We start from the raw sequence: 57,671 nt of genomic DNA, 5'->3' as shown, positions 1-57,671 counted from the left end.
ATCGTCTTCCAGCACTTCGGTGTCCGTAAAGTCTTTTTTATAAATCATCGCATCGGACAGGATGTAAGGATGGATGGTATCATAAAGGTAGATGGATTCGATAAAACGATTGGAGTAGTACATCCGCTCAATGCTGAGCAGGACCGATTTTATGGCTGCATAATCCGGTTCTTCCGGATCAGACGACAGGACAGTCATCACGTCATTATCAAACAGAAGCTGGTTGGTTAAATTATCCGCTGTGATCAGATTGGAATCCAGGCCGTTGGTATAATTGGAGAGCAGCTGGATTTCTTTGTTCTGAGTGTAGTCCAGCAGATTTTCCGTACCGATCCGCAGCACAAAATAGAGAAGGGAGCAGATGGGAAATAGCAGAAGCAGAGACAGCAGAATAACATTTCTCCATAATACAGACCTGTTTTGATGACGCCGCGAAATCCTCATACGATTTGACCCCTCCCCTGATCTAAATCTTAATTGTGATTTAAATCTTTAATAAGATATCTTGTGACTGTTCCATATCCTTAAAATCACGATATTTCTATAAAAAAGTATAATATGAAAAAGCCGGATTGTCGATGAATTATAGGGTGAATCCATAGAATGTTATCACGAAAGTAGAAAGTTACAACGGCAGATCATAGGATTTAATCACAGAAAAGGAAAGTAAATATTTACGAAAAAGGAAAGAAGGGTTACAGTAAGATCATCAAACGGATGTGCACATCCCAACAACAAACAACAAATTAAAATGAATAACAGGGGGTTTTTATTATGTTAAAGAAAGCCATTGCAGGATTGCTGGCCGCTACATTAACCGTAGGATCCTTAGCAGCGTGCGGAAGTGCACCGGCATCTAAGGGAACAGAAGCGAAGACAGAGGCGCAGAGCAAAGATCCGGGTCAGAATCAAAGCCAGGAACAAAGCCAGGATCAAACCCGGGAACAAAATGAAGAACCATTAAAGATTCAGATGACGGTTCGTCTGTTTGACCAGGTTCCTGATATGAACAATACATATTGGCAGGAATATCAGAAAAGAACAAATACGGAATTAAAGGTAGAATGGATTCCGGATGGGGATTATACGACAAAATTAAACCTGATTTTGGCTTCCAAACAGATTCCGGAAGTATTAGTTGCGAACTTATCAAAGAATTTGAACGATCCTTCTTTTATCAATGCAGTGCAAAACGGCGCATTTTGGGATTTGACCGATGTGTTGGGAGATTTCAGCAATTATCCTAATTTAAGGGATAAGGTAGCGCCTGAAGCATGGGAGACAAGCAGAATCAACGGACGCATCTACGGAATTCCACAGAGTGTGCCGAAGGTTCAGGGAGCGCCGATCATACGTGAAGATCTTGTAAAAGCCGCCGGAATGGAGATGCCGAATACCATGGATGAGCTTCTGGATGTGCTGGAAGCGGTGGTTGAGAAGAATCCTAATATGGTAGGACTGGTTTCCAAGCAGGATGTATTTTTAGGAGGAAGCGGCGGTTTGGCGTCTGCATTTGGAGTGGACGATCCTTATTATAATGAAGAAGGCGGTCTGGTATACCAGAAACTGACTCCGGGATTCACCGACTATGTGGAGTGGATGAGGGAAGCGTATGAAAGAGGCATTCTGTCCAAAGAATTTTCCGTTATGAAGCCAACCCAGGCCACAGAGATGTTCCAGTCTGGATCAGCCGTAACCATGATCAATGAGTCCGGCCGCTGGTGCTATCCATTTACAAAGACCCTTGAGAAAAAGAATCCGGATGCGGTTGCACAGTTTGTTCCGCTGCTGGAAGGAAAAGAAGGATGCTATGCGGTGGACGCAGGAACAGGCGTAATCGACAGCATGTTTATATCCAAAGCGGTTCCGGAAGAAAAAATGCTGAAGATACTGGATTATTTTGAGAAAACTACCACGGAAGAATTTTATGACCTGACCACATATGGCGTGGAAGGCGTTCACTACAATGTTGTTAACGGAGAAAAAGTGATGACAGAGCTGCGCGATCAGGAGATGGGCTCCAGCGCGCCATGGCAGGTGCTCCCGTTAATGTACAACCCATTTATGAAGATCGACAGTACGGCTGCTCCGGAAGAATACAACCAGGCTCAGAGAGAACTGTTCGACAGCTACGGTTATCTGGAAAAAGCCCGCACCAATCCGTTCTATATTGCCACAAGCCAGAAATGGATCAACGTATGGCCTAAATATTCCCAGGATTGGGCTGCCAAAGGTGTTCAGGCTGTTACCGGCCAGATCTCCATGGACGATTACCGGGCTTATGTTGACGAATTAAATGCAAAGCCTGAGATGAAAGAAGCTTATCAGGAATTTGCTGCCAGCTATAAGGCGGTTGTATCAGAATAGAAGAATGAGTTAAAAAGCTATTACATCTCTATGTAATAGCTTTTTAAAAAGAAGGAGGAATGGGAGTGCCGAACGCAAAAGAAACCCCTTACAGGCGGACGTTAAGGCGCATGTATCAGGGACGGTATGTGTATTTGCTGATGCTTCCGGGGATTATTTACTTTATTATCTTTAAATTCATCCCTATGGGAATGCTGGGCATTATATTTCAGGATTACAACCCCTATGTGGGGATGGCGGGAAGCCAGTGGGTCGGCCTGAAGCATTTTAAGGAATTGATCCAGGATGATTATTTTTATCTGATGCTGCGCAATACCCTGTGTATTAATTTCCTGAATCTTTTATTTCATTTTCCGGTGCCGATTGTGCTGGCGCTGTTATTGAATGAAATTAAAAATGAGAAGTTCAAACGGTTTAACCAGACCATGCTCTATCTGCCCCATTTTTTGTCCTGGGTTATCGTAGCCAGCATGACGTTTTTCCTGCTGTCCGTGGATGTGGGCGTGGTGAATAAAGCATTGGCAACTATGGGCAGCCCTACCGTATCATTTTTGTCCGAACCAAAGCTGTTTTGGGGCATTATTGTATCCCAGAACATCTGGAAAGAGGCGGGCTGGGGAACCATCATTTTCCTGGCTTCGATTTCGGCCGTGGATATGGAACAATATGAGGCTGCAGTTATGGATGGGGCCGGGCGTCTGCAGAAAATCTGGTACATAACTTTGCCGGCCATCGCTCCTACAATCGTTACGCTGCTGATTCTCAAGCTGGGAACCATATTAAACGTAGGATTCGAACAGATTTTGCTGATGGCCAATCCTTCCGTCAACAGCGTGGCAGAGGTATTCGACACCTATGCATACCGGCTGGGTATTATCCAGGGAAATATCAGCTTTGCATCTGCGGTCAGCGTATTCAAGGGCCTGGTTGGATGTCTGTTCGTATGGGTTTCCAACCGGATCGTGAAAAAAATGGGATACGAAGGGATCTATTAAGGGGGTGAATGGAAATGAAACCGAAAAAAAAGAAATTATCTGCCGGCGATCTGATCATATCTGCAGTTGTATTGGTGATTTCGCTGATGTGTGTGCTGCCGTTTCTGTACGTGCTCAGCATCTCATTTACAGATCCGGCCGCATATGAACCGTTTAAATTTTACCTGCTGCCGCCTAAATGGTCGCTGGAATCCTATAAGTACATTCTGTCGACACACAGCTACATCAATTCTTTAAAAAGCACGCTGTTCATCACCATTGTGGGAACCGTGCTGGATCTAGCGGTCACTCTGTCCATGGCCTACGGCCTGACGAAAACAGAGCTTCCGGGACATAAGCTGATCTACGGAATGGTCATTGTCACCCTGTTTTTCAACGCAGGAACCATCCCCACCTATCTGGTGGTGCAGAAGCTGGGTCTGCTTAACAGCTACTGGGCATTGATCTGGTCTTCCCTGACAAGTGCGTGGCATCTGGTAGTGGTGTGTTCCTTCATTAAATCCATTCCGCTGTCCTTAGAGGAGGCGGCGAGGATTGACGGATGTAGCGAGGTGGGCGTGTTCTTTAAGATCATCCTGCCGCTGTCCATGCCGATTATAGCCACATTTACCCTGTTTTTTGCCGTAATGCACTGGAACACGTATTTCGACGCCATGCTGTACATATCGGATACGGAAAAATGGACTCTTCAGCTGATGGTAAAACAGCTGGTAATCGATGCGGATGCCTCCGGCGTGGCCCAGTCCTTTAACGATACGGCTCCGCCTCAGGAAACCATGCGTATGGCTTCCGTGGTGCTGAGCATGCTGCCGATTATGTGTATTTACCCGTTTTTACAGAAACATTTCGCAAAAGGCGTAATGGTGGGCTCCGTAAAGGGCTAGTTAATTAAATTGAATGGAGAATAAAAAATGGAAAGAAAAATTTCAACCGTACTGACGACTGTAGCATACGATGGGTGGCACTGGGATAAGCTGGCGGATGCGCTGGCTCCTGCCGAGATCATAAAAGTGGATAAAAATGATGTAGAGGGCATTTCAAGAGCCCTTCAGAAAGCGGATGTGGCTATTCTTGGAAGCGATTTAAACGACCAGATTCTGAATGAAGGAAAGAATCTGAAATGGATTCACTGCGACCATGCGGGACTTAACTTTTCCGCCCGCCCGGAGATATTTGAGCGGGGCATCATGCTGAGCGGATCGGCAGGCAGATCCGGCCCTGTGCTGGCGGAACACACCTTCTTTCTGGCTCTGTCCCTGATCTATAAAATCCATGATGTATCGGCCCAGCAGAAGAACCATATCTGGGGCGGCCGCATGTACGTGGAAAGCCGGGGCATGTATTCAAAAACCATGGGCATCATCGGCATGGGATTTACCGGAAAAGAAGTGGCAAAACGCGCTAAAGTATTCGGTATGAACGTATTGGGATATGACAGAAGCTGTGACACCCTGCCGGAAGGCGTTGATGAAATATTCTGCGCGGATAAAGGGGAAAGCGTGGATGAACTGCTGAAGCGCAGCGATATCGTCGTATTATCCGTCCGGTTATCCGATGAAACCTATCATATGATCGATGAGCACGCATTTAAAATTATGAAGCCCACCGCCCTTTTAATCAATATGGCAAGAGGATCGATTGTGGACGAAGAAGCCCTTGCAAAAGCCTTAGCGTCCGGCGAGATCGCAGGAGCCGGCTGTGATACCTTTGAATATGAGCCTTTAAGCGGGGACAGCCCGCTGTGGGACCTGGAAAATATGGTGATCACTCCCCACTGCACGCCGGAAATGCCTGATCTGGTGGCTCAGTCCCTGGAGATTATCTGTGACAATATAAATCGTTACCGGGAAGGACGGCCGCTTAGAAACCAGCTGGCCGACAGGGATGTTTATACGAAAACAAGGCCGAAAGAATGAGATCAAAGATGACAAAGGAGCCGCGATATGAGAAAATTAGAAGTAGAACTGACGGACTGGAGCGTGGGACAATACGATTCCAATCTGCCGGATCATATACAGCCTACGGCTGTAAAGGACGCCATGAAAGCGGAAGTGCCGGGCTGCGTGCAGTATGATCTGATGCGCCACGGCAGGCTTAATAACCCATATGCGGGCACTCAGGCCGCCTTTGACGCCGCCTGGGTGGCTAAGAGCGACTGGCTGTATGAAACTGAATTTGACGCCCCGTCCGAATACGGAATGTACGGTACGGTGATTCTCAAATTATGGGGTGTGGACACATTTTCAGAGGTTTGGCTAAACGGAGTATTCCTGGGAAAAACGGCCAATGCATACCGAAGCTATGAATTTAAGGTGGATGCCTCCGTTCTGGTTTTGGAACATAACCGCCTTCAAATCCGCATTCAAGCCCATTCGCGCATGATTGAGGATAAGATCGGGGCCGCAGAGTGCTTGAAAAGAGGGGATGGAACGGAAGGCCTGCTGGGAAAATCCCTGATCCGTCGTTACCAGCGCAGCTTTTTCACAAATTCCAGCCTGCTAAATGTGGGAACCGGAGTGTTGGGAATCGGGATCAACCGGCCTGTGGAGCTGTATTTTTACCCGGCCGCGTATATTTCAGACGTATCCTACGCTACGGATGCGATCGGGCCGACTGCCCGCGGACGGGTGAGCGTAAGCGTTAAAAACGCAGGTGCGGATACAAAAGTGCGGATATCCCTGATGAAAAAGGACGGAACCTGTGTCTGGGAAACCGGTTATGACGCTTTGGAAGAAGAACGGGAAACCGGGATTACGGTTACCGATCCGAATCTGTGGTGGCCTGCGGGGTATGGAGAATCTTATCTTTATACGCTGAAAGTTTCCCTCATGGAGGGAGAGACGGTGACGGATGAAACGGAGAGGCAGATTGGAATCCGTACTGTGGAAATTGTGGAACGGACGGAGACGGGACAGAAGACATTTTACATTGCCGTAAACGGGCAGAAGATTTACGCTCACGGGCAGAACTACATACCATTTGATTATTTAAAGGTGTATGGAACCAGAGAACAGTATGATGCCATGTTCACTCTGCTTGAAAAAAGCCATGTGAATTTGGTGCGCGTATGGGGCGGAGGCGCTGTGGAGGATGATTCGTTTTTTGCGGAATGCGATCGAAGGGGAATTCTCATCTGGCATGACCTGTTTCTGCACAGCAACGTGTACCCGGATTACGATTCTGAGTTTGTGCGGGAATTTTTGGAAGAGACGGAAGGCGTGCTGAAAACCATCCGTTCCCATCCATGCATCTGCTTAGTCTGCGGAGGCAACGAGCAGTTGGAGGGATGGGATGAATACGGCTGGCAGCAGGAACTGGACCGTTTTTACGGAAGTTCCCTGCCTTTAGAACATGTGCCGGGCCTGGTGAAGAGAATTTGCCCGGAACTGCCCTATATCTGCAATTCTCCTCACGGAGGGAAATACTGTCAGTCACCTGCCGAAGGCGACTGCCACTGCTGGGGCAATTATTACAATGCATTTAAAGATCCTTTGTTTGTAAGCGAAACCTGCTGGACAACGGAAAGCTATTCCCGCCCGGAAACATTGGAAAAATATATGGGTCTGGATTTAAAGGAGTTTGAAGGCGCCGGATGGGCGGAAAAATGGGCGAAGCTTACTTCCCTCCCGCTTTTTAACAGAAGGCCGTTCAGCAGCTGGTTTGACGTCACTTCCCTGCGCGGTTACCTTCATGCGCTTGAGGTGGAACAGGCCAGGGCAGATTATAATGCGCTGAGCCAGTTCCGTTTTACCGGCCCGTCCAACAACGGAATTATCTATTGGTCCTTTAATAAGGGAGGCCCTCTGTTCCAGTTCGGATGCGTGGATTATGACGGCCGCCCGATGATGAGCTATTATGTGGTTCAGCGTTTGTACAGCGGAATATCCATATTCCCTTACCGTGATCTGTGTGATGTGAGGGTGATGCTTTCCAACCATCTGCCTTCTTCCGCCAATGTCAGACTGGATGCATTCCACTTAGACGAAGAGGGAACCGTGCTTCAGGAATTCCACAAAGAGACGGTTTGCCAGTCCGGTGAACTTTTGACCGCATTAACGCTTAAACAGCTGTATTCTAAGGTTCGGGACCGCACTAAAGAGACTGTTTTTGTGCGCGCCTATGCGGACGGCCGCATCGTTTCCGAGGATCTGCTTCTGTTCTGCCCATATGGAGAATTGGAACTGGTGAAAAAACCAATACAGGCTTCCGCTAAAAAGACGGGGCAGGGCCAGTGGGAATTGACCGTCCATTCAGAAGGAATGGTGCAGATGCTGGAAATAGAATGCGATCGGAAGATCGTCTGTGAAGACAATTATTTCCCAATGATGGCAGGGCAGGAGAAGCTGGTTAAGATCACAGCGCTGGAACACGTGAATCCAGATATCCCGCTTAAACTGCATATAGGCAGTCTGGGAGATGAGCAGATAATTGATTTGGAACTGTAAATAGGAGGAGATAGGGATGAGTTTTTCAAAAGATTTTGTCTGGGGTGTAGCCACCAGCTCTTATCAGATTGAAGGAGCCGCACAGGAAGACGGAAAAGGGCTGTCGCTTTGGGATATATACAGCCACCAGCCGGAAAAGATATTCGAAGGCCATAACGGGGACATTGCATGCGACCATTACCACCGTTACAAGGAAGACATCAGACTGATGGCGGAACTGGGCGTTCAGGCATACCGGTTTTCCGTATCCTGGCCCCGGGTTCTGCCCCAGGGAACCGGAACGGTAAATGAAAAGGGCATTCAATTTTACAGCGATCTGGTGGATGAAATGCTGAAATACGGAATTACCCCGTACCTCACGCTGTACCATTGGGATATGCCCTATGAGCTGTACCGCCGGGGCGGCTGGATGAACCCGGATTCCCCCAAATGGTTTGCCGAATACGCCGGCCTCATCGCCTCCCGCCTCGGCGACCGGGTGAAGAACTATATGACATTTAACGAACCGCAGGTATTTATCGGCCTGGCATTTGTGGACGGAGTGCATGCGCCGGGCCATAAATACGGCAGGAAAGAAACACTTCAGATGGCCCATCATGTGCTGCTGGCCCACGGCCTTGGTGTGCAGGCGGTCAGAAGTGCGGTTCCTGACGCAAAAATCGGCTATGCGCCCACATCCAACGTGCCTGTACCGGTAACGGAACGCGCTGAAGATATCAATGCCGCCCGCCGCGCATTTTTCGAAATGCCTGTAAACGGAGACTGGTCCTGGAATGCCGCCTGGTGGAGCGATCCGGTTTTACTGGGACATTATCCGGAAGACGGAATGAAGATTCTGGAAGCGGATCTGCCGTCAATCGGTCAGAATGATATGAAAATAATCGGTCAGCCGTTGGATTTCTACGGCCAGAACATCTACCGGGGCGTTCCCACCCGGGCGGACGCAGAAGGCAATCCGGAGACCGTGCCCTATCCCATAGGCGATCCAAAGACCGCAATCGGATGGCATGTGAATTTCGACTGTCTTTACTGGGGAACCAAGTTCCTTTATGAGCGCTATAAAACGCCGATCTTCATCACGGAAAATGGAATGTCTTCCCATGACTGGGTGCATTTAGACGGAAAAGTCCACGATCCTCAGAGAATCGATTACCTTCACCGCCATCTGAAATGGCTCAAAAAATCAGCGGAAGAGGGCGCCCGGATCGCAGGCTATTTCCAATGGAGCTTTATGGATAATTTCGAGTGGGCAAGAGGATACAATGACCGGTTCGGCATCGTTTACGTAGATTATGCCACCCAAAAACGAATACCAAAAGACTCTTTCTATTGGTACAAACAGATAATTAAAGAAAACGGAGAATATCTGTAAAAAATCATGTTTTTATAGTGTAAGCAATATAAGAAGCGTACAAGTACAGCAGATCGTAATAATTATCAAGGTGCTTGCCGCAAAGGGATGCGATGCGTTTCATACGGTACTGAATGCTGTTCCTGTGAATATGGAGCGCTTCGCATACGGCGGTGATGTCGCCGTTATACTGCAGATATGCGATGACCGTTTCGTCAAGGTGTGCATTCTGCCCCTTGTCGGTCAATTGCCGAAATGTATCGCTCAGTTCTGCATCAGCCATTTCGGACAAGGTGATAGCCAGCTTCATCCGGTCATAGGTAAATAATTTTTCATTGGGGAAGAGGGCCTTACCAAGCTGAAGGCTTCGGAGAGCATCTGTATATACGGTATACAGGTGCTTTTTTTGTCCGCTGATTCCGATGGGGTATTCCCTGCATACGGTCTTTACACGGTTCATCTTTTTCTCCATATGAGGTTCCCTGCGGAGGATGACCAAGGTATCCCCGGCTTCGGCGGGCAGCACGTAATTATTCTCTCCCACGATATTTTGCAGTACCGGGATTGAGGTAAATGTATTGGCCGGATCATTTTCAATCAAAAGGGCGGTCATTTCCTCTGTAATATCGATTCCAAGGTTCTTTCCCCGCTTTATGAAACGGTCGTTATAATCGTCTCTGTATTGAAGCCACTCGAACAGGAACTGGTCTTTTTCCGTGTTGGAAGTGAGCGCCGTTTGGGCGGCGATTTTTTCCGCATAGATCAGCTCAACGCTTTTTCGCAGGATTTCCAGCGTGTTCTGCTCCAGCGCAGATGCCACCTCGACGACAAGGGCCCCGATTCTGCTGGAATGGTAGGTGATGGGAATGGCGGCTCCGGATACGTCCGCTCCGCTCATCCGGGTGACTTTTGCATTGGCGTTCAGCGCTTCGATGGCCAGAAGATTCATCTGGCCGATAGCGGCAGGGTCCGTGGATACGTAGACGCATCCGCTGGTATCGCAAACCTGAAGCGGGAGATTAATAACTCCGCTCAGGCTGTCAACTACTTCATGCATAATTCTGCGGTCAATCATGGTTTTACCTCCGGTACTGTTTCATATCCGAATCCGATATAAAAATTTTATTTTTTGTATTATAACAAACTTTATGATGATTAACCATATATTTTTGTGCATATATACAATAAAGACGGTTTTTTTTACATGGTATGAACGATAGATTTGTGAAAACCCTTATGATAATATAAGTCTATAAGCAAAGGAGGAGGTAATGGCCAGCACACTTTTAGACCGCTTTATGCGGTATGTAAGATGCGGAAGTGAATCTCATAATGAGAAAGCGTTTTGTGAGTTAATCGAACATGAGCTCCATCAATTGTCCATTCCTTATGAACGGCAGGAGCTGGGCCCGGAAGTGGTTACAAATGGTTGGAATATTCTGGCTAAGACGAAGGGAAAACCCCATTTAAAGCCCCTGCTTTTGGTTTTTCATATGGATACGGTGGCTCCGGGCAATAACATCGAACCCTATGTGGAAAACGGGATTTTGCAGAGCAGAGGTTCTACGATTCTGGGAGCTGACGGAAAACTGGCAATTGCCCTGGTGCTTCATTCCATTGAAAAGCAGATGGAATCTGGAATGCGGCCGCTGGAACTTTTGTTCACGGTATGTCAGGAGATGGGTCTGCAGGGATCAAAATATGCGGACTATTCTAAGATTGACAGTGAAGAAGCCGTAGTCATCGACCACTATGTGACCGGAGAAATCCTGGCCCGGACGCCAAGCGTGATTCAGATGAATGTGGAACTGATCGGCCGCGAAGCCCATGTAATTGTGGATGCGGCTTCGGGGATCAATGCGCTGCAGTCCGCCGCGGAGATCGTATCAAGACTTCCCCTCGGAAGGGTCAACGACAATTTAAACGTCAATGTTTCAAATTTCGTATCCATTTCAAGAACCAATATCATTCCCAAATACGCCCGCTTTGACCTGGAGATCAGAAGCTTTGGAAACGAGCAGTTTGAGCGGACAATCGCCGATGTGAAACGCATTATCTACGACATCGCGAAGCAATCCCACTGTGAATGCAAGGTAAATGAAAATATTATGGTTCATGAGACATTTTTCGATGAAAATGCCGATATGATAGAACGTATGAAACATGTTTATGACCTGGCCGGCATTGAGATGAAGATTGCAAAATCCTTTGGATATCTCGACGCATCATGTACCAACAATTTAGGCATCAGAACAATTCCCGTAGGTATAAATATCCATAATACGCACAGCGCAAGGGAATGTGTATATCTGGAAGATCTCGATGCCATGGAACGGCTGACCGATGCAATTATTACCGCTTTTTAAAATTTTAGGAGGAAAGAAAATGAAGGAAAAGAAAGAAGGAAAGAGTCTCAACCCGTTTTTGATTCTGGCGACAATCATAGTGCTGTGTACGATCGCTTCGTACTTTGTAATACCAGGCGCTTATGACCGTGAAACTGTTAATAACGTAACCGTGGTGGTTGCTGACAGTTATCACGCCGTTGACCGGACTCCGGTTTCATTTCTCGATATGTTCCGTTCTATTCCAAACGGACTCGTGGCTTCCGGCGCTCTTATGTTCTGCGTTATGATCATCGGCGGCGTTGTTGAAATCTACAACCGGACAGGAGTAATCGGCGCAGCCGTAAACAGCGTTTTAAAATCTTCATCCAAAGTGAGCAGTCAGGTTATTCTTGCCATCATCATGGTTTTGTTCTTTATCATCGGCGGAATCCTGGGATGGAGCGAACATATTATTCCGTTCGTGCCGATCATCATCTCCCTGGCCATTTCTCTGGGATATGACTCGTTGGTTGGTATGGCTATATCCGGTTTTGCCTGCCTGATCGCATTCGCCGTGGGTCCGTTTAACGTATATACGGTAGGTACTTCCGACACCATTGCAGAACTTCCTATGTTCTCAGGATGGGAGCTTCGTCTCGTGGTTTTGGTGGTTATCTGTCTGCTCAGCCTGTTCTGGGTACTGCGCTATGCAAAGAAGATCAAGGCCGATCCGTCGCGCAGCCTTGTTAAGAACATAGACCATTCCTCTCTTCTCATTCCAACCGATTCAGCCATGGTTCTGGACCCGATTAAAATGGTATCTCTGGTAGTAATGATCGTATCCTTTGCAGTAACCATTTACGGTATGCTGACACTTGGATGGTCATATGCTGAAATGGGTGCAATTTTCCTGATCGGCGGCATCGTGGTTGCAATCTTAAACAGGGTGAGCCCGGAAGATGTTGTCAATATGCTGATCGATGGCGCAAAGGGAGCATTTTCAGGAGCGTTAATCATCGGTGTTGCGAGAGCGGTTCAGTGGACTATGACAACAGGCGGTCTGATTGATCCTTTGGTACATGGACTTTCCAGTATTTTAGGCAATGCGTCTTCTTACGTTACCGTTGTGGGTATGTTTATCGTTAACTTTTTTGTCAATGCACTTATTCCGTCCGGTTCCGGTCAGGCAACTGCTGTTATGCCGATCATGGTGCCGCTGGCAGATATGTTACATATTACGCGTCAGACAGCCGTACTGGCATTCCAGTTTGGCGACGGTATCTCCAATACTTTCTGGTTTACTAACGGCACATTGCTGATTTATCTCGGCCTGGCAAAAGTTCCGCTGAAAACCTGGTATAAATTCATCCTGCCCCTGCAGGGAATCTTCGTCATTGTCCAGATGATTTTCCTGTTCCTGGCGTGCAGCATGAATTACGGCCCATTTTAACAGTTACACAGCATCCATAAAAGAAATATATGAGGAGTGGTATTATGAACGTTGTCGAAGAGATTCAAAAGAACAGAGAATATGCGGTCAATATACGGCGGCATTTTCACCGCCATCCGGAACTTAGCTGGGAAGAACATGAAACAGCGAAGAAAATCAGGGAAGAATTGACTAAGATGGGGATTCCCTATGTGGAGGTAGCAGATACCGGCACTGTGGCTACCCTGAAAGGAAAATCGGATAAGCCGGTGATTGGCCTGAGATGCGACATCGATGCTCTGCCTATTACTGAAGTCAAGGATCTTGAATATAAGTCCCAGAATCCTGGGGTAATGCACGCATGCGGACACGATTCCCATATCACGATGCTTCTGACTGCGGCCAAGATTCTGTCGGAGCACAAAGACGAGCTTAACTGTACCGTAAAGTTCATCTTCCAGCCGGCAGAGGAAGTGATGGAGGGAGCGGAAAAGATCCTGAATTCAGGAGCCGTGGATGATTTAGATACCGTTGCCGGAATGCACATTTTCCCATTCCTGGATGCGGGAACCATATCTGTAGATGCAGGACCAAGATATACTTCGGCTGCATTTATGAAGATTAAAATTATCGGAAAAAGCGGACACGGAGCCATGCCTCAGTTCGTGGTGGACCCGATCTATGTGGGAGCAAAAGTGGTGGATGCGCTGCAGAGTATCGCCAGCCGTGAAACCAATCCTATAGATACCGTGGTTGTCAGCGTCTGCACCTTCCATTCAGGAACTCTTTCCAATATATTTGCCCAGACCGCTGAGCTTTCCGGCACGGTGCGCACCTTCAATCCAAAATTGAGGAACGAACTTCCTGTAATGATCGAGCGGATCATCAAAAATACATGCGAAGCTTACCGTGCAACCTATGAATTCGAGTACAATCCGGGCGTTCCGCCCACCATCAACGATCCGGAATACAGCGTGATTGCAGAGGAATCTGTGCGGAAAATACTGGGAGAGAAGGGGATCGCTCATTATGCCGGAACTCCGGGCGGAGAAGATTTTTCTTATTTCCTGGAAAAATATCCGGGAATCTATGCCTTTGTCGGATGCGGCAATGAAAGCAAAGACTGCTGTTATTCCCTCCATCATGAGAGGTTCGATCTGGATGAAGACGGAATGTTAAACGGAGCGGCTTTCTATGTTCAATATCTGCTGGATGTGCAGGAAAAATTGAAAAAATAGATTTGAGGGGAACGGATTATCCTGCTTTTGCGGGATAATCCGTTTTTCTTATATTATAGGAATGTGATCTTATGACAACGGTGTGCTCTTAGGAAAAGCTAAAGGGTTTGCAATCACAAAGGTTTCGTCCGGATAAAAGCAGCTTGTAATCGCTTCGTTTTATATTTATAATGAAGCTGAATAAAAACCTAATGGAGGAAAACATAGATGAGCAGCCGACTAAAAGAGATGAGAAAGAACAGAAGGATATGGACTGCGCGGGGCTTGATTGCTGCGATTCTGGGCCTGTCATTTTCCACTCTGTCCCCATATCAGGCCAGCGCTGCACAGGCATTCCCGACGGAACTGTCCGAACCGGAGATATTTTACCAGGATGATGTCTGGGAAAAATTAGAAAATAATGGAGAGGTCGTAGTATCCTTTCCCTGTGTGCTTGATGCCGATATATCCTCGCCGGAGGACGAAGACGCCTACACCTTCCGGTTGGAGAGCAGGAGTGACTTAACTCTGACGCTGGAATCAGAATACCCCTGTACCATGGAGTTACTGCATCAGCGACAGGTCATCGGCAGTTCCAGCTATCTGTACAGCCAGATTTTGGAACCCATAGGCCTGGAGGAAGGGGATTATACGGTGCGTATCAGGCCCCGGGAACATGTGGAGGAATCCCGCTATCAGCTGAGAATTACCAAGCAGGCCAATCGAACCAAACAGCCCGATTACTCAGAGGCCCATATGGCAGGCACGATGTTTGACCCGACGTCGCCCTTTCGTATGCTGAACATCTCGAAAGAGTCGGAGAAAAACAGAGGTGGGAATACGATGACGGCGGCTCATTATCTGGCCCATTGGCAGGGGCCGGTGAACGAGGCAGTGATGCCGTATTATGACAAAGGAGATCTGCAGGAGATTCCCAGTGATTATATCCATTATAAAAAAGCGACGCCCAATTTCCATACACAGAATGTATTCTTTCTTCCGCCCGACCGGGGGGATGGCAGCCACATGGAACACTGGAAGAATGCGATCATGACATATGGGGCGGTAGATACAATATTCCAGCCTTTCAGAGCGTGCTACAGTCCCGGGATCCAAGTGTCAGATATTCCGTGGTATAAATATGAGTATTTCTATGCGCCGCCGGGGTATGTTGATGGTGAAACTGTGCCCCACGCCATATTGATAGTAGGATGGGACGATACGATCGCAAAAGAAAATTTCCGTGTGACCAGACAGGATGAGGATGGGAACGTGGTGGAAGAGACTATGCCCCAGCAGGATGGGGCATGGATTTGTAAGAATTCCTATAGCGGGATATATCCGGATTATTATTATGTCTCCTATGAGTCCGGTTATTTTGGAATAGCCTCATTTATCCCTGCAGCGTTTGCTCCGCCGGAACAGAATGACAATTATAATCATATGTACAGCAACACTGCAGGCGGAATGGTAGATGGGGGCACAGGAAACGTGGGATTCCTGCGGGGGGTGCAGGTCTTTCAAAATGAAGGTGAGAGCGAGCTGCTCAGAGCAGTGGGCTTCAGTGTCAAATACGGTGAGCTTTCCTATGAGATCGGGGTTCGGATCGGGGATGGGCCACTGGAGCGCGTGAAGACCGGCTATTTAAAATATCCCGGCTTTTATACTGCGCGTTTGGATCAGGGGATTACGATCCCGGCCGGTTCAAAGTTTGAAATCCATGTGGCTCTTTCAAGTAATGAAAACAAAATCGTTGTATTTAATACATACATGAATGTAGATGGCAGAATCAACGGTGTCAAAGAAATTCCTGGAAAGTCATACTATTATGCAGGCTGGGAAGATGAGTCTGAATGTATGGATGCCTCCGCTAAAGGAGAATATCCTTACATCTGTGCATATACATACGCCCCTGAGAATCAGGGGATCACGATATTAGACAACAGGGAAGCGCCAGGGGAGATCGAGGATGACACGCATCCGGAGCCTGGCCGCGCTACGGCCTCGGATGCAGACCGTGCTGTCGATTTGGATGCACATCGCGCTACGGCCTCGGATGCACACCGCGCTACGGCCTCGGATGCAGACCGTGCAACGGATTCGGATGCAGACCGTACCGCAGACCCGGAGCCCGGCCTTGCCACCAGCTCGGATGCGGATCGGGTTGTTGATTCAAAGATGGATCGGGCTACCGCTTCCGATGCAGACAAAAGCACAGATCCGGAGACGGACATAGACTATGCGGAGAGCGGAGATGATGCAGCTCTGTTCGACGATCTGCTGCTAATCGACCAGACTGAAGCTGAAGAACAAAGCAGGGAGGAAAAGGCCCTGAGAATTCAGAAGCTCCAAAGCAGCAGAGACGGCGCTATGACCAATGAAGAAGCTGATGACATCGAGGTCAAGCCTCTCAATCTGCATTTTCCGGAGAAATATGATTCCAGGAGTCTTGGCCTGGTCACCAAAGCCAAGAATCAGGGGAACAGCAGTCTGTGCTGGGCATTTGCAGCAGCTGGAGCGCTGGAGACCAGTTACCTGCGGTATGGAAACCAGATGATCGACTATCCCAGAGGCCTAAATCTCACCTCTGAAGATGCGCCTATCATCGACGGTACAATTACCCTGAAACTCAAAAAGGGGGAAGTGCTTCCGCTGAACTTGACGGCTCTGCTATATTCCGACAGCGAGCAATTCAATCCCGGCACTCCGCAGATCTATTGGGAGATTTCCGGCGATCTGAGCAACGTTCAGGAAGGGCAGCAGCTGTCGGAGAGCGGAGAGTGCATCACTGCTTTAGAGGCGCTGGCTCCGGGCAGAGTGACGGTGACGGCCATCAGCATGGCTGATGTCAGTTTAAAAGCCTCCTGTCATATTGAGATCATGGAAGCGGCCTCCGCCAAAGTCCGCATCGAGCCGGAAACGCTGAATCTTTGGATGGGGGAGACCAGTCAGCTAAAGACCACAGTGGAGTCGAATGAAGCGCTGACGGTGATCTATACTTCAGATAAGCCGGAGATCGCCTCTGTGGATAAAAACGGCCAGGTGATCGCCTTAAAACCCGGCAAAGCGGTTATCACGGCAAAGGCCGGAGATGGGCAGGCAGTCTGCACGGTCTATGTCAGCCGCCCCAGCAGTTCTGATGACGGCGGCGAGATCTGGACTGTTCCTACTGTCCCGGCCCCTGGCCCCAGTATGCCGGACACGGTCAGCGGGAATTGGGAGCAGATGGGAGAGCAGTGGCGGTTTAGGAAGGCGGACGGAACCTATGCCGTCTCCACCTGGGAACGCATAGGAGGTCTCTGGTACTACTTTAAGGAGGATGCCTTTTCAGCCATCGGCTGGTGGTACGATCCCGCCTATCAGAAGTGGTTTTTCCTGGAAGCCAGCGGAGCCATGACTGTGGGCTGGAAGGAGATAGAGGGGAAATGGTATTATTTTCATACCATATCTGATGGTGAGATGGGGAAAATGTATACAGGAGAGCGAACACCCGACGGTTATATGGTTGGAGCAGACGGGGCATGGATTCCATGACCCCGGCCACTCTTCGGCCCCTTCACCGCATACAACAAAAAACCGCCTTGCAATAGCAGGGCGGTTATATTTTTAGGGGGGCCGGACGGCTAAGCCGTCCGGTATGAGTATGAAAAAGCTTTGTGATTTCAAGTCATTTACTTGAAACAAAGGCCCGTTACTCTTTCGAATAACGTACTTAAAGTATAAAAAACAATTGTGACGAAAGTGTGTACCTATCATAAAAAAAACATAAACAAAATAAAAAATAAAAAAACCCTTTAAAAACACTTAGAGATTGTATATAATAGTAACGATAGTTTAAAATGGTAATGAGTGGCTGCTGCCACTGTTTAGCAGTTATAGAGAATAGTTTGTATGAAGCAGTATGAACAGGAGGAACATATATGTTAGTGTCTAATGACATTGGAATCGATCTGGGTACAGCCAGTATCCTTGTATATATTAAGGGAAAGGGTGTTGTGCTGAAAGAGCCTTCCGTAGTTGCCATAGACCGCGATACTAATAAGATTATGGCGATTGGTGAGGAAGCCCGCCTTATGATTGGACGAACTCCGGGCAACATCGTTGCGGTCAGACCGCTGCGCCAAGGTGTTATCTCCGATTATACGGTTACTGAAAAGATGCTGAAATACTTCATTAATAAAGCAGTCGGTAAAAAGACTCTCAGAAAACCGAGAATCAGCGTTTGTATTCCAAGCGGCGCCACGGAAGTGGAGAAGAAGGCAGTCGAAGATGCGACTTATCAGGCAGGAGCCAGAGAAGTTACCATCATCGAGGAACCGGTAGCGGCGGCCATCGGAGCCGGAATTGATATCTCCAAGGCATGCGGAAACATGATTGTCGATATCGGAGGAGGTACTGCGGATATCGCGGTGATTTCCTTAGGCGGTACGGTTGTAAGCACCTCCATCAAGATTGCAGGTGATGACTTTGACGAAGCGCTGGTCCGTTATATGAGAAAAAAACATAATCTTCTGATCGGTGAAAGAACCGCAGAAGAGATTAAGATTAATATAGGAGCTGCTTACCGCAGACCGGAAGTATTAACCATGGAAGTCAGAGGCCGGAACCTGGTAACAGGTCTTCCTAAGACCATTGTGGTTACTTCGGACGAGACATTAGACGCGTTAAAGGAACCGGCACTTCAGATCGTGGATGCCGTACACAACGTATTGGAGCGCACTCCGCCGGAGCTGGCGGCAGATATCTTCGACCGCGGAATTGTTCTTACAGGCGGCGGTTCCCTGTTAAGCGGTCTGGATTCCCTGATTGAAGAAAAAACGGGAATCAATACCATGATTGCAGAAGATCCGCTGACAGCGGTGGCAATCGGTACAGGAAAATTCATTGAGTTCGTTCATGGCGACGGTCCAAAACAGGAATTTTAATGACAGATACAGACGGGACGGAGGATTTTAATCCTCCGTCCCTGATTTATCCTGGCTTGAATTTAACAGGGCAGGAGATAGAATCAAGGAGCATGGGAAATGGCAACTGTACGTGGATATGTGGAAAAAATTAAATTTCGCAATGAAGAAAATGGCTATACGGTTCTCAGCGTGACCGGACAGAACGATGGCGAAGAATACATACTGGTGGGAACCTTTCATTATATTAGTGAAGGCGAACTGCTGGAGGCATCCGGAACTATGAATGAACATCCGGTTTACGGGGAGCAGATGGCCGTGGAGAGCTATGAGATACAGGCTCCGGAAGATACCATGTCCATGGAGCGCTATCTGGGTTCAGGAGCCATCAAAGGCGTAGGAGCTGCTTTGGCGGCCAGGATTGTGCGCCGCTTTAAGGCGGATACCTTCCGGATTATGGAAGAAGAACCGGAACGCCTTTCTGAGGTGAAGGGGATCAGCGACAAGATGGCCCGGGCCATAGGTGCTCAGGTGGAAGAGAAGAAAGAGATGCGCCAGGCCATGATGTTCCTTCAGGAGTATGGCATTTCCATGAATCTGGCGGTGAAAATCTATCAGGAATACGGCCCTTCTCTGTATGGAATAGTAAAAGAAAATCCTTACCGCATGGCGGACGACATACCCGGTGTGGGATTTAAGATGGCGGACGAGATCGCCTCGAAGGTGGGAATCTTTACGGATTCCGATTTCCGCATTAAAAGCGGTATTTTGTATACCCTTCTTCAGGCCCTGTCAAACGGCCACACCTACCTTCCTCAGGAAGAACTGCTGCGGCAGTCCTCAGAACTTTTGAACGTGGCGCCGGAGCATATGGAAAAGCATTTGATGGACATGCAGATGGACAAGCGCCTGGTGATCCGTGAGCGGGAAGGCGTAAGGGTCATCTTTGCTTCCCAATATTATTATATGGAACTGAACACCGCCAAGATGCTTCACGACTTAAATGTCAAAGGAGAGGTTCCGGGAGAACGTGTCCGGGGACAGCTGGCAGGCATTCAGGAACTGGAAGAGATCGAGCTGGACGAGATGCAGATACAGGCTGTGATCGAGGCGGTCAACAGCGGCCTTCTCATCATCACCGGAGGCCCTGGTACCGGTAAGACGACCACCATCAACACCATTATCCGGTATTTTGAGCTTCAGGATATGAGCATCGCCTTAGCGGCTCCTACGGGCCGGGCGGCGAAACGAATGACCGAGGCAACCGGATATGACGCCAAGACCATCCACCGCCTGCTGGAATTAAACGGAGTTCCGGAAGAGCGGGGAAGCCAGGGGATGCATTTTGAGAGAAATGAAGAAAATCCGCTGGAATTTGATGTGATCATTATCGACGAGATGTCCATGGTGGATATCCACCTGATGCACGCGCTTTTAAAGGCGGTCAACGTGGGAACACGCCTCATCCTGGTAGGGGATATCAACCAGCTGCCCTCCGTTGGCCCGGGCAATGTGCTTCGGGATATGATCTCGTCGGAATGCTTTAACGTAGTCCGGCTTACCAAGATTTTCCGTCAGGCGGCGGAAAGCGATATCATTGTCAACGCCCATAAGATCAATGCGGGTGAGAAGATACCGCTGGGCAAGAAAAGCAATGATTTCCTGTTTATCAGAAGAGACCATCCTGACGCGATCATCAATGCGATGATCACTCTCGTGAAGCAGAAACTTCCGGGATATGTCCATGCCGATCCTTTTGATATCCAGATCATGACTCCCATGCGAAAAGGCGCTTTGGGCGTGGAACGCATGAATACGATTCTGCAGGAATTTTTAAATCCACCGTCTCCGTCCAAGAAGGAGAAGGAAAGCGGCGGAACCATTTACCGTGAAGGCGATAAAGTGATGCAGATTAAAAATAATTACACGATCGAGTGGGAGTGCCAAAATCGTTACGGCATTCCTGTTGACAAGGGAACCGGCGTATTTAACGGCGATATCGGCGTTGTCAAAGAGATCAATGAATTTGCCGAGCTGATAACCGTGGAGTTTGACGCCGGAAAACGGGTGGAATACAGCTATAAGCAGCTGGAAGAGTTAGAGCTTGCCTATGCCATTACCATCCATAAATCCCAGGGAAGCGAGTATCCTGCGGTTGTGATTCCGCTTCATTCCGGCCCCCGCATGCTGATGACCAGGAACCTGATCTATACTGCGGTAACCAGGGCCAGATCCTGCGTCTGCTTGGTAGGCCTGCCGGAGGTATTTCAGTCCATGGTGGATAATGAAACCGAGCAGCTCCGCTACACCGGCCTCTGCGACCGGATTAAAGAATTCTGATCCTCTTTCTGCCTGCACTTTCCGGGTGCAGGCGGAAATCTACGTTTTTTCTGTCGAAAGGAGATTCCTCCGTGAGTTTCAAACTGATAAATTTAATAACTGAACTGTTATTTCCGCGCTGCTGCCCTGTATGCGGCGATATTGTGCTGCCCAAAGGAGAACTCATCTGCTCGGAATGTTTCCGGAAATTGTCCTTTATCAGACAGCCTGCCTGCAAAAAATGCGGAAAGGAGATTTCGGATGCCCGGCAGGAATACTGCTATGACTGCAGCCGCCATAAACGGTCCTTCGATTACGGACTCGCCCTTTTAAACTATGACGATACATCAAGAACCTCTATGGTGAAGATAAAATATAAAAATAAGCGGGAATATCTGGATTTTTATGCGGAAGCCATTTGGCAGCGGTATTCAAAGCAGCTGATGAGAATCCGGCCCGACGTTTTGATCCCTGTACCGGTCCATCCTTCCAGAAAAAGGAGGCGTGGCTTTAACCAGGCGGAAATTTTAGCGGAACTTTTGGGAGAAAAAATGAATGTTCCGGTGGTAAATGACGCGCTTTTAAGATCCAGAAAAACGGCTCCCCAAAAACAGCTGGGGCCTGCGGAACGGCTTAAAAACCTGAGCGAGGCATTTGTGCCGGGAAGACGGCTGACAGGGGTGAAACGGGCGCTTTTGGTGGACGATATCTATACCACCGGCAGCACCATAGAAGCGTGTACCCGGATTCTTAAAGAATCGGGAATCCCGGAGATTTTTTTCGTGACAATCTGCATTGGACGCGTGAAGGGATAAGAATTATCATATTAGGCATGGACGCACCGATAAAAATATTGTATAGTGGTAACAATTCATTTTATGATTTAGAGGAGGCCGATCACATATGATAACCCGAACCGCCGGACCGGCAGATATGGAACAGCTGGTACGGATATATAATTATGAAGTTTTACACGGAACAGCCACATTTGATTTAAACCCGAAAACAATAGAGGAGCGGATGGAATGGTTTCACTCCCATAATGTGAATAACCACCCGTTAATCGTGGCGGAATTGGACGGTAAGGCGGTGGGATACGCCAGTTTGTCCGAATACCGGGAAAAAGAAGCGTATGCGGCTACGGTAGAACTGTCCGTATATGTAGACCCTGATTACCGCCGCAGAGGCATTGCGCGCCGTCTGATTGGAGATATCCTTGACGAGGCTAAAAGGCGCAGTGATATTCACACGGTCATTTCCGTTATTACGGGAGGAAATGACGCCAGCATTGCCCTTCATGAGGAATTCGGCTTTCAGTACTGCGGAACTATCCGGGAGGTAGGAGAAAAATTCGGGCAGCTGTTGGATATTGTCAACTATCAGCTGATGGTATAGACGTTTTAAAACAATTACAGAATTCGTTTTACGAGGAGCAGATGTATGAAAAAGCTGGGAAATTATCTTTTTATAATCGGATTCGCAGCCATTCTTTTTATGCCTGTAATTCTAAAGTACGGCGGCGCCCGTTATGGGCTGTCGGGAGTCAGTACAGCGGCAGAATTTCCGGAAATAAACCGGAAAGGCATTTTAGATGGAACCGTTCAGGATATGGCAGGTACCTATTTTTCCGAACATTTGCCTGGAAGAGATCTGATGATTAAGGTGCGCAATCAGATGATTTATTCTCTTTACGATAAATCACCTAATAAAAATATTATAATCGGCAAGAATAAGAACCTGTTCGAAGAGGAATATGTGTCCAAATATGTGCGGGTCTATCCGCCTGTTAAAGAAGAAAAGGTTAGGCAGCTTTGTGACAGCCTGACAGCCATAAGAGACGCTTTAGCCCTGCGCGGAAAAGAGTTTTACGTGTTTATCACTCCCGGCAAAGCCCGTTATTATGAGGAGGATGTGCCGGATCTTTACTATTATGCGGCTCCGTTTAAGGAAAGAGAAGGCAATTATGAGGTATTTACCAGGGTTTTGAACGATTATGACCTTGCGGTATATGATTCCATTCCATTTTTAAATGAATATGGCTCCAATGCGCCTGTTCCCCTGTTTCCTAAAACAGGAACCCACTGGACCAGAGTGACGGGAGCTTACGTGGCAGACGATTTTAAATGTTTTCTTGGAGAGCACAGCCGTTTTAAGTTCCCGGATATGAGAATCAGTTATGCGCCGTCGGAAACACCGGTCAGCCCGGATTCAGATCTTTTTGATACATTTAACGTGTTTTCAAAACCTTATGACACCTATTATTCCGTTGAGGTTGAAACTGAGGCGGCTGCGAATGAGCAGGAAGAGAAGCCGCGTCTGATGTGCAGAGGCGGCAGTTTTATGGGGCAGACGATTTATTATCTGATCCGTGGCGGACTGTTTGGCGGCGACCTCTATGTGGAGAATACCGATGTATACAGAGATAATTATTCTTCTCATGAAACCTTTTCCGATTATTCAGAGCTGGATTTAAAACAGGCGCTGGAGGAAACGGATATCGTGATTTTTGAGGTAAATGAAGCCCATATTCCAGTGATGGGATTTGGAATTATTGAATATTTAGAAGAACATCCGGAGATATTAGAAAACTGATTGGCCGGAGTATAAACGGAGGAAAGAGTATGGTTTTTGTATCGCCAATTTTTATATTCCTGTTTCTGCCGATAACACTGGGAATCTATGCGCTGGCGTGTTTGACGGGCAGAAAGTTTTTTAAAAATACTTCCCTGCTGGTTTGTTCCCTGGTATTTTATGCCTGGGGCGGAGTTGGATATCTGGCGCTTTTAGTCTTGTCCACCATAGTGAATTATATATTTGGACTGCTGATAGGGCGGGAGAAAAACCGCCGGCTGGTTCTGACCGCTGCCGTCATTTATAATATGGGGATTTTATTCGTATTCAAATATTTGAATTTTTTTGCGGACACTGTACAGACCGCTGCCCATATGCTGAAGCTGGACTGGACTGCCGCTCTGCCGGCCATTACGCTTCCCATCGGTATTTCCTTTTTTACATTTCAGATTATGTCGTATGTGATTGACGTCTATAACCGCAAGGTAGAGGTTCAAAAGAATCCTTTGGATCTGGCGTTGTATATTATGCTGTTTCCCCAGCTGATCGCAGGCCCCATTGTCAGGTACATAGATGTGAATCAGGAGATAAAGGAGCGTTATACCGATTCGGACATGATTCACAGCGGCATCACAAGATTTATCGTGGGATTTAATAAAAAAATATTTCTGGCCAATGGTATGGGATATATGGCAGATACTGTTTTTGGAAGTATCAGCAAGATCAATACTCCCCTTGCATGGCTGGGAGCCGTTTGTTATGCGCTGCAGATTTATATGGATTTTTCATCCTATTCCGACATGGCCATCGGTTTGGGAAAGATATTTGGCTTTCATTTTCTGGAGAATTTTAACTATCCTTATATATCCGGCAGCATTAAAGAGTTCTGGAGGCGGTGGCACATCTCGCTGTCCACATGGTTCCGCGATTATGTGTATATTCCGCTGGGAGGAAGCAGGAAGGGGACGGGGAAAACCTATCGGAATCTGCTGATTGTGTTTCTTCTGACCGGATTCTGGCATGGAGCGGACTGGACATTTATTGTCTGGGGATTATTTCACGGATTGTTTCTGGTTCTGGAGCGGGGGAAGATGGGAACAGTGCTGGAACGCCTTCCAAAAGCGGTCAGACACATCTATACCGGCATTGTGGTATTGGTGGGCTGGGTGTTTTTCCGGTGTGAGACACTTGGCGATGCGCTGGTCTATATTAAAACCATGTTTACGCTTGATTTTAGAAATTATGGGGCGGTGGAAATTCTGCAGGCCATAGACCGGGAATTTTTGACGCTGTTTCTCCTGGCCGTCATAGGTTCCGTGCCGCTGATTCCATGGCTGAAGGAGAAGACGGCGGGAAAACGGGCGGTGGGAGCCGCAGCGGATGCAGGTCTTCTGGTGATGTTCGCCTTTGGCGTCTTCTATATGGTGGGAGCTGATTTCAACCCGTTTATCTATTTCCGGTTTTAATTCCGGCTGTGAATGCCGGAAGGAGAAACGGAACGGGCAATCCCGGATATATATAAAATAGGAAAATCCCGGACATATAAAAAAATATTGACGAACAGCCCGGCGTGTGGTATAGTTATTGGGCGAATGGAAGAGCTTAGGTCTTTTTTTTATGCTCAAATTTATGTATAAAAGAAAGTCCGAACAAACAACGAAAATTTAAGTGGAGGTGGAAGTCGTGCGCACAAAGATTACACTGGCATGTACAGAATGTAAGCAACGTAACTACAACATGACGAAGGATAAGAAAACGCATCCTGATCGTATGGAAACCAAGAAGTATTGTAGATTCTGCAAAACACATACTTTACACAAAGAAACCAAGTAAGGAGTGTGAACTATGGGAGAATCAGGCAATGCTGAAAAAGCTCCAAAAGTGAGCTTCTTTAAAGGTTTAAAAGCAGAGTTCAACAAGATAGTCTGGCCGGACAAGGAAACCATTTACAAACAGACATGTGCGGTAATCGCAGTGTCCGTAGCTCTGGGCGCGGTAATCGGGGTTCTCGATCTCATTATCAAACTTGGAATTAATTTTATCATTTAATAAGGGTAAAGGTGAGTAATTTATGGCAGAGTCACAGTGGTATGTAGTCCATACCTATTCAGGCTATGAGAACAAAGTTAAAGTCGATATTGAAAAGACTATCGAAAACCGTAAGCTTCAGGATCAGATCCTGGAAGTATCGGTTCCGATGGAAGCAGTGACTGAACTCAAAAACGGTGTGGAGAAAAAGGTGGACAAAAAGATGTTCCCCGGATATGTGCTGATTAACATGGTCATGAATGATGATACATGGTATGTGGTGCGTAATACCCGTGGTGTGACTGGATTTGTCGGTCCTGGATCAAAGCCGGTTCCGTTATCAGAAGAGGAGATGGCAAATCTCGGATTCAGAACTCCGGATATTGTAATCGATTTTGAAGTAGGCGATATGGTGGTCGTAACTGCCGGTGCATGGAAGGATACGGTTGGTGCCATTAAGGGCATTAACGAAAGTAAGAGAACCATCACCATCAATGTTGAGATGTTCGGCCGTGAAACACCGGTTGAATTAGCATTCACAGAAGTGAAAAAGATGTAACATGAAAAATCGGCTCTTAACGGTTAAGAGCTGGTGGGAGGGAAATCCCCGACAATACCACATTTATTTAGGAGGTGCCTAATTATGGCAAAGAAAGTAACAGGTTATATTAAATTACAGATCCCTGCTGGAAAGGCTACACCAGCACCACCAGTTGGTCCTGCACTTGGACAGCATGGTGTTAATATTGTACAGTTCACAAAGGAATTCAACGCAAGAACCGCTGATCAGGGTGATTTAATAATTCCAGTAGTTATTACCGTATATGCTGACAGAAGTTTCAGCTTTATCACAAAAACTCCACCAGCTGCAGTATTGTTAAAGAAAGCTGCTAAGATCAAATCAGGATCTGCAACTCCTAACAAGACAAAAGTAGCTACCATCTCTAAAGCAGAAGTTCAGAAGATCGCAGAGCTGAAGATGCCTGACTTAAATGCTGCAAGCATTGAAGCTGCAATCAGCATGATTTCCGGTACTGCAAGAAGTATGGGAATTGCAATCGAAGAATAATTATCAAACTTTAGCTGCAACATTAAAAACGTGGGAGGGACATCCCCGACAATACCACTAGGAGGTTATTTATAATGAAAAGAGGAAAAAGATACGTAGAGGCTGCTAAATTAGTAGACCGCGCTACTCTTTATGATACAACAGAAGCTATCTCATTAGTAAAGAAAGCTGCTGTTGCAAAATTTGATGAAACTATCGAAGCTCATATCAGAACCGGTTGTGATGGACGTCACGCTGATCAGCAGATCCGTGGAGCGGTTGTATTACCTCACGGAACTGGAAAAACTGTTAGAATTTTAGTATTTGCTAAGGGACCGAAAGCTGATGAGGCTCAGGCAGCAGGCGCAGATTTCGTAGGAGCAGAGGAATTAATTCCGAAGATCCAGAACGAAGGATGGCTTGATTTTGACGTAGTTGTTGCTACACCAGACATGATGGGCGTTGTAGGCCGTTTAGGACGTGTACTCGGACCTAAGGGCTTAATGCCAAACCCAAAAGCTGGTACAGTTACTATGGATGTAACAAAAGCAATCAACGATATCAAAGCTGGTAAGATTGAGTACAGACTTGATAAAACAAACATTATCCACGTGCCAGTAGGAAAAGCTTCTTTCACAGAAGAACAATTAGCGGACAACTTCCAGACGCTTGTTGATGCAATCATGAAAGCAAAACCAAGTACAGTTAAAGGTGCTTACTTAAAGAGCGTTACACTTACTTCCACAATGGGACCTGGTGTAAAACTTAACGTGGCAAAATTAACAAACTAATTTTGAATTTTTGGTTGACATTGATAATATATCATGTTAATATATGCAAGTATTGACTGCCGAAGACAGCAGGTACCGTAAGGTATAAGGTGATAACGCCTGCCGAGGATAACTTCAGATCGCTCTGAAGTGGACAGAAACTCAGTAAAATCCGTATCAGATACGGGTATGTAGAGATTGATGTGGCCTCCCTGTCTTGTGCAGGGAGGCTTTTTTCGCGGTTAATTACTTTCCAGACCGGATGCATTTCCGGAAAAATAAAACAGGAGGTAAACCAGTTATGGCAAAAGTTGAATTAAAACAGCCAGTTATTACAGAAATCGCAGAATTATTCGACGGAGCACAGACTGCAGTAGTTGTTGACTACCGTGGTTTAACTGTAGCGCAGGATACAGAATTGCGTAAACAGTTAAGAGAAGCAGGTATCGTATATAAAGTATATAAGAATACCATGATTCACCGTGCTGCTGAAGGAACTGCTTTCTCTGCTTTAGATGCTGTTCTTGAAGGACCTACAGCATTGGCTGTATCTAAGACAGATGCAACTGCTCCAGCAAGAATTCTTGCAGCATTTGCTAAAAAAGCAGACAAGTTGGAAATCAAAGGCGGCGTTGTTGAAGGAACTTACTACGACGCAGAAGGTATGAAGGCTATTTCCAGCATCCCGTCAAGAGAAGAACTTCTTGGCAGATTGCTTGGAAGCATGCAGTCCCCAATTACCAACTTTGCTCGTGTGCTTAACCAGATCGCAGAATCTCAGGGCGCAGAAGCATAATTTCATGTCAGACATGAAGCGGATATCCGCATAATACCGGCACAGGCCGGAACGAAAATTATAAAGAAAGAATAAAACGGAGGTATATTAAAATGGCAAAATTAACTACAGCTGAATTTATCGAAGCTATCAAAGAATTATCTGTATTAGAATTAAATGAATTAGTAAAAGCATGTGAAGAAGAATTTGGTGTATCTGCAGCAGCAGGTGTTGTTGTAGCAGCAGCAGGCCCAGCAGAAGCAGCAGAAGAGAAGACTGAATTCGACGTAGAATTAACAGAAGTTGGTCCTAACAAAGTTAAAGTTATCAAAGTTGTTCGTGAAGCTACCGGCTTAGGCTTAAAAGAAGCTAAAGAAGTAGTTGACGGTGCTCCAAAGGTAGTTAAAGCTGGCGCTTCTAAAGAAGAAGCAGAGCAGATCAAAGCTTCCTTAGAAGCAGAAGGCGCAAAAGTTACATTAAAGTAATTTTGGATCCTTTTCATCCCCATGAGCTGCGTTGTGCAGAACTCATGGGGATTTTTTATATCATAGGAAAGTGCTCCTATGATATAAAAAAGCCCTCCGGGCAGGGTCGCACTGCGGCGGTGAGGTATAATGTCGTTTACGCGACCCGCCGCAGGCGGAGAATCCCGCAAGCGTGATTCTTTCTTGATTTTTTTTTCATAAAATTGCTTGACATTTCCCGGTTCGGATGCTATATTATAAATGTATTTTGATATGAGCTTTTGATTCACATATTTTTGTAAGTCATTATGCAATTGATGATTTACAAAAATATGTGATTTTTTTGTTTCAAGAGAAATACAAAAATTATAATTAGGAGGTACCAAACAATGAGAAACGGTACAGTTAAATGGTTTAACGGAACAAAGGGATACGGATTTATTACAGATGACGCTACAGGCGAAGAAATCTTCGTACATTTTTCAGGAATCGTAGCTGACGGCTACAAGACTCTGGAAGACGGACAGAAAGTTACTTTCGATACCGCTGAAGGAAACAGAGGAATCCAGGCTGTTAACGTATCATTAGCTTAATTCTGATAATAGAAGAGCTGCTCTCAGAGCAGCTCTTTTTTCTATTGCTTTTTAATTATTCATAATGACATTTCGATTTTACATTTCTTTTTCGCAGGCTCTTTTTCAGTGCTTTGATCATATCGGTGATAATTCTGATCTCTTCTTCCGTACAGTCTTCTGTTTCCAGAAGGATTTCATTTTCAAAAAGGACCTTGGCATTTTCCAGGCTGTCACACAGCAGTTGGTCCACCGTACAGCTAAGCGCATTGGCGATACGCACTAAGGTGGGCAGGCTCAATTTTGTTTTTCCTGATTCAATGTGACTCATATGAGGTGTGGAGAGATTGACAAGCTCTGCCAGCATATCCTGAGTATAGTTTTTATTCATCCGAGCCAGCCGGATTCGTTTCCCAATTTCTTGATAATTAATTTCCACTCGTGCGACCTCCGGTTATTTTCCTAGTGTTTATTTTGGTATCTATATTGTATCGATATTCACTTTATGTTATAATTAGCTAGATAAACAGAATGTGCATACAGAATAATTAATGGGAGAAAAATGGACAGGAAGAAAACCGTTGTAATTATTGATAAGGACAAAAAAATAGATTATTCCTGGCTTGAAGATTTGATGCAAAAGGGAAATACAGAAGCATGTACATTGCTGGTGGAAGAGAAATGGGGACCGCGTATAACAGAAGTGTGGGAGGATGATGCGTGGTGCTGCTTTAACCAATCCGCCATGAAAGAGCTGAGGTGCATACTGGAATGCTGTGAGCAGGAAAATAGACACATTGCGAGGAAATTGGAAGATGTGGAACGCCAGATGAAGATCGATCCATTGACAGGAGTCATGAACCGGACAGGCGTGATTCAGAAAATTGAAGAGATTCTAAAACAAGAGCCTTGTGAACAGGGCGCTCTTTGTTTTTTGGATATGGATGATTTTAAGCAGGTGAACGATACCTATGGACATAGTTTCGGAGACAAGGTTTTAACAGAACTGGCTGCCCGTTTGATAATATTGGAAGATGAGAATTCGGTGGTGGGCCGTTTTGGCGGTGACGAATTTCTGGCCTATCTGCGCCATACCAACGGCAGAGAAGACATTTCAAACAGAGCCGCTGCAATCTGCCGGAACCTGGAGCTTGGAGAAGCGGGCCAACATTTATCAGCCAGTATCGGCATTGCCGTTTATCCGGACGATGGAAAGACATTCGGCGAACTGCTGCAAAAAGCAGACAAAGCCTTGTACAGCTCAAAATGCCGCGGAAAGAACCGGGTTATGTTTTACTGACTTTATTTTGGGACTTTTAATTTTATTTTGTCGATTCAGCAAGATGTTTTTATTCAATAAGGCTGGAAGAAACAGCCGGAAAGAGGGAGATGGGAGGCCGCATCCGTTAAGGGGCGCACCGCTCCCTTTTTTGGTGTCTCCTTTCACACTTACATAAAAATGTCCATATCTCCTCTCGTTGGTTGACAAGATTCAATTGCGACAGTAAAATTGAGGATAAGATGTAACTATAATAAAAGGGACAGAGGATAAGAGTATGAAAACTTGTACGCGATGTGGATGGCAGATGAAGGATGAGGCTTCATTTTGTCCAAAATGTGGACTGCGAATGGCTGCTGATAAGCCGCAGCCTGCTGTAAATCAGAATAGGAACCAGGTACCGAATCCCCAGGGGATTCCGCCGATACAGAGAACTCAGGCCCCACCGCCGGTGCAGCCAGTACAGCCGCCGGTACGGCCGGTACAACCGCCGGTGCAGCCTAAGAAGAGAAAAAAGAAATTTCCATGGATTCTGGCGCTGATTTTAGTATTTCTGGTAACATGTGCGGTAACTGTTGGCGTGATTACCGTGCTGCAGATGAAAAAGAATTCGGAGTCTGTAAAAGGTATAACCGATTTAGCAGGCATAGAAACTGAGAAGGAGTCCTCCGCAGAAGAAACGGAAAGTACTGCCGAAGAGACAACGGAAGGCGAGACAGAGGAAAGCACTGCGGCAGAGGAAACAGAAGCTGTTATGGCTATAGAGAAAGAACCCCAGGATCCGCAGGGATCTATTAATGAGGGGAATACAGTGGGCAATGAACACTGCTTTGGACGGATGGTCTTTGATGGCCAGCGCATTTATTATAGAAATTCCTATGATAATTCCAGACTGTATTCATTTAAATTGGATGGAAGTGATATGACAAGGCTTTTGGACGAGCCGGTAAAGGATCTTCACCTGATTGGAGACTGGATTTATTACAGCGGGGAAGAGGATAACAACCTGTTTAAGATCAAGACAGATGGGTCTGAAAAACAAAAACTGACGGATCTGCAGTTTACAGCGGAGGATTCAGGATGCAGTTTTGAGACTATTGTGGATGGAAAGCTTTATTATCTGTATGGAGGCGGCCCGGCTTATGGATCTGATATCTGTGTATTTGATGAGCAGAGCGGAACCAGCCGGATTATTGCCCACATTCCACCGGATAAGGTGACGCGCCGGATTTCTCCGAATGTGGTGGGAGATTACCTTTATTATCAGCAGTCTGACGGCATTTACCGCTGTAAGCTGGACGGCAGCGAGGTGACCTATCTGGTGCCGGGTGTGGTATGCCATGAATTTTTGATGGCAAAAGGATATATCTATTTTATCACAGCGCCTGAAAATGTAAATGTTCCCCAGTATATTGGCCGCGTCAACCTGGACGGCACCGATTTGCTGGAACTTGTACCGGCCAATAACAGCGGATATATGAAGATGAATATATACCGCGATAAGATTTATTACATTTCGGGAATCAATATGGGAAATCTGTGTGTAATGGATATGGACGGTTCCAATCAGAAGACATTGCCTTATGTGCTGGATTGGTACAATATCATTAACGGAAAGATTTATATGAACAGCACCAGCCAGGCGAATGAGTGGACTCCGTTATACAGCTGTGATCTGGATGGCAATAATGCGAAAGAACTGTTTGATGTCAACCCATTTAAAAACCAGGCGGCAGGCGCAGGCGCGGCCGGATGGGTTCAGTCGGGCAATGACTGGTACTACTGTAATTTAGACGGCTCCTACCGGACCGGATGGCTCCAGGACGGCGGCTCCCAATATTATCTGGGAGAGGACGGCAAGATGAAGCTTGGACTGTGGATCGTGGATGAAGCGGCGAAAAAAGGATATTATTTTGATCCTGACGGGAGAATGCAGTTAGGCACATTTACGTTCCAGATTAATGGGAAGCAGGAAAAATATACATTCTATAAAGACGGTACGTTTTCCAAATAAACAGTTTGGTGGAAATCTTTGTTTAACTGAGAAAGATACGCCGGAAAGAAGGGATCACCCGGGCGGGTGGCAGAAATGAGAAGGGCTAGGGGATTCGAGTTTCGCCCCTAAGTGATACTAGGCCGCCAAGAGCGGAAAAAGGCAGCGCGGCGCCATTCACGATGAACTCTTTATGACTTCATCGTTCAGTGGCGCCTCAAATACTGATTCGGAATTTCAGTATTTGTCTGCCTTTTTCCGCTCTTGCCGGCCAAGTATCACTAAGGGGCTGCAAACGATCCCCTAGCCCTTCTCATTTCTGCCGCCCGCCCGGGTGATCCCTTCTTTCCGGCTGTTGCTTGGCTGGCTGAGGATAAAAAAGATTTGGTGGATTAGTGAGTAAGGTTTTACATCAACCGTGAAAGAATTTCCGGAAAAGCCTTGAGGATTTAATGTAAAGTGGGAATAATGGATGAAAAAGGGCGTATATATATAGATAATGATGACATCGTGGATCGTAAGTGAATGGCAGATAAGAAGAGATGGATGATGCGGCTGCTTTTTGGTGCGGCTGCTTTTGTGGCGGCGTATTTTGTAGTTTATTATGGAGATATTTTTAACATCAAGCGTGAAGGCATTTTCGAAAATGCCTTCACGCTTGATGTAAATGGGGAAGGGACTGTTGTAAAAGAACAAAAACTGGTGGCCTTGACTTTTGATGACGGTCCTCATCCTGTCTATACGAAACGCCTTTTGGATGGCCTAAAAAAACGGAATGTAAACGCCACATTTTTCCTGATCGGAGCCAGCATAGAAGGGAATGAGGAGATCGTGCGGCAGATGAAAGAGGACGGTCATCTGATTGGTAATCACAGCCACACCCATGTGCAGCTGACAGCGGAAGACACGCAAAAGGCTTGTGAAGAAATTGATATGACAAATCAGAAGATTTTCGAGATCACAGGGGAATATCCTACCTATATCCGGCCCCCTTATGGTTCTTGGAGTGAAGAGCTGGAATGTATGGTTCCGATGACCGTTGTGCTGTGGGACATAGATCCCCTGGACTGGAAATATCAGAGCTCGCAGAGGGTGGTGAAGCATATTTTAAAATATGTGGAGGATAACAGCATCATTTTGCTGCATGATGTTTATGGAAGTTCTGTGGATGCAGCGCTGGAAGTCATTGACACGCTGACGGCGCAGGGATATACTTTTGTTACAGTAGATGAATTGTTAATCGATTGATTGTGCCTAAAGATGAGGATTGGTGAAAATGGATTTATTTGATTATATGAGAAGCAATACGATGGAGACAGAGTCGCCTTTGGCGTCCCGGCTGAGGCCGTCCACTTTGGACGAGGTGGTGGGGCAAAAGCATATTATCGGAAAGGATAAGCTGCTCTACCGGGCAATTCAGGCCGATAAATTGGGATCAATTATATTTTATGGCCCTCCCGGAACGGGAAAAACCACATTGGCAAAGGTGATTGCCAATACCACAAGTGCTAATTTCCGCCAGCTTAATGCCACCGTGGCCGGAAAGAAGGACATGGAGGACGTGGTAAAGGAAGCCAAGGATTCGCTTGGAATGTATGGAAAAAAGACCATATTGTTTGTAGATGAGATCCATCGGTTCAATAAAAGCCAGCAGGATTATTTGCTGCCGTTTGTGGAAGACGGAACGCTGATTCTTATTGGAGCGACCACGGAGAATCCGTATTTTGAAGTGAACGGGGCTTTGATTTCCAGATCCCGTATTTTTGAATTGAAATCATTGGAAAAAGACGATATTAAGGAGCTGATTCACCGGGCTGTTTATGATACGGAGAAGGGTATGGGCAGCTATGGCGCTGTGATTGATGAGGACGCCATGGAGTTTTTGGCTGATGTGGCCAATGGAGATGCCAGGGCGGCGCTAAATGCAGTTGAACTCGGAATTCTTACCACAGAGCGTTCGGAGGACGGCAAGATTCATATTGATATTGACGTGGCCCAGGAATGCATTCAGAAACGGGTGGTGCGTTATGACAAAGACGGAGACAACCACTATGATACCATATCCGCATTTATTAAGAGCATGAGAGGTTCGGACCCGGATGCGGCTGTTTATTACCTGGCGCGCATGCTTTATGCGGGAGAAGACATTAAGTTCATAGCCAGAAGAATTATGATCTGCGCCTCGGAAGACGTGGGAAATGCGGACCCGCAGGCATTGACTGTGGCAGTCAGCGCGTCTCAGGCGGTGGAACGGATCGGAATGCCGGAAGCCCAGATTATTCTGTCCCAGGCGGTGCTTTACGTGGCGACGGCGCCTAAGAGCAACTCTGCGGTGATGGCCATAGATGAAGCGATGAATGCGGTGAGAACGCAGAAGACCATGCCGGTTCCTGTCCATCTGCAGGACAAACACTATAAAGGTGCGGAGAAATTAGGCCATGGTGCGGGCTATAAATACGCCCACGATTACCCCAACCACTATGTGCGGCAGCAGTATCTTCCCGATGGTATGGAGGAAGAATGTTTTTATCATCCGTCTGAAAATGGTTATGAAAAGAAAATTAAGGATCATATGTCTTTCCTTTTAGGCGAAAATAGAGTATAATACAGACAATACTGTGAGTTTTGGCGTTTTGCATTCCCAGAATAAGGATAATGCAGAATGCCAATTCTCACGAGACAATAAACTGAGCAAATTATGAAGCACGATTGAGAACTATCTATCCTAATCTTATTATTCTATAAAAATCCCAGGATAACAGTGAGACAGATTGAAAGGAATGTGGAAATGAGAGAAAAATTGAAGACATTGCCGTTGGCCGAGTTAAGGGAATTAGCAAAGAGCCAGGGGATAAAAGGCATTAGCACCATGAAAAAAGCCGATTTGATAGATGTATTATGTGAAGCAGCAGAACAAAAAGAGACCAAGGAAGAAGCGCCGGCTCCTGTGGAGAAAGCCCCTGCCGCCCAGGAAAACAGCGCGCCAAGACAGGTCGAACCGGCTCCTGCCAGACAAAGCTATAACCGAAATATACGCACCAATGTGAGCTCCAGCAGCCCCAGAATGGAAACGAGAAACGATTCCAAAAATGATATGAGAAATGACAGCCGCACCGACAACCGCCAGCCTGTAATGCGCAGTGAAAACAAAGTGGATATTACTCCCCAGGAGCTTCAGGAACTGGACAGCGGAATGCTGGCAGAAGGTATTTTGGAAGTGATGCCGGACGGATTCGGATTCATCCGCTGTGAGAATTTCCTTCCGGGAGAAAATGACGTTTATGTAGCCCCGTCTCAGATCCGCCGTTTTAACATGAAAACCGGAGATGTTATTCAGGGAAGCAGAAGAGTGAAAACAGCGACTGAAAAGTTCGCCGCTTTATTATATGTAAAATCCATCAACGGATATCCTACCTATGTAGTTGAAAAACGTCCTAATTTTGAAAATCTGACACCTATTTTCCCCAATGAACGGCTTCATATGGAAACGCCGGGAAGAACCACAACGGCTATGCGCGTTTTGGACTTGCTTTCTCCTATTGGTAAGGGACAGCGTGGTATGATTGTGTCTCCTCCAAAAGCGGGAAAGACTACGTTATTAAAGCAGGTAGCAAAGGCAGTTACCACCAATCATCCGGATATGCATTTGATTATTTTGTTAATTGATGAGCGCCCGGAGGAAGTTACCGATATTAAGGAAGCCATTGTGGGACCAAACGTGGAAGTGATCTATTCCACATTTGATGAACTTCCTGAGCGGCATAAAAGGGTATCAGAGATGGTGATCGAGCGCGCCAAACGTCTGGTGGAGCACGGAAGAGATGTGATCATTCTTTTGGACAGCATTACCCGCCTTGCAAGGGCTTATAACCTGACTGTTGCGCCCAGCGGAAGAACTTTGTCCGGCGGTCTTGACCCGGCGGCTCTCCATATGCCGAAACGTTTCTTCGGTGCGGCCAGGAATATGAGAGAAGGCGGAAGCTTAACCATTTTAGCCACTGCTCTTGTAGATACGGGAAGCCGTATGGACGACGTCATCTATGAGGAATTTAAGGGAACCGGCAACATGGAGCTGGTATTAGACCGGAAGCTTTCCGAGAAGAGGATTTTCCCTGCTATCGATATTCTCAAATCGGGAACCAGAAGGGACGATCTGCTTCTCAGCGACGAGGAGCGGGAAGCTGTGGATGTGATCCGCAAGGCGACCAACACATTAAAACCGGAAGATGCGGTAGAAAAGATCCTGGATTTATTTGCCAGGACGAAGACAAACAAAGAGTTTGTGGAAAATTCAAAAAAGATCCGCTTTTTCTAAGGATTTCAGTATATTAGGCTTGCAAAGGAAAAAATTCTATGATATACTTGTTAAGCTGTTTGTAAGACGAGAAGTGGTTTTAACAGTTCAAATAGCGATTGTTAGATGATCACAGAACAATATAATTTATGAGATTTGAGAGGTGAATATCATGAGAGAAGGAATCCATCCAGCATACTATCAGGCAAAAGTTGTATGCAACTGTGGTAATGAGTTTGTAACAGGATCTACAAAGAAGGACATCCACGTAGAAGTTTGTTCCAAATGTCATTCATTTTATACCGGTCAGCAGAAGGCTGCATCTGCACGTGGACGTATTGATAAGTTCAATCGTAAGTACGGTGTTAATGCTCAGTAATAGGGTTAATGACAGATTGCGTTTGCAAGCTGTTTCATGCAAGTAGGACTTGCATAAAGAAAAAGATGATGACCATGCCTGCATGAGTCATCATTTTCTTTATATCATATTATTCCCTGTTAAGCGATTAAGAAAGGTGGTCTCAGATGAAATATTCTGGAATTGGCGGTCAGGCCGTGATCGAAGGCATAATGATGAAGAATAAACAGGATTATGCTACTGCGGTACGTAAGCCAGACGGTGAGATAGAAGTTCAAAAAGACACTTATGTCAGTATGACCGAGAAGGTAAAATTATTCTCACTGCCATTTGTAAGGGGGATTTTCAGCTTTGCTGATTCTATGATACTGGGTATGAAAACATTGACATTTTCGGCCAGCTTTTTCGAGGACGATGAGGATTCGGAACCGGGAAAAGTGGAGATATGGCTGGATAAGATATTCGGGGAAAAACTGGAAAAGATGCTCATGACCGTGGTTATGATATTTTCCGTTGTCATGGCGATCGGCATCTTTATGGTGCTTCCGCTTTTGATATCAGGGGTATTTAAGCATTTTATTACATCCTCTACAGTCATGGCGGTCATTGAAGGTTTGATCCGGATCGGCATTTTTATTGCATATATTAAACTTATTTCCAATATGGAAGATATTAAGCGCACGTTTATGTATCACGGAGCGGAACATAAATGTATTAACTGCATTGAACACGGACTTCCACTGAACGTTGAAAATGTCAGAAAGAGCTCGAAACAGCATAAGCGCTGCGGAACCAGCTTTTTGATCATCGTAATGGTTATCAGCATTCTGTTTTTTATGGTGATAAGAGTGGATAATGTGTGGCTGAAGATTCTCAGCCGGATCATTCTGATTCCGGTGATCGCCGGGGTGTCTTATGAATTTTTACGGCTTGCGGGGCGCAGCGACTCAAAACTTGTGAATCTGCTCAGTAAGCCGGGCATGTGGATGCAGAATATGACCACAAAAGAACCGGATGACAGCATGATCGAGGTGGCTATCGCCGCCGTAGAAACCGTTTTTGACTGGAAGGAATACCTGACAGAGAATTTCCCGGAGAATGACTATGGATTTGACACTACAAGGGCTGCTGGATGATGCGGCGGATCAATTAAACAATGCCGGTGTGCCGGATGCTTTGCTGGACGCCAGGTATTTGCTGTTTTTTGTCTTCCATTTGGATATGACCCGATGGCTGCTGGACCGAAACTGCGTTTTAACTGATAATGATCTGGAAAGAGCGGAGGAATACCGCAGTCTGGTGGAAAAGAGAAAACAGAGAATTCCGCTTCAGCACCTGACCGGAAGTCAGGAATTTATGGGACTTGAATTTGCGGTAAACAGCCACGTGCTGATTCCGAGACAGGATACGGAGACTTTGGTTGAACTGGTGCTTAAAGACCATCATGAGAAGGAGTGTTCTGTGCTCGATATGTGTACCGGATCAGGCTGCATAGCGGTCAGTTTGGCTGTTTTAGGCGGTTACCGGGAAGTGGTGGGCGTTGATATCTCTGAGGAGGCTTTGGCTGTAGCTGAAAGCAACGCGAAGCGGCTTTGCGGAGAGGAAAGCCGTATCTCATTTATAAAAAGTGATTTATTTGAAGCGCTGCCGGATGGTAAGCGGTTTGATATTATAGTATCCAATCCTCCGTATATCCCCAGCAGGGTGATTGACGGGCTGCAGCCGGAAGTGAGGGATCATGAGCCGGTGCTGGCACTTGACGGCACGGAAGACGGCCTGTATTTTTACCGGAAACTGGCCGATGAATGCGGGCGGTTTTTAAAAACCGGAGGCTGTGTTTATTTCGAAATTGGCTGGGACCAGGCGGATGATGTCAGCAGACTGCTGGCCGACGCGGGTTTTATGCGGATTGTAACAGTGAAAGATTTGCCGGGGCTGGACCGTGTGGTGAAGGCATCAGCCGGTGATTGTGATTAGATAACCAGGAGGTTACCCATGTTTGATCGTTTAGATGATATATTAATTCATTATGAAGAACTGATGCAGGAACTGAATAATCCGTCGGTGGCGGAAGATCAGAACCGGTTCAGAAAACTCATGAAGGAGCAGGCGGACCTGGCTCCCATCGTGGAGGCTTATAAGGCTTATAAGCAGGCAAAGCAGGATGTGGAAGACAGCGTTGCCATGCTGGAAGAAGAATCCGATGAAGAGATGCGGGAGATGGCAAAAGAGGAATTAGCAGATGCCAAAAAGCGGATCGAAGAATTGGAACAGGAACTTAAAATTCTCCTTCTTCCCAAGGACCCCAATGATGACAAGAACATTCTTCTTGAGATCCGCGCAGGTGCGGGCGGGGATGAGGCGGCTTTATTCGCAGCTGAATTATACCGCATGTATGTGAACTATGCAGAAAGCCAGCGCTGGAAGGTGGAACTGATCAGTGTCAATGAAAATGGAATCGGCGGCTTCAAGGAAGTTGTTGCCATGATCACCGGAAAAGGCGCTTATTCCAAGATGAAATACGAAAGCGGCGTACACCGTGTACAGCGTGTTCCCGAGACAGAGAGCGGCGGACGTATCCATACTTCTACGGCCACGGTAGCCGTTATGCCGGAAGCGGAAGAAGTGGACGTTGTAATCGAAGATAAGGATATCAGAATCGATGTTATGCGCGCTTCAGGAAACGGAGGACAGTGCGTCAATACTACGGACTCCGCGGTGCGTCTGACCCATATCCCAACTGGAATTGTAATTTACAGCCAGACAGAAAAATCACAGCTTCAGAATAAAGAGAAGGCATTCCGTCTGCTCCGTTCTAAGCTGTATGATATGGAGCTGGAAAAACGTCAGAATGCGGAAGCGGATGAGAGAAGAAGCCAGATCGGTACTGGCGACCGTTCGGAAAAGATCCGTACTTACAATTTCCCCCAGGGACGTGTGACAGATCATAGGATAAAACTGACTTTATATAAGATTGACTCCATTATGAATGGAGATATTCAGGAATTGTTAGACAGCCTGATTGCAGCTGACCAGGCGGCAAAGCTGAGCCAGATGAGCGAAATGTAAGGGAGATAGCCCAAGGAGCTGCACGAGCTTGAAAAATGATATTTGAGATAAAAAAGAATGGTGTCCGATTTTGGCTTTGGCAGCTGATATCGGGCACTTTTCGTCACAGCCTGAGCAGTTCTTCCCACAGCGATTTTGTTCACTTAGAAACTGCGGAGGAAATATCATGGAAAAAGATAGAAACATAACTGTTATTATTGATGCAGATGGAAATAAACTTGTTCTTATTAATGATATTCGTTTTAAAGGAAAAAGAAAGATAGAGTGGGAAAATGTAAAATTGTATCTCCAAGAATATGTAGGAGAATATTATGAGATAGCAGAAAGTTCTGAAATTATTTATATAGGGAATGAATTTCCCGAAGAATTCACGGAATCGGAAAGTAGAAAAGCCTTAATGGGTGCTAGCGCAAAAGCTAAAGCTAATGCAGCAACTGCAATTCCTGAATTGATTCAAATTGCTACTAATCCATCTTTTGAGGAGAATCGAAAAGAGAAGCATGCCCAAAGAGCTAAGAACGGGTGGTACAAGTATGATATACGATTTGCATTGCCCGTATATGAAAATGAGATACTGGTTAGATATAATATTTTCAATGCACGATTGCTTGTAAATCATGCGGAGAATGGGAGAAAGTACTTGTATGATATTCTAGCAGTAAAAAAGAAACGAGCAAGCCACATCATTAAGTGTGGTGAAAACCCATTTCTTATGAATAGAGTAACGCAAGTAAGTTAATTTGTCAATAGTAAGTTAAATTTCAATAAAATATTCCATGCTGAAAGTCTGATGGATACGGGCGCTTATGTGCTCAGTCTATTAGTAAAAATACATATATTTAACCTTCTTCGCTCTAAAGTCATGTATATATACCTGAAATTTAACTAACGCGTAAGCATAGCAGCCGACCAGGCGGCCAAACTGAGCCAGATGAGCGAACAATAATAAAAAGCTCTGCAATCCGCAGGCATAAGAAAAAGATCCGCACCAGTGTCATAAGTACTGGTGCAGATCTTTTTTCTAAGCATAAATTAACGAATTTTATTTAGGAAGAACAGCCTGCAGGGAATAATTAAGAATCAGATCCTTGCGGGTGTATTTCTTACGGAAGTTCTGGCTGATCCGTTTCAGAACCATCTCACCATTTTCATAGGTGGAGGTGGGAAGCAGAATCATATACTGGCTTACACTGTAACGGCTGTACACATCTCCACGGCGGAGGGAACGGCAGATCGCGGTGTTGAGTTCGTCCATAGCTTTTGTCAGAACGGATTGTTTTAATAAATTCCCGTTGATATCAGTGATCGTCAGCAGGCATAAAAAGATTGAATCTCCTGTACGCTCAATCGCCCTGCTCTCTAACTGATAAATGTCGCGGAATACTGCATATTCACAGTAAAAAGCGCCGTTAACATCGGAATCTTCTCTCAGTACATCCTGAATAACCGTCAAATCTGTAGTGATTCCATGTTTTGTATCCCGGATTACATTATATAATTCCTTTAAATGTGCGGATGGGGTAATTGCAAATTCATTATAGAACATATCCACAGTATGAGTATAATGCTCCATGGCGCTGTGCTGATTCCCGCTTTTATAGAGGGAATAGATCAGATTATAATGAAGATTTTCATCAAATTGTTCAATGGCAATTGCCCTTTGACAGATATCGATGATCTTCTGGTAATTCCCCTGTGTCTTTAAAATATCAATTGCCATCAGGACAATCTTTAAATACAGAGAATGGTAATAGGTGCTGATCGGTACAACCCAGGATTCCCATTCTGACTTGGGAAGAAAGTCACCTTTATAAATTTCAATTGCATCCAGGCAGCAGTCCAATTGATCCTCAGGATCAGTTTGTGGATCAAGCGCTTTGTTGGCCGTCTTTTCAAAAATATCCACGTCGACGACGGTCTCCATGTCCTTTGTCCATGCATAAGAACCGCGGTGTAAGATAATCAGGTTCTGAGGCGGATAATCCAAAGGGGTCAGCAGTTTGCGTGACCGGAATAGAAGTGTCTTTAATGCTCCGCCGGGATTCGTGCTTTCATCATTGGACCAAATCAGTTCAATCAATTCATTTGGCGGAATTTCGCGGTTGCGGAATGTAATTAAATATTCCAGCAGACACCAAGGCTTTTTTGACTGATTACTGCTTTCGTTGATCTTTTTATCTTTTATTGTAATGGAAAATTCGCCCAACATATTTACATAAACAGTTGGTTTAGTTGTCCCTGTTTCCATATGATACCATCTCCTCACTTCAAGTAAACATATTACGATACATTGAGTATACGGAAAAAAAGAGTGAATGTCTAGTGAAAATAGAAAAAAAGATCAGATGTAACCATTTTGTAACCGATATGGATTATACTAATATTAAATTGGATTACCAGATAAGAAAGCAGATCAAAGAAAGAAAAGGTGGGGCAGATGGCAATTTCAAAATCAAGCGCTTTAGTAAACCAGTATAGAGAGTATTCGATTGCGATAGATTCCTATGAGAATAAAAAGATTATAGGGAGAATTTATCACGCAAGCCGGGACACGGCAATTCCTTTTGAAGGCTTAATAGAGATGGCAAGATTTATGGAGTGCATATTTGACGAGATCAATTACCCTATGCCGTCGATGGATCAAAGAAATTTCAATAAGATAAAGAATCTTCCTAAAATGGAAGTTAAGACTTCTGATTATGTAGGCGATACGGTAGTAAAAGGCGGTTTGATGACTGTGAAACTGTCGATTAAACATCGCTATAACGCCAGCTGGCAGGGAATTATAAAATTCGTGGAAAGCGGTGAGGAATATGGATTTATCAGCTTCCTGGAATTGGTAAAGCTGTTGAATAAACATCTTCAGGGAGAAACGAATGAAGAGGATCAGATCAAGCGGGAATCCCTCTGCAGAATCACGGTGGATGAATATGACAGTCATTGCCTGGAAGGCAATATTCACCAGATATCATCTGAGAAAAGGTTCTGCTTCAGCAGCACGATTCAGCTCATGGAACATATGGAGCGGATGCTGGCACCGGATCAGGAGAGCAGCAAAGTTGTTAATAATCAGGCCCTTGGCGTATATCGGGGAAAAGGAAAGATGGCAACTTTTGTGATCCGCATATTATTTCAGCAGAATGCTACATGGCAGGGCAGAATCTGTTGGAAAGACAGCTCTCAGATTATGAATTTCAGAAGCTTTTTGGAGCTGATTAAGCTGATTGATTCCGCTTTACTGAGCGTCGAGATGTGGAACGATGAGGAAGGGAAGAAAGAGGCAAAATAAATTAATTTAAAACGGACTGATTTTATGAAATGAGATGAGCCGGGAAGAATGGATAATTGATCCGTTTTCCCGGCTGTTTATTGTTTAATGAAAGATCATGGGAGCTCAATTGAGCCGGAGAAAGCCGGCAGGATAGGTAATTCAATTAAATTAAGAAAAAATTCAGAGAATAACAATCCGCCTGTATTTGCAAAACAGGGGGCAGTGTGGTATATTACTAGTAATTATGCGTATTATACAATTCTATCGTTAATTAGGAGGAAAATATGAAGGGAATTATCCTTGCAGGCGGTTCAGGCACACGTTTATATCCGCTGACCAAAGTTACTTCAAAACAGCTTTTGCCGATCTATGACAAACCCATGATCTATTACCCGCTTTCCGTGCTGATGAATGCCGGGATCAGAGATATATTAATCATTTCAACGCCGGATGACACGCCAAGATTCGAAGCTCTGTTAGGGGATGGACATCAGTTCGGTGTGAATCTGAATTATGCAGTGCAGCCAAGTCCTGACGGTTTGGCTCAGGCATTTATTATCGGCTCGGACTTTATCGGAGATGATTCGGTTGCCATGATCTTAGGCGATAACATTTTCCACGGACAGGGACTTAAAAAGCGTCTCATGGCGGCTTCTTCAAAGAAGACAGGGGCTACGGTATTCGGCTATTATGTGGATGATCCGGAGCGTTTTGGTATTGTGGAATTTGACGCGGAAGGAAAGGCTATATCTATAGAAGAAAAACCTGAAAAACCAAAGTCCAATTACTGTGTGACAGGCCTTTATTTTTATGATAATAAAGTGGTTGAATATGCGAAAAACTTAAAGCCGTCTCCACGAGGAGAACTGGAGATCACCGATTTAAACCGCATTTATCTGGAAAATGGTGAGCTTGACGTGACCCTTTTAGGACAGGGATTCACCTGGCTGGATACAGGAACACATGAATCGTTGGTGGAAGCTACCAATTTTGTGAAAACCATCGAAGATCATCAGCACCGCAAGATCGCCTGTCTGGAAGAGATTGCATATCTTAACGGATGGATCGGAAAAGAGCAGGTACTGGAAACTTATGAGATATTGAAGAAAAATCAGTATGGCCAGTATTTAAAAGACGTTCTTGACGGAAAATATATTGATAAGCTTCATAATAAAGACAATTAGTAATTGTGAGGATACTGAACAATTACGAAAATTAATAAAAAGATAAATATGCCGGAAGTTTGGCAGAATGAGAGGAAGATATGAAGATAATTGTAACAGGCGGAGCAGGATTTATCGGAGGAAACTTCGTACATCACATGGTAAATAAATACCCGGATTATGAGATCGTGAATCTGGACGCATTGACCTATGCAGGAAATTTAGAGACTTTAAAACCGGTTGAAGATAAACCGAATTATAAATTTGTAAAAGGCGATATTGCGGACCGCGAGTTTATTTTCGATTTGTTCAAAAAAGAAAAACCGGATATGGTAGTTAACTTTGCAGCAGAAAGCCATGTGGACCGTTCCATTACAGACCCTGAGATTTTTGTAAGAACCAATGTGATGGGAACCACAACTTTATTGGACGCTTGCAAGGAGTTTGGAATTAAGAGATATCATCAGGTGTCCACAGATGAAGTTTATGGAGATCTTCCGTTAGACAGGCCTGACCTGTTCTTTACGGAGACAACGCCTCTTCACACATCCAGTCCTTATTCATCTTCTAAGGCGAGCGCGGACTTGTTTGTGTTGGCATATCACAGAACATTCGGGATTCCGGTGACGGTTTCACGCTGTTCCAATAACTATGGCCCATATCATTTTCCTGAGAAGCTGATTCCTCTGATGATCAGCCGGGCTTTGGCAGATGAAGAGCTGCCTGTATACGGGGACGGAGCCAATGTGCGTGACTGGCTGCATGTTGCGGATCACTGCCAGGCCATTGATTTAATCATTCATAAGGGCCGTGTCGGCGAGGTTTATAATGTGGGCGGCCATAATGAGCGTACCAATTTAGAGGTGGTTCAGACGATTCTTAAAGCTTTGAACAAACCGGAAAGCCTGATTAAATATGTAAAAGACAGACCGGGACATGATATGCGCTACGCAATCGATCCTACAAAATTGGAAACAGAACTGGGCTGGAAGCCGCAGTATACCTTCGATACCGGTATTCAGCAGACGATCCAGTGGTATTTGGACAACCGTGAATGGTGGGAGCATATTATCAGCGGCGAATACAGCAGCTATTTTAAGAATATGTATGGAGACAGACTGTAATGGGAATGAAGATATTGGTTACCGGTGCCAAAGGGCAGTTGGGTACGGATGTAATGAATGAGCTGGAAAAGCAGGGCTTGGAAGGCATCGGAGTGGACGTGGCGGAGATGGATATAACCGATCCGGAAGCGTGCAGAAATGTAATTTCTTCTTCAAAAGTTGACGCAGTTATTCATTGCGCCGCATATACTGCAGTAGATGCAGCGGAAGATAACGTGGAGCTCTGCCATAAGGTTAATGCGGTGGGAACCCGCAATATCGCAGAGGTTTGTCACGATCTGGGCATTAAGCTGATGTATATCAGCACAGACTATGTGTTTGACGGCCAGGGCGAACGCCCGTGGGAACCGGATGACAACCGTACCCCTTTAAATGTTTACGGACAGGAAAAATACGAGGGTGAGCTGGCAGTTGAAGAATTGATTGAAAAATACTTCATTGTCCGTATCGCATGGGTATTTGGCTTAAACGGTTCTAACTTTATAAAAACCATGCTCCGCCTTGGAAAAGAGCGCGGAGCTGTGAAAGTGGTGGATGACCAGATCGGCTCGCCGACTTATACGTATGATTTAGCCAGACTGTTGGTGGATATGATTCAGACGGACAGATACGGAAGATATCATGCGACCAATGAGGGGCTGTGCAGCTGGTATGAGTTTGCTAAGGAGATCTTTCATCAGGCTGGTATGGATGAAGTTGAAGTCACTCCTGTGGACAGCGACGGATTTCCGGCTAAGGCAAAACGGCCTAAGAACAGCCGTATGAGCAAGGAAAAACTGTCACAGAACGGATTTGAAAGACTTCCGTCCTGGCAGGATGCTTTGAAACGGTATTTGGTTTCATTGGGCGAAATTTAACGAAGGTATCAGCTTTTTAACATCAGGCGTGAAGGCTTTTTACAAAAAGCCTTCACGCCTGATGTTAAAAGCCGATGGGCTGTCAAGCAGAACGTTAAAAGAAATTGGTAAAAGAGAGGATTTGAGCAGAATGGGTAAGTATTTTGGAACAGACGGTTTCCGCGGAGAGGCCAACGTAGATTTGACAGTAGAGCACGCATATAAGGTAGGCCGGTTCCTCGGCTGGTATTATGCGAAGAAGACACCGGATTCGAAATGCAGAATTGTAATCGGAAAGGACACCAGACGAAGCAGTTACATGTTTGAGTACTCTTTGGTAGCCGGTTTAACCGCATCGGGAGCGGATGTATATCTGCTGCATGTGACCACGACACCCAGCGTTTCCTATGTAGTCCGCACCGAAGAATTTAACTGCGGCATCATGATTTCAGCCAGTCACAATCCGTATTATGATAATGGGATCAAAGTTATCAATGAACGTGGTGAAAAGCTGGAAGAGAGCGTGATCGAGGAGATCGAGAAATACTTAGACGGGCTCACAGAAGAGATTCCGTTCGCTAAAAAAGACCAGATCGGCTGTACGGTGGATTTTGCAGCAGGCAGAAACCGGTATATCGGCTATCTGATTTCCATTGCAACCCGTTCTTTTAAAAACAAGAAAGTAGCCCTTGACTGTGCAAACGGAAGCGCTTCCGCAATCGCGAAAAATGTTTTTGACGCCCTCGGCGCGGAAACACACGTGATTAACAATGAGCCAAACGGTTTGAACATCAACACAAACTGCGGCTCCACACATATCAACGTGCTCCAGCAGTATGTAAAGGACCATGGATGCGACATTGGCTTCGCTTATGACGGAGACGCGGACCGCTGTATCGCTGTGGATGAAAACGGCAATGTGGTGGACGGCGACTTAATCCTTTATATCTGCGGAAAATACATGAAACAGCAGGGCAGCCTTGTTAACAATACGGTAGTTACCACGATTATGTCCAATTTCGGACTGTATAAGGCATTTGACAGAGAAGGCATTTCTTATGAGAAAACGGCTGTGGGCGACAAATACGTCTATGAAAATATGTCCCAGAAGGGCAACTGCCTGGGCGGTGAACAGTCGGGCCATATCATTTTCAGCAAAAATGCTACGACAGGAGATGGAATTCTCACTTCTTTGAAAGTGATGGAAGTAGTATTGGAGAAAAAGGAGAGCCTTGCGAAACTGGCTTCTGAAGTTGAGATCTTTCCTCAGGTGCTGAAAAATGTCAGAGTAAAAGATAAAGCAGCGGCCCAGAGCGATCCGGTGGTGCTGGCTGAGGTTGATAAAGTTTCTGAGATTTTAGGCGACAACGGCCGAATCCTTCTGCGCCAGTCCGGTACCGAACCGGTTGTCCGCGTTATGGTGGAAGCGTCCAGCCAGGAATTGTGCGAAACGTATGTAGACCAGGTGATTGACGTTATGAAAGCACAGGGACACATGATTTAAATATATAATTATTGAAATAATGGAATAAAAAAAGCAGCGGAAAATGACGGGAATCCGGAAACATTTTCCGCTGTTTTTTTGAAAAATGGGTAAAACAGGCTGTAAGTCTATGAAATTATGCATTTTGAAATGAAGAATTCCTGCGAAAAATGGATTGTCATGTTTTTTTTGTTATGCTATAATAGATTAACGTTATGACGGAGAGGTCAGAGGAAGTCCTGGATGGAATACGTCCGGGATTTTTGTGTATCTCAGTCTCCAGAAAGCGATTTTATCAGTAAAGGAATGATGAAAGATGGGGTTAGACCTATAAGGGCCACAATGTTCATTCTTAGAAAATACAGCGTGATTTACCGACTCCAAAGCCTGGGCTGAGAGTAATAGAAATGTACGGGCAGTATTTTTAGGATAATAATCATTGGAAGGCGTGGAAATCCCGACAGGAACAAAGGGATCGTTCATTCGCTTGCAGTCAGTGTGCCGCCGACGCGGCAGAAGGAGAGGAAATCATGTTAAATTATCAGAGATATAAGAGAGTACCGGTTGTAGATTACCCGGAGAGACAATGGCCGAACAAAGAGATCCAGAAGGCGCCGATTTGGTGCAGCGTTGATTTAAGAGACGGAAACCAGGCATTAATAGAGCCTATGGTTGTTGAAGAAAAGATTGAGATGTTTAATTTGCTTGTGAAGCTTGGTTTTAAGGAAATTGAGATCGGATTTCCGGCAGCTTCCCAGATTGAATTCGACTTTTTAAGACAGCTGGTTGACCGCAAGATGATTCCCGATGATGTAAGGGTTCAGGTATTGGTTCAGTGCCGTGAGCATTTGATTAAGAGAACATTTGAAGCGATTCAGGGAATCGGCAAGGTTATTGTACATATTTATAATTCTACTTCCACTCTGCAGAGAGACGTTGTTTTCAATAAGAGCAAGGAAGAGATTAAGGAAATTGCCATTATCGGCACTAAATTAGTGAAGAAATATGCAGATCAGTTCGACGGAGAGATTTTCCTGGAATATTCTCCGGAAAGTTTTACCGGCACAGAACTGGATTATGCGCTTGATATCTGTACTGCAGTTCAGGAAACATGGGGAGCGACACCGGATAAACCGGTGATTATCAACCTGCCGTCTACGGTTGAGATGACAACTCCTAATGTTTATGCAGATCAGATTGAGTGGATGAACACACATTTTAAAAACCGTGACAGCATCATATTAAGCGTACATCCTCATAATGACAGAGGATGCGGAGTGGCGTCTACCGAACTGGCCCTGCTTGCGGGAGCCGACAGAGTGGAAGGCACACTGCTTGGCAACGGAGAGAGAACTGGTAATGTGGACGTTCTGACAGTGGCTTATAATATGTTTTCACAGGGGATTAACCCGGAACTTAATATTGAAAATATCCGCGAGATCAGTGAAGTTTATGAGAGATGCACGAAGATGGATATCCATCCGAGACATCCATATGCAGGAAAGCTGGTATTTACCGCTTTTTCCGGATCTCACCAGGATGCGATCAACAAAGGAATGCAGGCGCTGCATGAGAGAAACAGCCAGTACTGGGAGGTTCCGTATCTGCCTATCGATCCGAGCGATATCGGAAGAGAGTACGAGCCGATTGTCCGCATCAACAGCCAGTCCGGTAAGGGCGGCGTAGCGTTTGTTATGGACACATTTTATGGTTTCAAGCTGCCTAAGGGTATGCATAAAGAATTTGCAGACGTCATCCAGACCATTTCCGAGAAGCAGGGTGAAGTGGCTCCGGAACAGATTATGGATGAGTTCAAAAGGCTTTATATCGAAAGAAAAGAGCCGATGCATTTCCGCAAATGTCAGATTACCGATACGGAGATGGAGAATGGCGAGTTTGCAACACTTGCCAGAGTTACTTATACCAACAATGGCATTGAAAAAGTATTTGAAGGCGTTGGTAACGGACCGATCGATGCGATTCAGCAGGGACTTCATGATGAACTGGGAATCGACACCAAGGTTCTGGACTACAATGAGCATGCATTGGGAGCAGGCGGCAACGCACAGGCGGCATCTTATATTCACATGTTAGATGTGAAGACAGGACGCACCACATATGGCGTGGGAATCAGCTCCAACATTACAAGAGCGTCTATCCGCGGTATCTTTAGTGCCGTAAACAGATTGTTCTATTAATAAAATATGATATGGGGGTACCTGAAGCAGGAGGAATGTTTCAGGTGCCCTCATATATTATAATTGATTGTAGTGACAAAAATTATAAAAAGGAGAAATGGAGTATGAGAAAAAGAGTTAAGGGGTTGTTAACCGCAGCGGTTGCAGGCAGTTTGTCTCTAAGTTTTGCGATGATGTCACTGGCCGCCTGGCAGCAGGCGCCGGACGGGCGCTATTGGTACACCAATTCATCTGAACGGGGATATTCCGTGGGGTGGGAATTGATTGATGGGAAATGGTACTATTTTGATGAAAACGGCTGGATGCTTTCCGACACAGTTACTCCGGACGGCTTTCAAGTGGGAAGTGATGGAAGCTGGGTGCAGCAGGAAACACACGCAGATTCTAAAATGCTGGAGCCTGCGGATGTGGAAGCTTTCTGTACTGAAATATTTGGCAGCAGGAACGAGGAGTTGGGAGCAGATCTGTATTTTAACTATGTAGAAACCGTGGATTATCAGGGGAAGACCTATTATGTTGTAGAACACAGGGTATTTTTCGACGGAGCGAATAAGAGCAGCTATTGGAGTCATTTAGGAGTGGCTCAGGATAGAAGTGCAGTGTATCAGTGTTCCTATCCGGCAGCAGGGCAGACGTATGCGGATACATTTGGAAAAATTGTATGGCCTAAATGATAACAGTGCAGCTTTCCGATGCTCATGCTGCCGGGAAAAGACAGGGAATTTTTAGAGAATCTCTTTTCAGCGTATAGTATAGTATATAAAATGAAGAAGGAGAAGGACAAATACCCGATGGTTACGGCCTCCGGACTAAATCGAAAAAGTTACATAAAATAATTACCAGTTCTTCCAAGTTGTAACCATTTTGTAACTGCCAGCTGATATAATGGCATCATAAATAAATGATGAATGGTTAATAGATAAGAATTTGGAAGGGTGGTAACCATATGAGAAAAACAAATTTAGTTAGGAGAACGCGCCAGAAAATGCTCGCTTTTGCACTGGCATTTATGATGGTGTTTGGTAATACCAGCGCTGGCATGATGTCATCTTTCGCGGATGAGATAGAAGCACAAGGCGGAGAAGAAGCTGGCGGCGAAGGCGGAAATGAAGAGACCGGAGGCGAGGAAAGTGGAAGCGAAGAGACTGGAAACGAAGAAAGCGGAAGTGAAGAGACTGGAAACGAAGAAGGAGGAAGCGAAGAAACTGGAAACGAAGAAAGCGGAAATGAAGAAGCTGGAAACGAAGAAAGTGGAAGCGGAGAGGCTGGAAACGAAGAAAGCGGAAATGAAGAAGCTGGAAACGAAGAAAGTGGAAGCGGAGAGGCTGGAAACGAAGAAAGCGGAAATGAAGAAGCTGGAAACGAAGAAAACGGAAGCGGAGAAGTTGGAAACGAAGAAGGCGGAAATGAAGAAGCTGGAAACGAAGAAAACGGAAGCGAAGAAGCTGGAAACGAAGAAAGTGGAAGCGAAGAAGCTGGAGACGAAGAAAGCGGAAGCGAAGAAGCTGGAAATGAAGAATCCGGAAATGTAGAAGCGGGGAGTGAAGAGACAACCGGAACTGAAGGAGAGAAAACGGAAGAAGTTATTACGAACGGCGGTAACGGCCAGGCAGGCGGCGTCGGAAATAAAACTCCGGAGGTTCCTGAAGCAGTTCAGGATACATCAGAAAAAGCTTCTGTTACATTTGAACCGGTAGAAATTGAAGATGTTATCGTTACTGTAGAAGTATTGGATGCAGAATTAGAAGAAGATGTTACATTATCAGTAACAACCGTTGAAGATACCGAAGAAATTGAACAGGCTTTGGTGGAAAAATTATCTAAAGAGGGAAAGAACTTAAATACCTTTAAAGCATTTGATATCAAGTTATTGAATGCAGAAGGTGAAGAAGTAGAACCGAAAGCAGGCACTTTGAAGGTATCATTTCTTGAGTTGAGCGCAGCAGAGCTTTTGTCGGATGAGGACGCTCAGGCAGTGGAAGAAGGTGTTTTCCATGTAAAGGATAACGACGAGTTAGTGGATATGGATGCCAGAAGGAATGATGAGACAGGTGAATTGGAGTTCACGACAACCCATTTTTCCGTATTTGTACCATATACCACTGGAGATGGAGCGGTTTACGGTGAGCAGAAGAGCCGTGACATCGACCACAGCACGAAGTGGGCCGTTGAACTGCCTGAATTCGGTATACAGAGCGAAAGCATTACGGAACAGATGATTCCCGGAGAAAAAGACAGCAAGGGCAGAATTCATGATGCAAAAGCGGTTTATACAATTGCAGAAAATGCAGAAGGTGATTTATATACTTATCTGAATTTCTGTGATCCGTTTACCGAATATATTTATATGCCAGGAGATACCGTTACCTTTGACGTGGAAATCGTGAACAACAGCGGTCATATTTACCGGTATAAAGATAATTCCTTTGGCATTGGACCGGCTGTGGAAGATGATAACTTCGATAATACACAGGGCTTCCATGGATATGCAGTTCCTGCCTATGCTACCTGCTACCGTATAAAAACCACAGCGCTGAAAGATTTATTAAAAGATGTGACTAAGCCCACGTATTCAACAGAAGAGATTTGGCAGGAACTTGAGAAGCAAGGATATTCAGGTGAAAATGCGCTGGCTCAGTATTATGTGGATTACTACAATGAATTGAATGCCGCAAAGTATCCGAACCGTGTATCGGATGCTCAGGTGCTGGATGATTTTGATTTAAATACATTAGCTCTGATTTACGGAAATAATGTCAGCCAATCTTCAGGTGTTTTGGAAACAGACCCGGAAGTGATCGACAGCCATTTTAATTTCTGTTATAATGCATTGCTGAATATTTCTTATGACGGAACTAACCCAACTGCGTCAATTGGCGACAGCATGCGAAATTTGGAAGAGGCTAATGAGGTGGTAAAGAGCACGTTTGGTAGACTTGAAGCAGGAACCAGTGCAGCCATGGGCAATCCGATTAAATTGAATATTAGCGGACCTTATATGGGAAATGCATATATCTATTATAGCTGGCGGTTTTTATTAGGGCTTTCATTAGAACAGGTGGATCATAATCTGACAATTAACTATTTCAATTTAGACAATGGTTCCGCAATGTGTGATTCTTATCAGGAAACCATTTATATTGAAGAGTCCTATGATGTGACAGCGGAAGCGAACAAAGCATTTGACGGATTTAAACTGGTTAAGATGGACGGCGATGCGGTAACGGGAACTGGTGATGCAGACAAAGTGATTAATGTATATTATTCTGCGCAGGAAAACCCAACAATTCCGAACAGCTACACGATTACGGTTAACTATTATGAGAAAGGCACAACTACAAAGCTTGCCGATACATTTACAACCACACAGTTGGAAAACAGCAGCTATAACGTAACAGACAGAACACAGCTGGCTATCTCGGGTTATACATGGGACAGCTGTGACAACACAGCGACAGAAGGTTCTCTGACAGCAGATATTGTATTTAATGTATATTACACAAAAAATGATTCAAGCACACCAACATATAGGCCAAGCGGCGGAGGCGGCGGTGGTTCAAGTTCGGGAACAAAGCCCGGAAGAGGTACAACCACAACCGCGGGAGGACCGGGAGTGACGACCACGATCAATGAAGAGCAAGTGCCTATGGCTGAGGGACCCGAAACAGCACCGGTATCAATTCCGGAAACAGATGTTCCTTTAGCCCCTCTTCCTAAAACAGGGGATACCACAGGACATAAAAACTTGATTATGCTTCTTATGTCCAGTCTGATGCTTGCAGTATATGTCATCACAAAGAGGAAAGAAGAAACAGAATAATTTATTGCAGAATATTAAAAAAACGGCACGACTTCGGTTGTGCTGTTTTTTTATAATATAAAAGGTATGACCAAGTCAGCATATTATTTTTCATGGATGTCCATATATCCAATACTGAGAAAGAATCTGATATTTTTCAGCGCTGCCTTATAGATGAATGTAATCATTATCAGACCGTATTTCATAATCAACTTATAAATAAAAATAATAATTATTACTATTTTAAAATGAGGAAAAATGTGATATGATAAATACAGTTATTTTAGAGAACGGAGTTCAGAAAGGAGAAGCTAAATGGGGAAATATCGCTGTAAGATTTGTGGATTTATTTTTGATGAGGAAAAAGAGGGAAAGAAGATAGGGGAGTTAGAATGCTGTCCGGTTTGCAAACAGCCGGTCACTTCATTTGAAAAGCTGGAGGAAGAAGAGACGGTAATTAAGCAGGAGGAGGGGACACCGCTTGATTATCCTTCCGAATATGCGAGAGAGGATGCGGGATGCCGTTACATGTCAGAGATTCATCAGATGGCAGTGACAGGAAAGCCTATTATAGAAGCGATGGGGACCAGAATGCCTATGCCGAACTGGGACGACATTCTGATATTGGGCGCTCAGCTGAATCCGCCGCCTCTTATGGAACATGATCCTGTGAACACGACTACGGTAATCGGAAAACATGCGAAGAAGCCTATGGTTTTGGAAGGGCCGGTTTACGTTTCACATATGTCATTTGGAGCCCTGTCGAAAGAGGTGAAGATTTCTCTGGCTAAAGGTTCTGCCATGGCCGGGACCGCAATGTGCAGCGGTGAAGGCGGTATTTTACCGGAAGAGATGGAAGCGGCGTATAAATACATATTTGAATATGTACCTAACCGGTACAGCGTGACGCCGGAAAATCTTCAGAATGCAGACGCCATCGAGATCAAGATCGGACAAGGCACCAAACCGGGAATGGGAGGCCATCTGCCGGGTGGAAAGGTAACGCCTGAGATCAGTAAAATCAGAAATAAGCCGTTGGGCCAGGATGTGATCAGCCCGTCCAAGTTTGAAGATATTAACAGCAAAGAGGATTTAAAGGATCTGGTGTCCCAGCTTCGTTTGGCTTCCGGCGGAAGACCTATTGGCATTAAAATTGCAGCGGGAAGGATCGAACAGGATTTGGAATACTGTGTTTATGCGGAACCTGATTTTGTAACCATAGACGGCCGCGGCGGGGCAACCGGAGCGAGCCCTAAAATTGTCCGCGATGCTACCAGCGTGCCAACCATATATGCGCTTAGCCGTGCCAGAAAATATCTGGATCAGGTTAATTCCGATATACAGCTGGTGATTACCGGCGGCCTGAGGGTGGCCTCTGATTTTGCAAAGGCGATTGCCATGGGAGCGGATGCGGTAGCCATCGCTTCTGCGGCGCTGATTGCAGCGGCCTGCCAGCAGTACCGGATCTGCGGTTCAGGAAATTGTCCGGTTGGAGTGGCAACACAGGACCCGGAACTGAGAAAACGTTTGAAAGTGGATGCAGCCGCCCAGAGAGTTGCAAATTTCCTCAATTGTTCCTTGGAAGAGTTGAAGACATTTGCCAGAATCACCGGGCACAGCGATCTCCATGATATGAATACCCAGGATTTATGCACGCTCAGCCGTGAGATTTCTGAGTACACGGATATCAGGCATGCATAAAATGAATTTGAAACCACATTACCAGAAGGAGAAATGAGATGCAGCTAGTAATTATAACCGCATTTGGAGTAGGAGGAGCAACTGTTCTCGGAGCCTTAATTGGTTTTTTAGTGGGCAATATTCCTCATAAATGGAATGATATCATATTGGGATTTGCGGCCGGAATCATGCTGGCCGCAGCCGTCTTCGGACTGATTCTGCCGGCCATGGAAACGGTGGGAGCGCCTGGAATCTGGATTCCGGCAGCCGGTATCCTCTGCGGCGCATTATTCTTAAATGCAGCGGATAAATTTACCCCCCATCTCCACAATATTACCGGAATGGACCGGGAAGCTCATAAAAATAATAAATCTTTAAATAAAGTAATGCTGTTTGTGATGGCAATTGCAATCCATAATCTGCCGGAAGGTCTGGCCGCCGGCGTCGGATTCGGCGCCGGGGATACCGGCAATGCCATAGCCGTGGCATTTGGAATTGCGCTGCAGAATATACCGGAGGGGATGGTTATTATTTCTCCTTTGGTTTTGAGCGGAGTCAGCAAAAAAAGGACGTTCTTGATTGCGTCATTTACAGGACTGATTGAAGTGGTAGGGACGTTTATCGGATTTTTTGCGGCGTCTGTTTCCAGCGCGGTACTGCCGTTTTTACTGTCTTTCGCAGGCGGAACCATGCTCTATGTGATCAGCGATGAGATGATTCCGGAAACACATATGCATGATTATGACCGCTTAGCAACTTATGCCCTTCTTCTTGGTTTTATTGTAATGATGGTTATGGATTCCTTATTTTAGACAGGAAAATCTTTATTTAACTAAGATACGCCGGAAAGAAGGGGAAACCTGGGCGGGCGGCGGAACTAGAGAAAGGCAGGGGATTCGGGTTACGACCCTAAGAGATACTAGGCCGCCAAGAGCGGAAAAAGGCAGCGCGGCGCCATTCACGATGAACTCTTTATGACTTCATCGTTCAGTGGCGCCTCAAATACTGATTCGGAATTCAGTATTTGTCTGCCTTTTTCCGTTCTTACCGACCAAGTATCACTAAGAGTCTGCACACGATCCCCTGCCTTTCTCCAGTTCCGCCGCCCGCCCAGGTTTCCCCTTATTTCCGGCTGTTGCTTGGCTGGCTAAGTAAAAAAGATTTTGCGGAATAGTAAGTAAGTTTTTACATCAAGGGTGAAGGCATTTTCGGAAAAGCCTTGAGGATTTAATGTAAAGGGTGAGGTCTTTTCGCGAAAAGCTTTGATGTTTAAAGTAAAACATGAAGGCATTTCTGATAATCCCTTAAAGATTAATGTAAATGTGATGCTACATAAATATTTAGGAACTCATATTATTTTTAACCAGGCTAGCGAAAACCAGCACGGAATGGGGAGGCGGAACCGGAAGCCAACGGTCGGAGAGGCTGTCCGGGCCGGGGAAGGAAGATGCAGCCAAATGGGATCGTATGGAACCCCTGTAGTGCTACTTAGGTCCGTAAGGACAGAACGAGGCAGGTAGAAACTGAATTCCGAATCAGGTT

47 protein-coding genes, 2 pseudogenes and 1 other annotated feature (1 of these 50 running past the window's edge) are annotated in these 57,671 nt (G+C 45.7%); of the genes and pseudogenes, 45 read left to right on the top strand and 4 right to left on the bottom strand.

All coding sequences use genetic code 11. From position 1 onward, the window contains the following. Nucleotides 1–444, bottom strand: the beginning of a protein-coding gene (locus C0033_RS20730; protein WP_103229817.1) for a helix-turn-helix domain-containing protein. It extends 1,818 nt beyond the left edge of the window; 444 of the gene's 2,262 nt are visible here — the first part of the coding sequence; it begins with the start codon at nt 442–444; its stop codon lies off the left edge, out of view. 330 nt (nt 445–774) lie between these two features. Between C0033_RS20730 and C0033_RS20725 the strand changes: the two genes are divergently transcribed. The 6 genes from C0033_RS20725 to C0033_RS20700 all read left to right on the top strand — a co-directional run bounded on the left by C0033_RS20725 (nt 775) and on the right by C0033_RS20700 (nt 9,179). After that, complete coding sequence (locus C0033_RS20725; protein ID WP_103229816.1) at nt 775–2,367, top strand: extracellular solute-binding protein; 1,593 nt, start codon at nt 775–777, stop codon at nt 2,365–2,367. Between the two features lie 65 nt (nt 2,368–2,432). After that, on the top strand, nt 2,433–3,362 hold the full coding sequence (locus C0033_RS20720; RefSeq protein WP_242984566.1) for an ABC transporter permease subunit: 930 nt from the start codon (nt 2,433–2,435) through the stop codon (nt 3,360–3,362). Nucleotides 3,363–3,376: 14 nt separating this feature from the next. Beyond that, on the top strand, nt 3,377–4,246 hold the full coding sequence (locus C0033_RS20715; protein WP_103229814.1) for a carbohydrate ABC transporter permease: 870 nt from the start codon (nt 3,377–3,379) through the stop codon (nt 4,244–4,246). A 27-nt stretch (nt 4,247–4,273) separates the two neighbouring features. Continuing rightward, on the top strand, nt 4,274–5,278 hold the full coding sequence (locus C0033_RS20710; protein ID WP_103229813.1) for a D-2-hydroxyacid dehydrogenase: 1,005 nt from the start codon (nt 4,274–4,276) through the stop codon (nt 5,276–5,278). Between the two features lie 27 nt (nt 5,279–5,305). Then, complete coding sequence (locus C0033_RS20705) at nt 5,306–7,807, top strand: glycoside hydrolase family 2 protein (protein ID WP_103229812.1); 2,502 nt, start codon at nt 5,306–5,308, stop codon at nt 7,805–7,807. A 16-nt stretch (nt 7,808–7,823) separates the two neighbouring features. Continuing rightward, on the top strand, nt 7,824–9,179 hold the full coding sequence (locus C0033_RS20700; RefSeq protein ID WP_103229811.1) for a GH1 family beta-glucosidase: 1,356 nt from the start codon (nt 7,824–7,826) through the stop codon (nt 9,177–9,179). Nucleotides 9,180–9,183: 4 nt separating this feature from the next. On the opposite strand, the gene C0033_RS20695 is transcribed toward C0033_RS20700, so the two are convergent. Continuing rightward, a complete protein-coding gene (locus C0033_RS20695) occupies nt 9,184–10,233 on the bottom strand; it encodes a helix-turn-helix domain-containing protein (RefSeq protein WP_103229810.1) in 1,050 nt (349 codons plus the stop codon). A 196-nt stretch (nt 10,234–10,429) separates the two neighbouring features. On the opposite strand from C0033_RS20695, the gene C0033_RS20690 reads away from it, so the two are divergent. From C0033_RS20690 to C0033_RS20605, 18 genes are all read left to right on the top strand, one after another. Then, a complete protein-coding gene (locus C0033_RS20690; protein WP_103229809.1) occupies nt 10,430–11,524 on the top strand; it encodes a M20/M25/M40 family metallo-hydrolase in 1,095 nt (364 codons plus the stop codon). 19 nt (nt 11,525–11,543) lie between these two features. Beyond that, nucleotides 11,544–12,935: a YfcC family protein gene (locus tag C0033_RS20685; protein WP_103229808.1), complete on the top strand. Its 1,392-nt coding sequence runs from the start codon at nt 11,544–11,546 to the stop codon at nt 12,933–12,935. Nucleotides 12,936–12,979: 44 nt separating this feature from the next. Beyond that, on the top strand, nt 12,980–14,152 hold the full coding sequence (locus C0033_RS20680; RefSeq protein WP_103229807.1) for an amidohydrolase: 1,173 nt from the start codon (nt 12,980–12,982) through the stop codon (nt 14,150–14,152). A 207-nt stretch (nt 14,153–14,359) separates the two neighbouring features. Further along, complete coding sequence (locus C0033_RS20675) at nt 14,360–17,665, top strand: lectin like domain-containing protein (RefSeq protein WP_103229806.1); 3,306 nt, start codon at nt 14,360–14,362, stop codon at nt 17,663–17,665. A 386-nt stretch (nt 17,666–18,051) separates the two neighbouring features. Next, nucleotides 18,052–19,056, top strand: a complete 1,005-nt coding sequence (gene mreB / locus C0033_RS20670; protein ID WP_103229805.1) for a rod shape-determining protein MreB — start codon at nt 18,052–18,054, stop codon at nt 19,054–19,056. 99 nt (nt 19,057–19,155) lie between these two features. Continuing rightward, nucleotides 19,156–21,375, top strand: a complete 2,220-nt coding sequence (locus C0033_RS20665; protein ID WP_103229804.1) for an ATP-dependent RecD-like DNA helicase — start codon at nt 19,156–19,158, stop codon at nt 21,373–21,375. Between the two features lie 71 nt (nt 21,376–21,446). Next, nucleotides 21,447–22,169 carry a ComF family protein gene (locus tag C0033_RS20660; protein WP_180994836.1) on the top strand — a complete coding sequence of 241 codons (723 nt, stop codon included), beginning with the start codon at nt 21,447–21,449 and terminating at the stop codon, nt 22,167–22,169. 88 nt (nt 22,170–22,257) lie between these two features. Next, nucleotides 22,258–22,749 carry a GNAT family N-acetyltransferase gene (locus C0033_RS20655; RefSeq protein ID WP_103229802.1) on the top strand — a complete coding sequence of 164 codons (492 nt, stop codon included), beginning with the start codon at nt 22,258–22,260 and terminating at the stop codon, nt 22,747–22,749. A gap of 45 nt (nt 22,750–22,794) precedes the next feature. Beyond that, on the top strand, nt 22,795–23,946 hold the full coding sequence (locus C0033_RS20650) for a hypothetical protein (protein WP_103229801.1): 1,152 nt from the start codon (nt 22,795–22,797) through the stop codon (nt 23,944–23,946). Nucleotides 23,947–23,975: 29 nt separating this feature from the next. Next, nucleotides 23,976–25,391: an MBOAT family protein gene (locus C0033_RS20645; protein ID WP_103229800.1), complete on the top strand. Its 1,416-nt coding sequence runs from the start codon at nt 23,976–23,978 to the stop codon at nt 25,389–25,391. A gap of 217 nt (nt 25,392–25,608) precedes the next feature. Beyond that, complete coding sequence (gene rpmG / locus C0033_RS20640) at nt 25,609–25,758, top strand: 50S ribosomal protein L33 (protein WP_080552267.1); 150 nt, start codon at nt 25,609–25,611, stop codon at nt 25,756–25,758. A gap of 12 nt (nt 25,759–25,770) precedes the next feature. After that, nucleotides 25,771–25,974, top strand: coding sequence for a preprotein translocase subunit SecE (secE, locus tag C0033_RS20635; protein ID WP_103229799.1), 204 nt, complete (start codon nt 25,771–25,773; stop codon nt 25,972–25,974). 22 nt (nt 25,975–25,996) lie between these two features. Continuing rightward, nucleotides 25,997–26,512: a transcription termination/antitermination protein NusG gene (gene nusG / locus C0033_RS20630; RefSeq protein ID WP_103229798.1), complete on the top strand. Its 516-nt coding sequence runs from the start codon at nt 25,997–25,999 to the stop codon at nt 26,510–26,512. 84 nt (nt 26,513–26,596) lie between these two features. Then, a complete protein-coding gene (rplK, locus tag C0033_RS20625; RefSeq protein ID WP_103229797.1) occupies nt 26,597–27,022 on the top strand; it encodes a 50S ribosomal protein L11 in 426 nt (141 codons plus the stop codon). Nucleotides 27,023–27,096: 74 nt separating this feature from the next. Then, a complete protein-coding gene (rplA, locus tag C0033_RS20620) occupies nt 27,097–27,792 on the top strand; it encodes a 50S ribosomal protein L1 (RefSeq protein WP_103229796.1) in 696 nt (231 codons plus the stop codon). 41 nt (nt 27,793–27,833) lie between these two features. Beyond that, nucleotides 27,834–28,017: a sequence feature (ribosomal protein L10 leader region), on the top strand. 55 nt (nt 28,018–28,072) lie between these two features. Beyond that, nucleotides 28,073–28,567, top strand: a complete 495-nt coding sequence (gene rplJ / locus C0033_RS20615) for a 50S ribosomal protein L10 (RefSeq protein WP_103229795.1) — start codon at nt 28,073–28,075, stop codon at nt 28,565–28,567. Nucleotides 28,568–28,659: 92 nt separating this feature from the next. Beyond that, entirely contained in the window at nt 28,660–29,031 is a 372-nt protein-coding gene (rplL, locus tag C0033_RS20610) for a 50S ribosomal protein L7/L12 (RefSeq protein ID WP_103229794.1), read from the top strand. Nucleotides 29,032–29,399: 368 nt separating this feature from the next. Further along, complete coding sequence (locus C0033_RS20605) at nt 29,400–29,603, top strand: cold shock domain-containing protein (protein WP_103229793.1); 204 nt, start codon at nt 29,400–29,402, stop codon at nt 29,601–29,603. A gap of 55 nt (nt 29,604–29,658) precedes the next feature. On the opposite strand, the gene C0033_RS20600 is transcribed toward C0033_RS20605, so the two are convergent. Beyond that, nucleotides 29,659–30,021 (bottom strand): helix-turn-helix transcriptional regulator, encoded by a 363-nt coding sequence (locus tag C0033_RS20600; protein WP_103229792.1) that lies wholly within the window; start codon nt 30,019–30,021, stop codon nt 29,659–29,661. A 123-nt stretch (nt 30,022–30,144) separates the two neighbouring features. Here C0033_RS20600 and C0033_RS20595 point away from each other — a divergent pair, with 123 nt between their 5' ends. The 11 genes and pseudogenes from C0033_RS20595 (at nt 30,145) to C0033_RS20550 (ending at nt 41,314) form a co-directional block, all read left to right on the top strand. Further along, nucleotides 30,145–30,882, top strand: a complete 738-nt coding sequence (locus C0033_RS20595) for a GGDEF domain-containing protein (RefSeq protein WP_103229791.1) — start codon at nt 30,145–30,147, stop codon at nt 30,880–30,882. 256 nt (nt 30,883–31,138) lie between these two features. Beyond that, nucleotides 31,139–32,563 (top strand): annotated as a pseudogene (locus C0033_RS27545) (DUF5050 domain-containing protein); the annotation flags it as partial. Then, nucleotides 32,537–32,728, top strand: a pseudogene (locus tag C0033_RS27680) (hypothetical protein); the annotation flags it as partial. The pseudogenes C0033_RS27545 and C0033_RS27680, both read left to right, overlap by 27 nt. A 651-nt stretch (nt 32,729–33,379) precedes the next feature. Then, nucleotides 33,380–34,102 carry a polysaccharide deacetylase family protein gene (locus tag C0033_RS20585; protein ID WP_103229789.1) on the top strand — a complete coding sequence of 241 codons (723 nt, stop codon included), beginning with the start codon at nt 33,380–33,382 and terminating at the stop codon, nt 34,100–34,102. A 28-nt stretch (nt 34,103–34,130) separates the two neighbouring features. Continuing rightward, nucleotides 34,131–35,459, top strand: coding sequence for a replication-associated recombination protein A (locus C0033_RS20580; RefSeq protein WP_103229788.1), 1,329 nt, complete (start codon nt 34,131–34,133; stop codon nt 35,457–35,459). A 183-nt stretch (nt 35,460–35,642) separates the two neighbouring features. After that, a complete protein-coding gene (rho, locus tag C0033_RS20575) occupies nt 35,643–37,169 on the top strand; it encodes a transcription termination factor Rho (RefSeq protein WP_103229787.1) in 1,527 nt (508 codons plus the stop codon). A gap of 151 nt (nt 37,170–37,320) precedes the next feature. Next, nucleotides 37,321–37,527 (top strand): 50S ribosomal protein L31, encoded by a 207-nt coding sequence (gene rpmE / locus C0033_RS20570; protein WP_103229786.1) that lies wholly within the window; start codon nt 37,321–37,323, stop codon nt 37,525–37,527. Nucleotides 37,528–37,673: 146 nt separating this feature from the next. After that, a complete protein-coding gene (locus C0033_RS20565) occupies nt 37,674–38,642 on the top strand; it encodes a DUF1385 domain-containing protein (protein ID WP_103229785.1) in 969 nt (322 codons plus the stop codon). Further along, nucleotides 38,611–39,483 carry a peptide chain release factor N(5)-glutamine methyltransferase gene (gene prmC, locus C0033_RS20560; RefSeq protein ID WP_347501204.1) on the top strand — a complete coding sequence of 291 codons (873 nt, stop codon included), beginning with the start codon at nt 38,611–38,613 and terminating at the stop codon, nt 39,481–39,483. Before C0033_RS20565 ends, prmC begins: the two co-directional genes overlap by 32 nt. Nucleotides 39,484–39,501: 18 nt before the next feature. Continuing rightward, the gene (gene prfA, locus C0033_RS20555; RefSeq protein WP_103229784.1) at nt 39,502–40,575 is read left to right on the top strand and encodes a peptide chain release factor 1; all 1,074 of its coding nucleotides are present in this window, start codon (nt 39,502–39,504) and stop codon (nt 40,573–40,575) included. A gap of 166 nt (nt 40,576–40,741) precedes the next feature. Further along, nucleotides 40,742–41,314 (top strand): hypothetical protein, encoded by a 573-nt coding sequence (locus tag C0033_RS20550; protein ID WP_103229783.1) that lies wholly within the window; start codon nt 40,742–40,744, stop codon nt 41,312–41,314. Between the two features lie 303 nt (nt 41,315–41,617). Here the strand turns inward: C0033_RS20550 and C0033_RS20545 are convergent, their stop codons facing one another. Then, nucleotides 41,618–42,823, bottom strand: a complete 1,206-nt coding sequence (locus tag C0033_RS20545; RefSeq protein WP_103229782.1) for a bacterial transcriptional activator domain-containing protein — start codon at nt 42,821–42,823, stop codon at nt 41,618–41,620. Between the two features lie 189 nt (nt 42,824–43,012). On the opposite strand from C0033_RS20545, the gene C0033_RS27540 reads away from it, so the two are divergent. From C0033_RS27540 to C0033_RS20495, 10 genes are all read left to right on the top strand, one after another. After that, complete coding sequence (locus tag C0033_RS27540) at nt 43,013–43,864, top strand: hypothetical protein (protein ID WP_242984565.1); 852 nt, start codon at nt 43,013–43,015, stop codon at nt 43,862–43,864. 266 nt (nt 43,865–44,130) lie between these two features. Further along, entirely contained in the window at nt 44,131–45,030 is a 900-nt protein-coding gene (gene rfbA, locus C0033_RS20535) for a glucose-1-phosphate thymidylyltransferase RfbA (protein ID WP_103229781.1), read from the top strand. An 80-nt stretch (nt 45,031–45,110) separates the two neighbouring features. Continuing rightward, nucleotides 45,111–46,133 carry a dTDP-glucose 4,6-dehydratase gene (rfbB, locus tag C0033_RS20530; RefSeq protein ID WP_103229780.1) on the top strand — a complete coding sequence of 341 codons (1,023 nt, stop codon included), beginning with the start codon at nt 45,111–45,113 and terminating at the stop codon, nt 46,131–46,133. A 5-nt stretch (nt 46,134–46,138) separates the two neighbouring features. Further along, nucleotides 46,139–46,990 carry a dTDP-4-dehydrorhamnose reductase gene (gene rfbD / locus C0033_RS20525; protein ID WP_103229866.1) on the top strand — a complete coding sequence of 284 codons (852 nt, stop codon included), beginning with the start codon at nt 46,139–46,141 and terminating at the stop codon, nt 46,988–46,990. A 130-nt stretch (nt 46,991–47,120) separates the two neighbouring features. Then, nucleotides 47,121–48,473, top strand: a complete 1,353-nt coding sequence (glmM, locus tag C0033_RS20520; protein WP_103229865.1) for a phosphoglucosamine mutase — start codon at nt 47,121–47,123, stop codon at nt 48,471–48,473. Nucleotides 48,474–48,982: 509 nt separating this feature from the next. Then, nucleotides 48,983–50,650: a 2-isopropylmalate synthase gene (gene leuA, locus C0033_RS20515; RefSeq protein ID WP_103229779.1), complete on the top strand. Its 1,668-nt coding sequence runs from the start codon at nt 48,983–48,985 to the stop codon at nt 50,648–50,650. Nucleotides 50,651–50,754: 104 nt separating this feature from the next. Next, nucleotides 50,755–51,324, top strand: a complete 570-nt coding sequence (locus C0033_RS20510) for a hypothetical protein (RefSeq protein ID WP_103229778.1) — start codon at nt 50,755–50,757, stop codon at nt 51,322–51,324. A gap of 272 nt (nt 51,325–51,596) precedes the next feature. Continuing rightward, nucleotides 51,597–54,470: a doubled motif LPXTG anchor domain-containing protein gene (locus C0033_RS26765; RefSeq protein WP_146043803.1), complete on the top strand. Its 2,874-nt coding sequence runs from the start codon at nt 51,597–51,599 to the stop codon at nt 54,468–54,470. Between the two features lie 294 nt (nt 54,471–54,764). Next, nucleotides 54,765–56,150, top strand: a complete 1,386-nt coding sequence (locus C0033_RS20500) for a glutamate synthase-related protein (RefSeq protein ID WP_103229777.1) — start codon at nt 54,765–54,767, stop codon at nt 56,148–56,150. A 38-nt stretch (nt 56,151–56,188) separates the two neighbouring features. Beyond that, on the top strand, nt 56,189–56,941 hold the full coding sequence (locus C0033_RS20495) for a ZIP family metal transporter (RefSeq protein ID WP_103229776.1): 753 nt from the start codon (nt 56,189–56,191) through the stop codon (nt 56,939–56,941). Nucleotides 56,942–57,671 lie beyond the last annotated feature (730 nt).

It is taken from the genome of Clostridium sp. chh4-2, from assembly GCF_002899675.1.
Classification (GTDB): domain Bacteria; phylum Bacillota; class Clostridia; order Lachnospirales; family Lachnospiraceae; genus CHH4-2.
Note: the sequence above shows the minus strand (reverse complement) of the source record. Positions and strands in the feature narration are given on the sequence as shown.

Excerpts from the sequence above, each read along its gene's own strand:
- C0033_RS20725 (WP_103229816.1), top strand. The coding sequence starts at position 775 with ATGTTAAAGAAAGCCATTGCAGGATTGCTGGCCGCTACATTAACCGTA.
- C0033_RS20715 (WP_103229814.1), top strand. The coding sequence starts at position 3,377 with ATGAAACCGAAAAAAAAGAAATTATCTGCCGGCGATCTGATCATATCT.
- C0033_RS20710 (WP_103229813.1), top strand. The coding sequence starts at position 4,274 with ATGGAAAGAAAAATTTCAACCGTACTGACGACTGTAGCATACGATGGG.
- C0033_RS20705 (WP_103229812.1), top strand. The coding sequence starts at position 5,306 with ATGAGAAAATTAGAAGTAGAACTGACGGACTGGAGCGTGGGACAATAC.
- C0033_RS20700 (WP_103229811.1), top strand. The coding sequence starts at position 7,824 with ATGAGTTTTTCAAAAGATTTTGTCTGGGGTGTAGCCACCAGCTCTTAT.
- C0033_RS20695 (WP_103229810.1), bottom strand. The coding sequence starts at position 10,233 with ATGATTGACCGCAGAATTATGCATGAAGTAGTTGACAGCCTGAGCGGA.
- C0033_RS20690 (WP_103229809.1), top strand. The coding sequence starts at position 10,430 with ATGGCCAGCACACTTTTAGACCGCTTTATGCGGTATGTAAGATGCGGA.
- C0033_RS20685 (WP_103229808.1), top strand. The coding sequence starts at position 11,544 with ATGAAGGAAAAGAAAGAAGGAAAGAGTCTCAACCCGTTTTTGATTCTG.
- C0033_RS20680 (WP_103229807.1), top strand. The coding sequence starts at position 12,980 with ATGAACGTTGTCGAAGAGATTCAAAAGAACAGAGAATATGCGGTCAAT.
- C0033_RS20675 (WP_103229806.1), top strand. The coding sequence starts at position 14,360 with ATGAGCAGCCGACTAAAAGAGATGAGAAAGAACAGAAGGATATGGACT.
- mreB (WP_103229805.1), top strand. The coding sequence starts at position 18,052 with ATGTTAGTGTCTAATGACATTGGAATCGATCTGGGTACAGCCAGTATC.
- C0033_RS20665 (WP_103229804.1), top strand. The coding sequence starts at position 19,156 with ATGGCAACTGTACGTGGATATGTGGAAAAAATTAAATTTCGCAATGAA.
- C0033_RS20655 (WP_103229802.1), top strand. The coding sequence starts at position 22,258 with ATGATAACCCGAACCGCCGGACCGGCAGATATGGAACAGCTGGTACGG.
- C0033_RS20650 (WP_103229801.1), top strand. The coding sequence starts at position 22,795 with ATGAAAAAGCTGGGAAATTATCTTTTTATAATCGGATTCGCAGCCATT.
- C0033_RS20645 (WP_103229800.1), top strand. The coding sequence starts at position 23,976 with ATGGTTTTTGTATCGCCAATTTTTATATTCCTGTTTCTGCCGATAACA.
- secE (WP_103229799.1), top strand. The coding sequence starts at position 25,771 with ATGGGAGAATCAGGCAATGCTGAAAAAGCTCCAAAAGTGAGCTTCTTT.
- nusG (WP_103229798.1), top strand. The coding sequence starts at position 25,997 with ATGGCAGAGTCACAGTGGTATGTAGTCCATACCTATTCAGGCTATGAG.
- rplK (WP_103229797.1), top strand. The coding sequence starts at position 26,597 with ATGGCAAAGAAAGTAACAGGTTATATTAAATTACAGATCCCTGCTGGA.
- rplA (WP_103229796.1), top strand. The coding sequence starts at position 27,097 with ATGAAAAGAGGAAAAAGATACGTAGAGGCTGCTAAATTAGTAGACCGC.
- rplJ (WP_103229795.1), top strand. The coding sequence starts at position 28,073 with ATGGCAAAAGTTGAATTAAAACAGCCAGTTATTACAGAAATCGCAGAA.
- rplL (WP_103229794.1), top strand. The coding sequence starts at position 28,660 with ATGGCAAAATTAACTACAGCTGAATTTATCGAAGCTATCAAAGAATTA.
- C0033_RS20605 (WP_103229793.1), top strand. The coding sequence starts at position 29,400 with ATGAGAAACGGTACAGTTAAATGGTTTAACGGAACAAAGGGATACGGA.
- C0033_RS20595 (WP_103229791.1), top strand. The coding sequence starts at position 30,145 with ATGGACAGGAAGAAAACCGTTGTAATTATTGATAAGGACAAAAAAATA.
- C0033_RS20585 (WP_103229789.1), top strand. The coding sequence starts at position 33,380 with ATGGCAGATAAGAAGAGATGGATGATGCGGCTGCTTTTTGGTGCGGCT.
- C0033_RS20580 (WP_103229788.1), top strand. The coding sequence starts at position 34,131 with ATGGATTTATTTGATTATATGAGAAGCAATACGATGGAGACAGAGTCG.
- rho (WP_103229787.1), top strand. The coding sequence starts at position 35,643 with ATGAGAGAAAAATTGAAGACATTGCCGTTGGCCGAGTTAAGGGAATTA.
- rpmE (WP_103229786.1), top strand. The coding sequence starts at position 37,321 with ATGAGAGAAGGAATCCATCCAGCATACTATCAGGCAAAAGTTGTATGC.
- C0033_RS20565 (WP_103229785.1), top strand. The coding sequence starts at position 37,674 with ATGAAATATTCTGGAATTGGCGGTCAGGCCGTGATCGAAGGCATAATG.
- prmC (WP_347501204.1), top strand. The coding sequence starts at position 38,611 with ATGGATTTGACACTACAAGGGCTGCTGGATGATGCGGCGGATCAATTA.
- prfA (WP_103229784.1), top strand. The coding sequence starts at position 39,502 with ATGTTTGATCGTTTAGATGATATATTAATTCATTATGAAGAACTGATG.
- C0033_RS20550 (WP_103229783.1), top strand. The coding sequence starts at position 40,742 with ATGGAAAAAGATAGAAACATAACTGTTATTATTGATGCAGATGGAAAT.
- C0033_RS20545 (WP_103229782.1), bottom strand. The coding sequence starts at position 42,823 with ATGGAAACAGGGACAACTAAACCAACTGTTTATGTAAATATGTTGGGC.
- C0033_RS27540 (WP_242984565.1), top strand. The coding sequence starts at position 43,013 with ATGGCAATTTCAAAATCAAGCGCTTTAGTAAACCAGTATAGAGAGTAT.
- rfbA (WP_103229781.1), top strand. The coding sequence starts at position 44,131 with ATGAAGGGAATTATCCTTGCAGGCGGTTCAGGCACACGTTTATATCCG.
- rfbB (WP_103229780.1), top strand. The coding sequence starts at position 45,111 with ATGAAGATAATTGTAACAGGCGGAGCAGGATTTATCGGAGGAAACTTC.
- rfbD (WP_103229866.1), top strand. The coding sequence starts at position 46,139 with ATGAAGATATTGGTTACCGGTGCCAAAGGGCAGTTGGGTACGGATGTA.
- glmM (WP_103229865.1), top strand. The coding sequence starts at position 47,121 with ATGGGTAAGTATTTTGGAACAGACGGTTTCCGCGGAGAGGCCAACGTA.
- leuA (WP_103229779.1), top strand. The coding sequence starts at position 48,983 with ATGTTAAATTATCAGAGATATAAGAGAGTACCGGTTGTAGATTACCCG.
- C0033_RS20510 (WP_103229778.1), top strand. The coding sequence starts at position 50,755 with ATGAGAAAAAGAGTTAAGGGGTTGTTAACCGCAGCGGTTGCAGGCAGT.
- C0033_RS26765 (WP_146043803.1), top strand. The coding sequence starts at position 51,597 with ATGAGAAAAACAAATTTAGTTAGGAGAACGCGCCAGAAAATGCTCGCT.
- C0033_RS20500 (WP_103229777.1), top strand. The coding sequence starts at position 54,765 with ATGGGGAAATATCGCTGTAAGATTTGTGGATTTATTTTTGATGAGGAA.
- C0033_RS20495 (WP_103229776.1), top strand. The coding sequence starts at position 56,189 with ATGCAGCTAGTAATTATAACCGCATTTGGAGTAGGAGGAGCAACTGTT.